Source organism: Streptomyces sp. NPDC000983, from assembly GCF_040299205.1.
In the GTDB taxonomy this organism is placed as follows: domain Bacteria; phylum Actinomycetota; class Actinomycetes; order Streptomycetales; family Streptomycetaceae; genus Streptomyces.
Genome location: NZ_JBEPBM010000036.1, coordinates 1 through 56,524, shown reverse-complemented (window position 1 = coordinate 56,524; position 56,524 = coordinate 1). Strand labels below are relative to the sequence as shown.

At 69.0% G+C, this 56,524-nt stretch carries 53 protein-coding genes and 4 pseudogenes (1 of these 57 cut by a window edge); 26 read left to right on the top strand and 31 right to left on the bottom strand.

What is annotated here, in order from left to right; genetic code table 11:
• Positions 1-1,022 carry the 3' portion of an IS256 family transposase gene (locus ABT296_RS30730; RefSeq protein WP_351931986.1) on the top strand. Its footprint begins 181 nt before the window's first position, so 1,022 of the gene's 1,203 nt are visible here — the last part of the coding sequence; its start codon lies off the left edge, out of view; it ends in the stop codon at positions 1,020-1,022.
• A complete protein-coding gene (locus ABT296_RS30725) occupies positions 1,019-1,429 on the top strand; it encodes a mycothiol transferase (protein WP_351931984.1) in 411 nt (136 codons plus the stop codon). The genes ABT296_RS30730 and ABT296_RS30725 overlap by 4 nt, the downstream gene beginning before the upstream one ends.
• Before the next feature lie 393 nt (positions 1,430-1,822).
• Here ABT296_RS30725 and ABT296_RS30720 read toward each other — a convergent pair whose 3' ends face one another.
• Complete coding sequence (locus ABT296_RS30720) at positions 1,823-2,011, bottom strand: hypothetical protein (protein WP_351932030.1); 189 nt, start codon at positions 2,009-2,011, stop codon at positions 1,823-1,825.
• A gap of 677 nt (positions 2,012-2,688) precedes the next feature.
• Between ABT296_RS30720 and ABT296_RS30715 the strand changes: the two genes are divergently transcribed.
• Positions 2,689-3,606 (top strand): hypothetical protein, encoded by a 918-nt coding sequence (locus ABT296_RS30715; RefSeq protein ID WP_351931982.1) that lies wholly within the window; start codon positions 2,689-2,691, stop codon positions 3,604-3,606.
• A gap of 229 nt (positions 3,607-3,835) precedes the next feature.
• Here the strand turns inward: ABT296_RS30715 and ABT296_RS30710 are convergent, their stop codons facing one another.
• Together ABT296_RS30710 and ABT296_RS30705 are read right to left on the bottom strand one after the other, a co-directional pair.
• On the bottom strand, positions 3,836-5,101 hold the full coding sequence (locus ABT296_RS30710; protein WP_502977366.1) for a helix-turn-helix domain-containing protein: 1,266 nt from the start codon (positions 5,099-5,101) through the stop codon (positions 3,836-3,838).
• Positions 5,102-5,458: 357 nt separating this feature from the next.
• Complete coding sequence (locus ABT296_RS30705; RefSeq protein WP_351931978.1) at positions 5,459-5,836, bottom strand: winged helix-turn-helix transcriptional regulator; 378 nt, start codon at positions 5,834-5,836, stop codon at positions 5,459-5,461.
• 635 nt (positions 5,837-6,471) lie between these two features.
• Between ABT296_RS30705 and ABT296_RS30695 the strand changes: the two genes are divergently transcribed.
• A complete protein-coding gene (locus tag ABT296_RS30695; RefSeq protein ID WP_351931976.1) occupies positions 6,472-8,826 on the top strand; it encodes a GDSL-type esterase/lipase family protein in 2,355 nt (784 codons plus the stop codon).
• A gap of 332 nt (positions 8,827-9,158) precedes the next feature.
• Here ABT296_RS30695 and ABT296_RS30690 read toward each other — a convergent pair whose 3' ends face one another.
• Positions 9,159-10,031: an aldo/keto reductase family oxidoreductase gene (locus ABT296_RS30690; RefSeq protein ID WP_351931974.1), complete on the bottom strand. Its 873-nt coding sequence runs from the start codon at positions 10,029-10,031 to the stop codon at positions 9,159-9,161.
• 143 nt (positions 10,032-10,174) lie between these two features.
• Between ABT296_RS30690 and ABT296_RS30685 the strand changes: the two genes are divergently transcribed.
• On the top strand, positions 10,175-10,612 hold the full coding sequence (locus tag ABT296_RS30685; RefSeq protein WP_351931972.1) for a winged helix-turn-helix transcriptional regulator: 438 nt from the start codon (positions 10,175-10,177) through the stop codon (positions 10,610-10,612).
• 47 nt (positions 10,613-10,659) lie between these two features.
• Here the strand turns inward: ABT296_RS30685 and ABT296_RS30680 are convergent.
• Positions 10,660-11,164, bottom strand: a pseudogene (locus tag ABT296_RS30680) (pyridoxal-phosphate dependent enzyme); the annotation flags it as partial.
• Positions 11,165-11,553: 389 nt separating this feature from the next.
• Here ABT296_RS30680 and ABT296_RS30675 point away from each other — a divergent pair.
• Positions 11,554-11,982 carry a hypothetical protein gene (locus ABT296_RS30675; protein WP_351931970.1) on the top strand — a complete coding sequence of 143 codons (429 nt, stop codon included), beginning with the start codon at positions 11,554-11,556 and terminating at the stop codon, positions 11,980-11,982.
• Between the two features lie 327 nt (positions 11,983-12,309).
• On the opposite strand, the gene ABT296_RS30670 is transcribed toward ABT296_RS30675, so the two are convergent.
• Positions 12,310-12,819 (bottom strand): hypothetical protein, encoded by a 510-nt coding sequence (locus ABT296_RS30670; protein ID WP_351931968.1) that lies wholly within the window; start codon positions 12,817-12,819, stop codon positions 12,310-12,312.
• Positions 12,820-13,480: 661 nt separating this feature from the next.
• Positions 13,481-14,260, bottom strand: a complete 780-nt coding sequence (gene bglS / locus ABT296_RS30665; protein WP_351931966.1) for a beta-glucanase — start codon at positions 14,258-14,260, stop codon at positions 13,481-13,483.
• An 818-nt stretch (positions 14,261-15,078) separates the two neighbouring features.
• On the opposite strand from bglS, the gene ABT296_RS30660 reads away from it, so the two are divergent.
• The 5 genes from ABT296_RS30660 to ABT296_RS30640 all read left to right on the top strand — a co-directional run bounded on the left by ABT296_RS30660 (position 15,079) and on the right by ABT296_RS30640 (position 21,741).
• Positions 15,079-16,344 carry a glycoside hydrolase family 6 protein gene (locus ABT296_RS30660; RefSeq protein WP_351931964.1) on the top strand — a complete coding sequence of 422 codons (1,266 nt, stop codon included), beginning with the start codon at positions 15,079-15,081 and terminating at the stop codon, positions 16,342-16,344.
• Positions 16,345-16,823: 479 nt separating this feature from the next.
• Positions 16,824-18,224 (top strand): GH1 family beta-glucosidase, encoded by a 1,401-nt coding sequence (locus ABT296_RS30655; protein WP_351931962.1) that lies wholly within the window; start codon positions 16,824-16,826, stop codon positions 18,222-18,224.
• 199 nt (positions 18,225-18,423) lie between these two features.
• Positions 18,424-19,722 (top strand): ABC transporter substrate-binding protein, encoded by a 1,299-nt coding sequence (locus tag ABT296_RS30650; RefSeq protein ID WP_351931960.1) that lies wholly within the window; start codon positions 18,424-18,426, stop codon positions 19,720-19,722.
• Between the two features lie 157 nt (positions 19,723-19,879).
• Positions 19,880-20,836 carry a carbohydrate ABC transporter permease gene (locus tag ABT296_RS30645; protein ID WP_351931958.1) on the top strand — a complete coding sequence of 319 codons (957 nt, stop codon included), beginning with the start codon at positions 19,880-19,882 and terminating at the stop codon, positions 20,834-20,836.
• Entirely contained in the window at positions 20,833-21,741 is a 909-nt protein-coding gene (locus ABT296_RS30640) for a carbohydrate ABC transporter permease (protein WP_502977365.1), read from the top strand. Before ABT296_RS30645 ends, ABT296_RS30640 begins: the two co-directional genes overlap by 4 nt.
• Before the next feature lie 228 nt (positions 21,742-21,969).
• Here the strand turns inward: ABT296_RS30640 and ABT296_RS30635 are convergent, their stop codons facing one another.
• Entirely contained in the window at positions 21,970-22,983 is a 1,014-nt protein-coding gene (locus ABT296_RS30635) for a LacI family DNA-binding transcriptional regulator (RefSeq protein ID WP_351931956.1), read from the bottom strand.
• A gap of 560 nt (positions 22,984-23,543) precedes the next feature.
• Between ABT296_RS30635 and ABT296_RS30630 the strand changes: the two genes are divergently transcribed.
• Positions 23,544-24,563, top strand: a complete 1,020-nt coding sequence (locus ABT296_RS30630) for a TerC family protein (protein WP_351931954.1) — start codon at positions 23,544-23,546, stop codon at positions 24,561-24,563.
• 101 nt (positions 24,564-24,664) lie between these two features.
• Positions 24,665-24,901, top strand: coding sequence for a hypothetical protein (locus tag ABT296_RS30625; RefSeq protein ID WP_351931952.1), 237 nt, complete (start codon positions 24,665-24,667; stop codon positions 24,899-24,901).
• A 421-nt stretch (positions 24,902-25,322) separates the two neighbouring features.
• On the opposite strand, the gene ABT296_RS30620 is transcribed toward ABT296_RS30625, so the two are convergent.
• The 4 genes and pseudogenes from ABT296_RS30620 to ABT296_RS30605 all read right to left on the bottom strand — a co-directional run.
• Positions 25,323-25,874, bottom strand: coding sequence for a zinc-binding dehydrogenase (locus tag ABT296_RS30620; protein ID WP_351931950.1), 552 nt, complete (start codon positions 25,872-25,874; stop codon positions 25,323-25,325).
• A gap of 65 nt (positions 25,875-25,939) precedes the next feature.
• Complete coding sequence (locus tag ABT296_RS30615; RefSeq protein WP_351931948.1) at positions 25,940-26,446, bottom strand: RNA-guided endonuclease InsQ/TnpB family protein; 507 nt, start codon at positions 26,444-26,446, stop codon at positions 25,940-25,942.
• A gap of 122 nt (positions 26,447-26,568) precedes the next feature.
• Positions 26,569-27,375 (bottom strand): annotated as a pseudogene (locus ABT296_RS30610) (transposase); the annotation flags it as partial.
• 29 nt (positions 27,376-27,404) lie between these two features.
• Positions 27,405-27,914: pseudogene (locus tag ABT296_RS30605) on the bottom strand (IS607 family transposase); the annotation flags it as partial.
• 51 nt (positions 27,915-27,965) lie between these two features.
• On the opposite strand from ABT296_RS30605, the gene ABT296_RS30600 reads away from it, so the two are divergent.
• Positions 27,966-28,727: an NAD-dependent epimerase/dehydratase family protein gene (locus tag ABT296_RS30600; RefSeq protein WP_351931946.1), complete on the top strand. Its 762-nt coding sequence runs from the start codon at positions 27,966-27,968 to the stop codon at positions 28,725-28,727.
• Between the two features lie 587 nt (positions 28,728-29,314).
• Here ABT296_RS30600 and ABT296_RS30595 read toward each other — a convergent pair.
• Both ABT296_RS30595 and ABT296_RS30590 read right to left on the bottom strand, forming a co-directional pair.
• Entirely contained in the window at positions 29,315-30,658 is a 1,344-nt protein-coding gene (locus ABT296_RS30595; protein WP_351931944.1) for a WD40 repeat domain-containing protein, read from the bottom strand.
• Between the two features lie 246 nt (positions 30,659-30,904).
• Entirely contained in the window at positions 30,905-31,276 is a 372-nt protein-coding gene (locus tag ABT296_RS30590) for a hypothetical protein (protein WP_351931942.1), read from the bottom strand.
• 281 nt (positions 31,277-31,557) lie between these two features.
• Here ABT296_RS30590 and ABT296_RS30585 point away from each other — a divergent pair, with 281 nt between their 5' ends.
• Positions 31,558-31,917, top strand: coding sequence for a hypothetical protein (locus tag ABT296_RS30585; RefSeq protein ID WP_351931940.1), 360 nt, complete (start codon positions 31,558-31,560; stop codon positions 31,915-31,917).
• Between the two features lie 9 nt (positions 31,918-31,926).
• On the opposite strand, the gene ABT296_RS30580 is transcribed toward ABT296_RS30585, so the two are convergent.
• The 3 genes from ABT296_RS30580 to ABT296_RS30570 are packed head-to-tail and all read right to left on the bottom strand — an operon-like array spanning position 31,927 to position 33,472.
• Positions 31,927-32,457, bottom strand: coding sequence for a hypothetical protein (locus tag ABT296_RS30580; protein ID WP_351931939.1), 531 nt, complete (start codon positions 32,455-32,457; stop codon positions 31,927-31,929).
• 5 nt (positions 32,458-32,462) lie between these two features.
• Entirely contained in the window at positions 32,463-33,206 is a 744-nt protein-coding gene (locus tag ABT296_RS30575) for a hypothetical protein (protein WP_351931937.1), read from the bottom strand.
• A 20-nt stretch (positions 33,207-33,226) separates the two neighbouring features.
• On the bottom strand, positions 33,227-33,472 hold the full coding sequence (locus ABT296_RS30570) for a hypothetical protein (RefSeq protein ID WP_351931935.1): 246 nt from the start codon (positions 33,470-33,472) through the stop codon (positions 33,227-33,229).
• 15 nt (positions 33,473-33,487) lie between these two features.
• Here ABT296_RS30570 and ABT296_RS30565 point away from each other — a divergent pair, with 15 nt between their 5' ends.
• Positions 33,488-34,114, top strand: coding sequence for a hypothetical protein (locus tag ABT296_RS30565; protein WP_351932019.1), 627 nt, complete (start codon positions 33,488-33,490; stop codon positions 34,112-34,114).
• On the top strand, positions 34,111-34,791 hold the full coding sequence (locus ABT296_RS30560) for a hypothetical protein (RefSeq protein ID WP_351931933.1): 681 nt from the start codon (positions 34,111-34,113) through the stop codon (positions 34,789-34,791). The genes ABT296_RS30565 and ABT296_RS30560 overlap by 4 nt, the downstream gene beginning before the upstream one ends.
• 445 nt (positions 34,792-35,236) lie before the next feature.
• Here the strand turns inward: ABT296_RS30560 and ABT296_RS30555 are convergent, their stop codons facing one another.
• The 6 genes from ABT296_RS30555 to ABT296_RS30530 form a co-directional block, all read right to left on the bottom strand.
• The gene (locus ABT296_RS30555) at positions 35,237-36,127 is read right to left on the bottom strand and encodes a TauD/TfdA dioxygenase family protein (RefSeq protein ID WP_351931931.1); all 891 of its coding nucleotides are present in this window, start codon (positions 36,125-36,127) and stop codon (positions 35,237-35,239) included.
• 42 nt (positions 36,128-36,169) lie between these two features.
• Positions 36,170-36,997, bottom strand: coding sequence for an ABC transporter ATP-binding protein (locus tag ABT296_RS30550; RefSeq protein ID WP_351931929.1), 828 nt, complete (start codon positions 36,995-36,997; stop codon positions 36,170-36,172).
• Positions 36,984-38,036 (bottom strand): taurine ABC transporter substrate-binding protein, encoded by a 1,053-nt coding sequence (locus tag ABT296_RS30545; protein ID WP_351931927.1) that lies wholly within the window; start codon positions 38,034-38,036, stop codon positions 36,984-36,986. The genes ABT296_RS30550 and ABT296_RS30545 overlap by 14 nt, the downstream gene beginning before the upstream one ends.
• 52 nt (positions 38,037-38,088) lie before the next feature.
• Entirely contained in the window at positions 38,089-38,910 is an 822-nt protein-coding gene (locus ABT296_RS30540) for an ABC transporter permease (RefSeq protein ID WP_502977362.1), read from the bottom strand.
• A gap of 635 nt (positions 38,911-39,545) precedes the next feature.
• A complete protein-coding gene (metX, locus tag ABT296_RS30535; protein ID WP_351932017.1) occupies positions 39,546-40,718 on the bottom strand; it encodes a homoserine O-acetyltransferase MetX in 1,173 nt (390 codons plus the stop codon).
• Positions 40,715-42,076: a bifunctional o-acetylhomoserine/o-acetylserine sulfhydrylase gene (locus ABT296_RS30530; protein ID WP_351931923.1), complete on the bottom strand. Its 1,362-nt coding sequence runs from the start codon at positions 42,074-42,076 to the stop codon at positions 40,715-40,717. Before ABT296_RS30530 ends, metX begins: the two co-directional genes overlap by 4 nt.
• A 604-nt stretch (positions 42,077-42,680) precedes the next feature.
• On the opposite strand from ABT296_RS30530, the pseudogene ABT296_RS30525 reads away from it, so the two are divergent.
• Positions 42,681-42,969 (top strand): annotated as a pseudogene (locus tag ABT296_RS30525) (transposase); the annotation flags it as partial.
• 284 nt (positions 42,970-43,253) lie between these two features.
• Here ABT296_RS30525 and ABT296_RS30520 read toward each other — a convergent pair.
• From ABT296_RS30520 to ABT296_RS30510, 3 genes are all read right to left on the bottom strand, one after another.
• On the bottom strand, positions 43,254-44,003 hold the full coding sequence (locus ABT296_RS30520; RefSeq protein WP_351931919.1) for a hypothetical protein: 750 nt from the start codon (positions 44,001-44,003) through the stop codon (positions 43,254-43,256).
• Positions 44,003-44,698: a hypothetical protein gene (locus ABT296_RS30515; protein WP_351931917.1), complete on the bottom strand. Its 696-nt coding sequence runs from the start codon at positions 44,696-44,698 to the stop codon at positions 44,003-44,005. The genes ABT296_RS30520 and ABT296_RS30515 overlap by 1 nt, the downstream gene beginning before the upstream one ends.
• Positions 44,699-45,262: 564 nt before the next feature.
• A complete protein-coding gene (locus tag ABT296_RS30510) occupies positions 45,263-45,589 on the bottom strand; it encodes a hypothetical protein (RefSeq protein WP_351932028.1) in 327 nt (108 codons plus the stop codon).
• Here ABT296_RS30510 and ABT296_RS30505 point away from each other — a divergent pair.
• Positions 45,493-45,876 (top strand): DUF6233 domain-containing protein, encoded by a 384-nt coding sequence (locus ABT296_RS30505; RefSeq protein ID WP_351931915.1) that lies wholly within the window; start codon positions 45,493-45,495, stop codon positions 45,874-45,876. The genes ABT296_RS30510 and ABT296_RS30505 overlap by 97 nt on opposite strands.
• A 71-nt stretch (positions 45,877-45,947) precedes the next feature.
• On the opposite strand, the gene ABT296_RS30500 is transcribed toward ABT296_RS30505, so the two are convergent.
• The gene (locus ABT296_RS30500; protein ID WP_351931913.1) at positions 45,948-46,253 is read right to left on the bottom strand and encodes a hypothetical protein; all 306 of its coding nucleotides are present in this window, start codon (positions 46,251-46,253) and stop codon (positions 45,948-45,950) included.
• Between ABT296_RS30500 and cutA the strand changes: the two genes are divergently transcribed.
• The 4 genes from cutA (at position 46,147) to ABT296_RS30480 (ending at position 49,859) form a co-directional block, all read left to right on the top strand.
• On the top strand, positions 46,147-46,593 hold the full coding sequence (gene cutA / locus ABT296_RS38765) for a divalent cation tolerance protein CutA (protein WP_502977361.1): 447 nt from the start codon (positions 46,147-46,149) through the stop codon (positions 46,591-46,593). The two genes, ABT296_RS30500 and cutA, sit on opposite strands and share 107 nt — an antisense overlap.
• A 33-nt stretch (positions 46,594-46,626) precedes the next feature.
• Positions 46,627-47,874: an MFS transporter gene (locus ABT296_RS30490; RefSeq protein ID WP_351931911.1), complete on the top strand. Its 1,248-nt coding sequence runs from the start codon at positions 46,627-46,629 to the stop codon at positions 47,872-47,874.
• A gap of 300 nt (positions 47,875-48,174) precedes the next feature.
• Positions 48,175-48,756, top strand: coding sequence for an IS607 family transposase (locus ABT296_RS30485; protein ID WP_351931909.1), 582 nt, complete (start codon positions 48,175-48,177; stop codon positions 48,754-48,756).
• Entirely contained in the window at positions 48,753-49,859 is a 1,107-nt protein-coding gene (locus ABT296_RS30480) for an RNA-guided endonuclease TnpB family protein (protein WP_351931907.1), read from the top strand. Before ABT296_RS30485 ends, ABT296_RS30480 begins: the two co-directional genes overlap by 4 nt.
• Positions 49,860-50,385: 526 nt before the next feature.
• Here ABT296_RS30480 and ABT296_RS30475 read toward each other — a convergent pair.
• Positions 50,386-50,511, bottom strand: coding sequence for a hypothetical protein (locus ABT296_RS30475; RefSeq protein WP_351931906.1), 126 nt, complete (start codon positions 50,509-50,511; stop codon positions 50,386-50,388).
• A 156-nt stretch (positions 50,512-50,667) separates the two neighbouring features.
• Positions 50,668-52,941 carry an MMPL family transporter gene (locus tag ABT296_RS30470; protein ID WP_351931904.1) on the bottom strand — a complete coding sequence of 758 codons (2,274 nt, stop codon included), beginning with the start codon at positions 52,939-52,941 and terminating at the stop codon, positions 50,668-50,670.
• A 181-nt stretch (positions 52,942-53,122) separates the two neighbouring features.
• Between ABT296_RS30470 and ABT296_RS30465 the strand changes: the two genes are divergently transcribed.
• From ABT296_RS30465 to ABT296_RS30455, 3 genes are read left to right on the top strand one after another with little or no spacing between them, the layout of a single operon-like run.
• Complete coding sequence (locus ABT296_RS30465; RefSeq protein WP_351931902.1) at positions 53,123-53,317, top strand: hypothetical protein; 195 nt, start codon at positions 53,123-53,125, stop codon at positions 53,315-53,317.
• A gap of 45 nt (positions 53,318-53,362) precedes the next feature.
• Entirely contained in the window at positions 53,363-54,295 is a 933-nt protein-coding gene (locus ABT296_RS30460; RefSeq protein ID WP_351931900.1) for a sensor histidine kinase, read from the top strand.
• The gene (locus tag ABT296_RS30455) at positions 54,270-54,932 is read left to right on the top strand and encodes a response regulator (protein ID WP_351931899.1); all 663 of its coding nucleotides are present in this window, start codon (positions 54,270-54,272) and stop codon (positions 54,930-54,932) included. The genes ABT296_RS30460 and ABT296_RS30455 overlap by 26 nt, the downstream gene beginning before the upstream one ends.
• A gap of 428 nt (positions 54,933-55,360) precedes the next feature.
• Here the strand turns inward: ABT296_RS30455 and ABT296_RS30450 are convergent, their stop codons facing one another.
• Complete coding sequence (locus ABT296_RS30450; protein ID WP_351931898.1) at positions 55,361-55,537, bottom strand: hypothetical protein; 177 nt, start codon at positions 55,535-55,537, stop codon at positions 55,361-55,363.
• Between the two features lie 192 nt (positions 55,538-55,729).
• The coding region (locus ABT296_RS30445; RefSeq protein ID WP_351931897.1) for an RNA-guided endonuclease InsQ/TnpB family protein at positions 55,730-56,524 on the bottom strand (795 nt) is incomplete at its 5' end.

Sequence of the window (56,524 nt, the reverse complement as noted above, 5' to 3'; positions counted from 1 at the left end):
GGCACCGGGAGAAGGTGCTGACCACGCAGGCCGGGGACCTGGACCTGGCGATCCCCAAAGTCCGCACCGGCTCGTTCTTCCCCTCGCTGCTCGAACACCGGCGCCACATCGACCAGGCCCTCTACGCCGTCATCATGGAGGCATACGTCCAGGGCGTGTCCACCCGCAGCGTGGACGACCTGGTCAAAGCCCTCGGCGGTGACACCGGCATCTCCAAGTCCGAGGTCTCCAGGATCTGCGGCGACCTCGACGTCGAGCTGAGCGTGTTCCGCACCCGACCCCTGGACCACACCCGCTTCCCCTACATCTACCTCGACGCCACCTACTGCAAGGCACGGGTGAACCACCAGATCGTCTCGCAGGCCGTGGTCGTCGCCACCGGCATCACCGAGGACGGCGGACGCGAGGTCCTCGGCCTCATGGTCGGCGACAGCGAGACCGAGGTCTTCTGGAGCGATTTCCTGCGCTCGCTGCGCGAGCGGGGGCTGACCGGGGTCCGCCTGGTCATCGCCGACCACCACTCCGGCCTGGTCAAGGCCGTCCGCAAGGTCATGCTCGGCGCCGCCTACCAGCGCTGTCGCGTTCATTTCCTGCCCAATGTCTTCGCGGTGATCCCCAAGGACGCCGCGGCGGACTTCGGCCAGCCCAACGCCGAGGCCGTCCGCGCCCAGCTCGACACCGTCGCGGACATGCTCGGACGCCAGTTCCCCAAGGTCAAAGCGATGCTCCTGGAGGCCAAGGTCGACCTGACCGCGTTCGCGGACTTCCCCGAGCGACATTGGAAGAAGATCCAGTCGACCAACCCCCTGGAGCGGGTCAACCGGGAGATCAAGCGCCGCGTCGACGTCGTCCAGATCTTCCCCAACCCCGACGCCCTCGAACGCCTCACCAGCGCCGTCCTCATCGAGATGCACGACGAATGGATCGCCTTCCCCCGCCGCTACCTCCCCGAAGGCAGCATGGACAAGATCTATCCCCCGGAAGATCGACCCGACACGGGTACACCACTACAGGGGGCATGACCCTGCGCCGTCCCGTGCTGCCATCAGGATGGACCTGCCTCGGCCTCGTCCAGCATCTGGCCCTCGACGTTGAGCGGTTCTGGTTCCGCGCGGTGGCAGCCGGCGAAGACGAGGTCATCAAGTCCCTGGGCGACGACGGCGACGCGTGGCAAGTGGGAGCAGAGGTTCAGGCCGCCGAGATACTCGACCGATACCGCACGGAGAGCGACCTCGCGGACGCCATCATCACTGCCACCGCCGCAGACGCCCCCCTGGCCTGGTGGCCCCACCAGCTCTTCGGCGAACCGCACCTGCACACCCATCGAGACATCCTGCTGCACGTCATCACCGAGACCGCCTGCCACGCCGGCCATCTCGACGCAGCCCGAGAACTCCTCGACGGCCGACGATGGATGGTCCTCACCTGACACGGCCCGCATCTACGCCACCAGAACGAGCCAGAGACAACAAAGTGAACTGAACAGGCATACCCAGACAGCCCTTTGAGGGGCCCGCCCGGGCACCGCTCGCCCCTCCCGCCCGGAACTCAGGAACAAGGGGTCCGACGAGAGCGATGTCCAAGTCCTGACTCGGGCAGCGAGCAAGCAAAGGAAGGCGGGCCGGCTTGCGCCGTTCTCGGCGGTCGCGAGATCCAGGCGCAGGATCTCCCGGTCCTCGTCGGCGTTGTTACCCATCGCGACCAGAGCGCGGGCGGTGATGGTGCGGCCGCCTTCTCGCGTCTTCTGGGTCAGGGCCTCGTCCGGACGACGGTGGCGGGGCCCGCGCACGCGCCGTAGAAGTCGGCGACCTGGGTCACCACGTCACCATTGAAGCCGTTGACCGATCGCAGCGCGGTGGACGCCTTCGCGGATGTCTTGGCAGGGGCGGGGGCGGTGGCCTGTGCGGCTTCCGGAGGTGCGGGCGACGACGAAGGACTCGCCGCGCACCGCCTTGGCGTCCAGGGCGATGCGGTGCCGGCCGGGTAGCACTGCGGAGACGATGGCCAACATGGGGGCGCATCCTTCCGGTTGTGGCTCCTCGCCCGTGTCCCGTGCGAATGCCCCGCCAGCGCCGCAACACACAGCCCGGACGCCCACCAACCGCGTCCGCCACCCCACACCCGACCCGGTCAACCAACACGCCCTGCGGGTCAGCCGGGCTTTCGTGCGCAGCGCTGAGGGCCGTACACCTGCTGCACCGCCTGCCGAGATCGGCACTTATGCCGTTCTGCGGACGTGACCGGGAAGGTCGATCAGACGCATCGCGCACATCCACGCGCCCCGCCACGGTGACGGTCTGGTCGGCCGAGACGGCGCCTTCGCATCTCAGGCCGGCGTCTCAGGCATCACTTGTTCGCGCAGCTCAGGGTGGGTGAGACGGTTGCGTCGTTGCGATTGGGCGGTGGTGGTTGCGGTGGGTCCTCGGCGTCTTCGAAGCTGTGGGTGTCGCACCGGCCGGGGCGATTCGAAGGCCCCGGTGGCAGCTGGTGACGACTCCCCGCCCTGTGCCTGTGTACCGGGCATCCGTGTGGCCGGATGTCCGACGCGCGGCATTCGGCATCCTGCGGTGCCCGGCGACCCCGTGGCTGCGTGATCCCGCGTTCGGCGGGAGAGCGGTCGCGGCCCGACGCGGGCCGGCGCCGGCCGGGAGCGACCCGTAAGAATCACGAAGAGAAGGAAGACACGACATGAGCGACAACACCCACGCACGCCGTCGTCCGGGCCGCCGGGCAGCCGTCGCCGCCGGGCTCGTCCTGGCTGTCGGGCTCGGTGTGTCGATGCAGGCGACAGCACAGGCCACCGCCGCCCCCGCCAAGACATCCGCGAAGGCGTCCACCGCGCTGCGATCGGTCAACGGCTTCAATGGTGACGTGGTGACCCAGGTCGCCGACTTCTACGGCGCGTACGTCGACGCGAAGAACGACTCTTCGTCCCCGGACGCCGCGCTGGCCGGGGCGTTGCGTGCGCACTACCTGGCGCCCGCTGTCGCCGAGCGGCTGAAGGCCTGGGAGAAGAAGAACAAGGTGGACGGTGTCCTGCGGGCCCAGAACGTCCCGATGGAATGGACGGTGAGCGAGGGCGCCACCGGCCTCGAGGCCGTCGTCACCCTGACCTTCGGCGGCGGGGAGTCACCCACGACGACGACCAGGTTCGTCGTGGAGCAGGAGCCGACCGGCGACATCATCGACATCCGTACGACGAACAGCGCCCTCGCGAAGGCGTCCCCCGCGGTGCGGTCGGTCAGTGGCAGGACCGGTGACTCGGTCACCCGGGTCGCCGACTTCTACGGCGCGTACGTCGACGCGAAGGACGACCCGAAGGGCCCGGATGCCGCGCTGGCCGGGGCGTTGCGTGCGCATTACCTGGCGCCCGCCTTCGCTGAGCGGCTGAAGGCCTGGGAGAAGAAGAACAAGGTGGACGGTGTCCTGCGGGCCCAGAACGTGCCGGTGGACTGGACGGTGAGCGAGAGCCGCAACGGCCGTGACATCGTCGTCGCCCACAACTTCGGCGGCGGGGAGGCGCCGACGGTGAGGACCGATCTCGTCGTGGAGTTGGAGCCGGTGTTCGGCGATGTCACTGACATCCGCACCACGAGCACCCGCTGACTCCGCATCCGCTCCGCCTGGTCCGCTTCCGGCTCGTGCCGGGGGCGGACCGGCAGCGCCCCGCCGGCCGACACCGGCGGACCCCACTGCGCGGTGTACGGGACGGCGGGGCCCGACCCAGGGCATCGAGGGAAAGGAACCCGAGACCCTGTACACCGCCTCGTGTCACTCCCGTGAACCAGGCAGGCACCCGCAGGCGCAACGGGTGCCGCGCTCGCCATTTGCTCCGTCAGCCGCCGGTGTCCGACAGGTCGGCGGCGGGGATCGGGACCCAGCGACCGGGTTGGTGATAAACGCGGTCGTACCGGTAGCCGGGCAGTCCTTTGGTGCTGGTGCTGCGGAAGGGACGGCCGTTGTCGTCGATACGGACCGTGCCGGTGCGACCTTGTGACGACCAGTCGAGGTTGAGGTACCAGTCGCAGGTGCAGGACTCGTTGAGCGCGGAGACCACCAGCACTTCGGGCTCCTGCAAAGACACCAGGTAGGGGAAGTCGATCGCGGGGATCTCGGTGCCCGCCGCGTTGTCGCCGGGCATCGAACGGGCCAGGGGCTGGTGCGCATCGAGGTCCACGGAGAAGAAGCGGGGTGTGATGCCGGCGCCGCAGCCGTCGCTCAGGGAGTAGACGCTGCCCCGGTCGGCGACGGGGGCTGCGCGGTTGACCACGCGCACATGCAGGGCCTCCAGGACGACGGCGGCGGAGCCGCGTCCCTGGACCGTGATCTGCACACCGCTGGTGCCCCCGTGCACGGCCCGCTGGGAGGCGACCCACGCCGCGATGTCCTCCGGGTGCGGCGGCGGTGGAACCTGGTCCAGCGGCTCGGCGACGACGTACTCTTCCCCGCAGCCGGTGAGTCCGCCGGTGTGGGAGTTGGCGGTCCAGGTAAGAGGAGCCGCCGAGGGGGCCGCACCGGCGCTTGCGGCGTTCGGCCTGGACTCGCCTCGGTGTGTGGTCGGCGCGGAGGGGGGCCCGGCAGCGGATGCGGTGAAGCCGAGGAGCGCGGCGACGAGCGAGGCCGCCAGAATTCTCGATCGCACGGGTTGCCGTCGGGGGCGCCCGTAAGGCCGGGGCGACGGGGTGAGCTCGGGGCGTTGGCCGGCCGGTGCGACCTGGCTGGGCGCCGCCACGGCCGAGCCGCGGCCGCTCACGGAGACGGCCGACAAAGCATCGCTTGCGGGGGCGATGGATGCGGCTGCGCCCGTCATGGTGTGGGGGCCCGGCCCCTGCCGGGTGTCGGAGGGGCGTGACCGTTGCCGCGCGGTGTGAGCCATGATCCACCGGCGGTGCAGCTCCGTGCGTTCTTCGGGGGAGGCGCCGCAGAGTACGGCGAACCGCTCGATCCCGGCGAAGTCCTGCGGCACCGCTTCCCCGGAGCAGTAGCGGTGCAGGGTGGAGGCGTGCACGCCCATCCGACGGGCCAGTGCCGCGTAGCTGCGGTCGGTGCGCTCCTTCAAACGCCTCAGCAGCAACGCGAAATCCGCTACATCATCGTGCATCGAAACCATGTGGTCGGTACTCGTATCCGTCTGTCGGCCCGTGCGGGCGTCTCCCGATGGGGCACGGCTCCCCGGCACTCCCCGTATCTGCACGCCAAGGAGCCCGAGACGGTTCCAGGATCGCGAAGCGTGACCAGGCCAACACCCGTATCGCGGTGGGGATCTGATGCAGTCTTGCGGTCACGAGATCGCGACTGGCTCCGCCCACGCCAAGTGCTCCAGCGGCCAGGCCGCCTCCCGAACCAGCCTGCGTCAGTGCTCGTTCCGCCGCGCTGGCACCGTTGCAGGATTACGCATCGCAGGCCGCATGGCGGGAGGTTCGGCGGCCTCTCGGTCCCGCCGCGGTGACGTCCGGGATCAGTAGTCGGCCTCCTCCTCTTCGCGCGTCTCGAATGCTTCGCGTGCGCGTTCGACGGCGGGCATGTTCTGCGAGGCCCACTCCAGGAGTACGTCGATGGGGTGCCGCAGGGTTTTGCCGAGTGGGGTGATCCGGTACCGGACCGCCACGGGGCGGGTGGAGGCGATCTCGCGCTCGATCACACCGTTGCGTTCGAGGCGCCGCAGTGTCGCCGTCAGCGACTTCTGTGTGACCTGGGGGATGGCCCGGCGGAGTTCGTTGAAACGGCAGGGGCGTTCGCAGAGTTCGTTGAGGACGCTCAGCGACCACTTGTCGAGGATCTGGTCGAGGAGTTCGCGGTGGGGCGCATTGATGCGGAGTTCGTCGGGGGTATCCATGGCGAAACCTGGTCTCGTTGAAGTGTCCTTCCTCTACTAAGTATCTTCCGGATACCTAATGCGGAGGAGGGAAACCATGTGCCCGTCCAGTACTTCACGCCGCAAGGCATGCTCCAGCCGGTCCCCCGCCACCACGTCGCCGTGGACACCGGGACTACTCACGGCAACACCGCGGTGGAGCTGGCGGGCGCGGGCGCGTCGTTCGCGAACGGGCAGCGCCTGACCTGTTACGTGACCCGGTTCAACCTAGTGAAGACGGCGAGTTCACGACCGGCATGGAAGCCGTCGCCGAGGAAATCGGTCTCCCGTTCTTCATGCCCCGCCTCCCTCATCGGAGCCGACCACCGCAGCGGGATGGTCACCGAGTCCTTGGCAGGCAGCCGGTGTCCTGACGGATCGCGCCCGTCAGGAGCGGCAGATCGAAGGCGAAAGGCGGCGGCGCCGGGGCGCGCCGTCGCGCACGTACCGCCGCGACCAGCCCGGCCCGGATTTCGCGGATGGAAGGGCAACCAGGCCGGCGAGCGCCTCATCTTCCTGCCGTAGGGCCCCGGCAAACCTCCGCTGTTCCGGGACCCTGGCCCTGCCCGTGTCGATCTGCTCGGCGGCCTGCCGCCCCGCGAACAGAAGGAGCAGTCATGCGAAGCAACGCATGTGCATTATCTCCGGCAAGACGGAAGCCCTCGGGGGGATATGGCCTCTTTACTCTGGTCCTCGCGGTCGCGGTGATGATCGCTGCAGCCGCGCTGCCCGGTGTCGCGCAGGAAGCCGCTGCGGCGGATGCCCCGGGGTGCTCGGCCCACGCCACGTCCTTCGCCACGACGCCGGTGGAGGAGGGCACTGCCGGCCTGCGCATCGGTTGCGCCCGCGACGCAGGAGGCCTCCGCGATCTGGCGCGTGGTGACGACGACCTGGTGGCGGCTCTTGACTTCAATCCCGGGGACCGGCCGGAGCAGCTGCACGAGCTGATGCAACAACTGGTCGACACCACCCGCAGGGACCAGGCCAACGGGCTCTCCCTCGGCGATTCCCTCACGCTGCAGACCGAACGGAACAGCATCGGCTACTACCAGCAGCCGGGCGACAGCATCGACTACGACGGCAGCGTGCAGATCGTCGGTGACAGCCTGGTGTTCGTCGTGCCGGCCAGCGACATCGCCGCTGCAGGCTTTGTGGACGGTTGGTGGAAGAAGCTTGTCGCCGGCCTGGCTGCCGGCGCCTCCGGGCTCGCGGCCAGCGCACTGTGCATGCTCGTCCTGAACGCGAGCGCGGCCATCCTCGGAGCGGTCTGCGGCGCCGTGGGCGGAGCCGTGACAGGGGGTGTCGGTGAGCTGCTCAATGCCGTCCTGGAGCACAAGCCGATCGACGCGGAGGTGTGGGGTTCCGCGCTGGGCAGCGCGATGGCAGGTGCGGCCCTGGGCGGAACCGGCGGTTGGCTCCTGAATTTCGTGACGGTCGGATCCACCTCCCTGATCCTCAATATCCAGAACTTCCTGCGCGAATTGGCGTCGAAGTTCGGGGCCTGGGGGGACCCGCTCGCAGCCGTCGCGAACGTATTGCGCAACGGCAACGTGGCCGAGCGGGTGACCGAAGCCGTCCGCTGGGTCGTTGGCGGGGGCGGCACCAGGAACGTAGACGTGCGGATCATGCCGCTGGGCGACTCCATCACCTACGGCACGGGCAGCACCAGTGGAGCCGGGTACCGGTCCACGCTGTTCAGGGCGCTGAACGAGGAGGGCGAGGTGGAATACGTCGGCTCGCAGTGGTCCGGGCCCGCGATTTCGCCCAACTCCCACGAGGGGCATCCTGGCTGGCTGATCGGGGACATCGCCGGCATCGCGGACTCCGTTCTGACGACGTACCGGCCCAACGTGGTGCTGCTGCACATCGGCACCAACGACATGAGCAACAACGTCGACCCCGACGGCGCGCCGGCCCGGCTCGGCAGTCTGATCGATCAGATCCTTCGGTATGACCCCGAAGTGACGCTGCTCGTCTCGACCATCGTGCCGTCCTCGTTCCCGGAGACCAACGCCCGGATCGCCAGGTACAACGCGGCAATACCCGGTGTCGTGGAGGCCCGGCGGGCGGCGGGCAAGCACGTCCGGCTGGTCCGGATGGACGCGGTCAGCACCGCCAATCTGGCCGACGGCCTGCACCCTGACAACCGCGGCTACGAGAAGATGGCGGCGGCGTTCTACGACGGGCTCCTCCATGCGGCCGATGACGGCTGGCTGGCGGGACCCGGCGGGGGCGACGGACCGGTCGGGGGGCCTGTCAAGGGGTGGTTCCCGCAAGGGACCATCGCCGGCGGTGTCGGCGCGACAGGCAGCCACACCCGGTTCGCGGACATCAACGGCGACGGCCGCGCCGACTACCTCAAACTCAACGACGACAGCTCCGTCCAGGCCTGGCTCAACGGCGGACCCAACCCCGACCCCAAAGAACCCACCGGCAGCGACTGGGCGTGGTACCCACAAGGAACCATCGCCGGCGGCGTCGGCACGACAGGCAGCCACATCCGCTTCGCAGACATCAACGGCGACGGCCGCGCCGACTACCTCAAACTCAACGACGACAGCTCCGTCCAGGCCTGGCTCAACGGCGGACCCAACCCCGACCCCAAAGAACCCACCGGCAGCGACTGGGCGTGGTACCCACAAGGAACCATCGCCGGCGGTGTCGGCGCGACGGGTACTCGGGTTCGCTTCGCGCCACTGTACGGGCGACGCTCCGCCGACTACGTCCTCCTGGGCAGCGGCGACGGCGTGAACTACGACAGCTCCGCCCAGGTCTGGCAGAACGGCGGACCCAACCCCACCCAACCTGTCGGCAGCGACTGGCTGTGGTACCCGGGCGGGAGCATCGCCAGCGGAGTCGGCGTCGACGGTGCACGTATCCACTTCGCCGACCTCAACAACGACGGCCGTGCCGACTACCTCGACGTCGACCCTCAGAACGGCGCCACCCGCGCCTGGATCAACTACGGCTGACGGTACGCACCGCTCGGGGTTGGTGGCGCCTGCGCCGATCCCCGAGCGGTTCAGGTTGGTGTCGCACACCCCTGCGATGGGCGGATACGGCACGTCGGGTACCTGCTCCCCTGCCGGGCGAAGGAGGAGGTGCAGGGTGAGGGGGCTCATCGTCTGCTGAAGGAGCAGCAGTGGCGGCAGGTCGCGAATGCGGCCCGCCGCCGCTTCGTCGCTGAGTCATTGTCCGACCCCTTGGAACAGGGGCGTCCTGGAGTCAGGCGACGGTTTCCTCGACACTCGCCGTCACCGGGGCCGCCGTGCCGGTCTTCCCGGTCCGATCGCTTCTGGGCCGTTCAGCGGCCGATGCCGTCCAGTTCGGTCAAGTCCTCATCGGAAAGGGTGAGCCGCGCGCCGGCGATGTTCTCGCGCAGGTGCGCCGTCGATGACGTGCCGGGGATGAGCAGGATGTTCGGGGACCGCTGCAGCAGCCAGGCCAGGGCGACGGACATCGGTGTCGCCCCCAGTCGGGCGGCGACCCGCGAGAGCGCCGAGGACTGCAGCGGGGTGAAGCCCCCGAGGGGGAAGAAGGGCACGTATGCGACGCCGTCGTCGGAGAGCCGGTCGATGAGCTTGTCGTCGTGGCGGTGGGCGAGGTTGTACATGTTCTGCACGCACACGATCGGCGCGATGCCCTGCGCCTCGGCGACCTGCTCGTCGGTGGCGTTGCTGACCCCGAGGTGGCGGACGAGGCCCTGCTGCTGGAGTTCGACGAGCGCCCCGAAGGCCTCGGCGAGCGAGCCGGGCTGAGGGCCTTCGGCGTTGCCGAGCCGGAGGTTGACCAGGTCCAGTACGTCGAGCCGCAGGGAGGCGAGGTTCTCGTGGACCTGGCGGCGCAGATCTTCGGGCCGTCGGGCGAGAGGCCAGCCGCCCTGCGCGTCCCGTGTCGCGCCCACCTTGGTCACGATGTGCAGCGAGCTGGGATAGGGGTGCAGTGCCTCGCGGATCAACTCGTTGGTGACGCGCGGCCCGTAGGCGTCGCTGGTGTCGATGTGGGTAACACCGAGGGCGACTGCCTCACGCAGAACGGCCAGGGCACCCTCGCGATCGGCCGGCGGGCCCATCACCCACGGGCCGGCCAGTTGCATGGCGCCGTAGCCGAACCGGGTCACGGTCAGGTCACCCAGCATCCAGGTGCCGCCGGGAAGGGAGAGGGAGGAATTACTCATGACGGTGCCTTTCGCCGTGCACTTGAGAGGGGTGACGCATGCCGCGTTCCTGCACCACCCTCGGAGAGATACTTCTCGTGGGGAAGTAGGCACTTGGGAGTGCGTAAGCCACCCAACGGTGAAAGGTCCGATCAGTGAAAGCGATGACAGCGGCCCAGAAGAGGGCCCAGGCCAAGATGGAGTTCAACGCCTTCCTGGCGGAATGCCCGAGTCGGCAACTCCTCGACCGAATCTCGGATAAATGGGTTGTACTGATCCTTTGCGCGCTGGGCGGCGACCACGACCCCCAACCCTCCGGCCCCGCACGCGCGGACACCCCGAAAGCGATGCGCTACTCCGAGATCGCCCGCCTCCTGGCCGGGGCCAGCCAGAAAATGCTGACCCAGACACTACGGTCACTGGAACACGACGGCCTCCTCACCCGCACCGTCACACCAACCGTCCCCGTCACCGTCACGTACGAACTCACCGACCTCGGCCTGTCACTCCACCGCATGACCCGCGGCCTCAGAGACTGGGCGCAGGCACACATGGCCGACGTCCTCGCACACCGCGACAACCGCGACACCCCCACCACCTGAACGCACCCCAGCACCGCCAGGCCGGCCCGGCACGAGCCCGCCCCCACCCCGGCTGACCAGGTCACTACATGTCGGCCGGCGAAGCGGTCACGGTCTTCAAGGATCGCCGCGATGCCGAGCGCGGCCGACGGCTCCACGACGAGGCCGGCGTGGTCGAGGAGCATCCGCATATCGGCGGTGATCGACGTCTCCTGGACCCGGACGGCGTCGTCTGCAACCACGAGGAGGTCCCCAGGACTGCCGGGATGGGACATCGGCCGGCAGCGCCGTCGGCGATGGTGTTGGTCGAGTCAGTGGTGACGACACGTCTTTGGCGCCACAAGTGCGTCAACGCCGTTGCGCCCAGCGGCTGGACGCAGATCACCTCGACTGCGGGCGCCAAGGCCTTCACCACATGACCCACGCCGGTTGCCGGCGCCCCGCCCCCGAGAGCGATCAGGACGGAGTCGAACGACGGCGTGGTGTCACCAGTTCCAGGCTGATGGTCGCCGCTCCTTCACAGGTCTCGATGTCGAGGCTGTCCTCGACCAGTCGGATCCCGTGGTTCCGTGAGCAACTGTCGGGAGTTGCGGGTCGGTTGAAGTAGCGCGTTGTGCCGGGTTCTTCACGTCGTTCGGCGAGACCCTTCTCGATGAGGGCGCCGGATCGCGCATGCCGTGTCGACGGCAGTCGCGCACGATGTCGGCACACGACTCGGTAGACTCCCGTAGCCTCTTCGCCCGCCCGATCAGCTCCTTCGAGTCGGCCTGCGACAGGTCCCACTCCTGGTCAGCCTCGTGACGGTGGCTGGCACTGCCCGGCCGAGCTGCCCAGGAACTACTCCAGTGCGGCGAGAAGTCCCCGGTCAGCGGGTCTCAGCTCATGCACGGTCTCTCGTCTCGCTCGGGCATGTACGTTGCCGCGAACTCCCCGACCCATGCAAGGTGCCCCATACAGGTATCGTGCTGCGCGAGTTGCCTGAGGGCGGGGGCAAACACAGCCGATTCAGTGGGAGCAACGCGGTGCGCAAGCTCAGGACGGCCGTCCCCTTCCTTGCCCTGTTCGTGGTGGTGGGGTGTTCCTCGTCCGAAGGCAAGGACGAGGAGTTGCTGACGGAGCTACAAAAGAGCTACTGCCTGCAGCTGGGGGTGTGGCAGACGGCGCGCGATGCCGGCCGCACAGCCGTGCCTGAGTCACCGGAGGCCGAGGAGGCCGAACTCGCCGCTGACGGCGTCCTCCTGGCGATGCGACCGCTGCGGGATGAAACCGTGAGAGGAGGCCAGACCTTGGAAGAAGAGACGGTTCTGGCGATAAGCAACGGTGACGGCAACGCGGAAGGGCATGTGGTGCAGTACTGCGGGGATGTCGGCTTTGAGACACTCACCCGCTAACCCGACATGTGAGCGCCCTCTGCACGCCCGTTGCCGGGAGGGGTGAAGGCCTGCTGATCAGCTATGCGACAGTCGGGGCTGGTCGAGCCGCCGGCTGTGGCGGTGGACGGCTCGCCAGCGGACGCGAACGCTCGCCATCGTTCCAACAGCAGTGGCCGCGTCTCGACACCGTCGCCGTCCGGTGCGAGGACGGGTTCAGCGTGCCGGTGCCGGCCCCATCGGCGAAGTCCTGCCGTCCGACAGCGAGATGCGGATCGGCGCGGAAGGGTTCGGCTCCCATCAGGAAGGAGATCTGCCCGCGGGTGAAGGGCCCGCCGTAGGCACCGCTCAGGCCAGTTCCTCCGACACGACGTCGGTGGCCCGGCCCCGCATGTTCGTGGCGAAGATCGACACTGCGTCGAAGGCGGCGTGCCGGGCGACCTCGAACGGAATACGGCGACCATCGATGAGCGTGACCAGGTCGGGATCGTCAGCGTCTGCGAAGGACTGCCGCTCATCGTCCCAGTCGATGTTGTAGCCGACCCAGACCACCAGCTCGAAGGTGTCCTCGCCGTCAGCATCGACATAGACCTGTTCGGCTCGGCGGGTACGGAGTCGGTCCGCCTGCCAGCTCTCACAGAACATCGCCTCATAGCCATGCACCGCGCCATCGAAGAGCAGAATCCGCTGTCCCGACTCGGTGACCGCGTACACCTGCGCGGGCAGGTCGTCACCGACGATCAGCCCATCGAGCAGCTCCCCGTAGTAGCGCAGCTGGAATCGAGTCCGGCCGTCCTTGGACCGCAGCCGCGCCGCACAGCCGACCTCCAGCAGCCCGGCCCAGAAGTTCTCGGTCACGTTACCGGGACGGTCCGCCGGCTCCGTCAGACCGAACAGGTGGGGCGGCCCAGGGCGCGTTGTCGACCCGGACACGGACAAGCCATGCGTCATGTGCTCAATCATCAGGTATTCGATCCAGGCAGGCCAACGGCCACCGGACGAAGGTTGCCTGATGCGGCACTCGCCCGCTGCGTTCCAGCCCGTTGTACTGCCCGGCTCTCGACCGCACGTATCGCTGATCCCCCGGCTCCTCGCGTGGTCGGACTCGTAGAACCCGACCGGGGAGGCCCGATCAGGCGGGTGTTCCTGCGTCGCGCCCCTGGTCGGGGCCTCATGACCGGGAACCGGACCGGGCGCTGCAGGTTGCCTCTTGCTCAATGCCCCGTCCTGCCTTCGGTGCGGCGGCGGCCGCGTCGGCCTGCAACCCGCCCAGCCGCTGCGCCAGCGGATCCTCACCGCGCTCGCCCGGCATCGCATGGCCACGACCGGCCAGTTCCACCGGATACTCCGGCCAGGCAGGTCGCGGCAGTTGGTCTCTGGGCTTCCCTGACCGTGCAACATGGCCCGGTCAGGGCGCTGACGCAGGCACCTGCATGCCTCTCCGAGTCGGCCGGACCTTGCGGATACGAGGCCGGCGCAGAAGATGGCGTCCTGCGCCGGCTTCGTTCCTTTCCCTGAATCAGTACTGGGTGTACTTCATCCAGTCGTAGCGGGCTGTGAGCGGGGTGCCGGGGTAGGTGAACGGGCCGAGCCAACCGTTGACGCCGGTGCCCGGCCACAGGTTGGCCATGATGCGCATCGGGTGGGTGGGGAGCGGACCACGCGAGCCGTTCTCCTGGTGGACGAGCCTGCCGTCCACGAACCAGTTGATGGTGCCCTGGTTCCACCACTCGATGGCGTAGTCGTGGTACCCGGCGGAGGCGTCGAACCCGAGGTTGATGATGGTCTCGTGGCCGCCGACACCATTGGTGAAGTAGTTGGTCTGCATCTGAGTCGTGTTCTTGCCGAGGATTTCGACGTCGATCTCGTCCCAGGGCTGGCCGTCGCTCGGGCCGGTGTAGGTGAAGAACCCGGTGACGGTGCCTTCGCGCTTGACCGCCTGGAGCCGGGCCTCGAACCGGCCGTACGAGTACAGATCGTTGGTGCGGTACTCGCCGGAAGCGTAGGGCTTGCCGGAACAGCCGGCGGGGCAGGTCGCGGTGTCGAGGTTCTGGCCCATGACGCCGCCGTTGAACCAGACGTGGTCCGCGCGCCAGCCGACGTTGAACATGCCGCCGTTGGACCAGCCGTCGGCCTTGTGCCAGCGGCCGGTGTCGTAGGAGTTGAAGTTGTCGACGAAGCTGCCGCCGACGGCGTGCGCGGGGGTGGCTATCGGGTTGAAGATCAACGTGAGGGCTGCGAGGGGGGTGAGCAGCCAGCGATACTTGCGGAACCGGTGAGCTGTCGTGCGAGATTCCATTTCGGCCTCCTTAGGGGTACGAGCGGCATCGGGGGCCGCGGGCCAAGCGCGTCGGCCGTCAGCAAGGTCGACCGACGAATCAGCTTTGGTAGCCGTGGTCCGAGGCTGCTCGTGCCGTGAAATCCGTGTGCGGGGACAGGCTCGGCGTCCACCGGCGGCACAGCCGTGCGGGGGATGGACACCTGTTGTGCTGGGCAGAGCCGCTCGACCTCAGTCCTCCCTGCACCACTGGCTGAAGGACCAGGAGACGCGGGTGGCGCGCATGCCGATGGCGTGAAGGTCGCAGCGTGACAACCGGACAACGCCTCGGCATGTGCGTTCGGCGCATGGGTGGCGCGCCGCGAGCGGAAGTTTTGGGACCGCTTCCAGAAAGTAGCAGCGCTCAACTAAGCCGACAAGAGATTGGAGACACTCCATGGAGCACGGAGGAAACCATCCGTTCACTCCGCGATGCCAGGCGCGAGCGCGGTTCACGTCAGCCTGACCCCACTCTGGGATCGATACCGAACGGTTCTGGCTCTTCACAGAGCCGAGGCGACAGACGACGGAGTAGCTATTGACACGCCTGGAGCACGGGTTCCAGCATGTGCTCACGAAGGCAGTGTGTTCAAACCTTGAACTGGAAGCGCTCCCAACCATGGTCGTGCGAGGTGCGCGCCTCCCCCTACGAGCACTGATGACCACGCAGCAGCTTGCGCTGTGCGGAGTGCGCCGCCTCGGGGCCGCACAGCCGACGCTTCACCCCGAGCGCATCCAAACCCGGACCTTGCACCGGCACACCAACGAAGGAGCCTCAATTCATGAGCAGAGTGCGACGGTTGCTCATCCCGGTTGCCTGCGCGGCCCTCACCGCCGGCGCCCTCGGCGGAGGAGGAGAGGCCACTGCCGCGCCGAACGCTTCGGCGCCCGACCACACGTTGCCCAGGAACACTCGCTTCTACGTCGACCCCGAGGCCGGCGCTGCCCAGCAGGCTGCTGCCGACCTCAAGGCCGGCAAGGTCGACGATGCCCTGCGGATGGCCCAACTGGCCACCTGGCCACAGGCGATCTGGCTCGACTACGGCACACCGGCCGAGATTGAAGAGGTCGTTCGCAAGAAGATGCGGGCGGCCCGGGCCACGGGCACCGTCCCGGTCTTTGTCATATACAACGTCACCGGGCGCGACTGCAGCTTCTACTCGTCCGGCGGCGCGGACAGCCCCGAGGAGTACCGCGCCTGGGTCCAGGGCGTGGCCGACGGCATTGGCGCCGGACGCGCCGTGGTCATCGTCGAGCCCGACGGCCTGGCCCTGCTGCCGAAGGACTGCCCCGAGGGTGACGCGGACGGCACTCGCACCGATGAGCGGTACGCCAACATCCGCACCGCAGTGGACATCGTCGTGTCCAAGCCCAAGACATCCGTGTACCTCGACGGAGGCAGCAGCAACTGGCAGCCGGGGGGCGAATTGGCAGGGCGGCTGATCAAGGCCGACCTGGCCAAAACCCAGGGCTTCGCCCTGAACGTTTCCAACTACCAGCCCACCGACCAGCTCAACCGGTACGCCACCTGGGTCTCCAAGTGTGTCTGGTACGCAACCGAGGGGCCGGAGGAGGCTCGCGGCGGGACCGACACCTGCGCCAGCCAGTACTACTCGCCGGCCGCCCCCAACGACGGGCAGCCCGGCAACTCGGTGGACTTCTACGACCCATCCACATGGAAGTGGGTCGACGCCTGGTTCGACGGGGCCGTGGGCCGCCCGCCGGTCAAGGACCTGTCGCACTACGTCCTCGACAACAGTCGCAACGGTCTCGGCGCCTGGATACCTCCGGTGGGCAAATACACCGATGCCGAGCCCTGGTGCAACGCCCCCGGACGCGGTGTCGGCGCCCGGCCCACCGCCAACACCGGCCAGCCGCTGGCCGACGCGTACCTGTACGTGAAGACGATCGGCGAGTCGGACGGCAGCTGCCGTCGAGGTACAGCAGGCCCCATCGACCCGGAATACGGAATCGAGGACCCGGCGGCCGGCGCCTGGTGGCCGGATTTCGCGCACACCCTGGCCAAGAACGCGAAGCCCGCGCTCACGTTCAACACCGGCTGGTAGCAGTTGCGGGCCGCTCGACCGCCCATACGAAGGCTGGTCGAGCGGCCCCGCTGCCGAACGCCGTTCACCATCTCGTTCCTGGGGGTCGTACGCGTCGGCCTGGATGCCCGTGGTGCCGCACTCGCCGGACCGGTCGAGGCGCTCGGTCAAGTGCCGCGTGATCTGCGCCAGGTTCGACTGGTAGCGCTCCCAATACATGCGCAAACGACCTTGTGGCACCAAGAGGCGAACAGGGCAGGCGAGCGATGCCAGCAACACCAGGCCAAGCCGCACCCACCTGCAAAGGCTCAAAATATGCAGTTCAGAGCCATGGCCTGCCCTCACGCAGTCGAGGATGCCGGAGTTGTGGACCCTTGCACGGGCCCTTGACAAAGGAAAAGCCTCACTCCATCTTCTTGGGAGCGCTCCCAAATGAAAGCCTCCCGCACTCGCCAACGTGGCGGCCCATTCCTGTCTCACCGCCGCTGGAGAAGCACATCATGAGCATCGATCCGCAGCCTGCCGACTCCGGCCTGCCCCTGCCCACGCTCAACATTCCCGGCCTGCCGGCCGACTTCGTCTGGGGCGTGGCAACTTCGGCCTACCAGATCGAAGGTGCCGTTGACGCCGACGGGCGCACGCCGTCGATCTGGGACACCTTCAGCCGCACCCCTGGTGCGATCGCCAACGGCGACCACGGCAACACGGCGTGCGACCACTACCACCGGATGCCCGACGACGTCCGGCTGATCGCCGATCTGGGCCTGGACGCCTATCGATTCTCGCTGTCCTGGCCCCGCGTCCAGCCCGGCGGACGAGGGCCGGCCAACGGCAAGGGCCTCGACTTCTACGACCGCCTGGTGGACGAGTTGCTCGCCCGCGGCATCACCCCCTGGGCGACGCTCTACCACTGGGACCTGCCACAGGCACTGGAGGATGCCGGAGGCTGGCCCGAGCGCGACACCGCCCACCGCTTCGCCGACTACGCGGAACTCGCGGCGGGAAGGCTCGGTGACCGGGTGCAGCACTGGATCACTCTCAACGAGCCCTTCTGCTCCGCCATACTCGGCTACCACGTCGGCTGCCACGCACCGGGCCGCCAGGACTTCCGGGCGGCCATCCGCGCCGTGCACCATCTGCACCTCGGACACGGCCTGGCCGTCCGGCGCATCCGCTCGGTGGTGCCCACGCCCGCACAGGTCGGCATCACCTTCAACCCGGCCCAGGTCTATCCGGCCTCCACCGAGCCCGCCGATCTCGACGCCACCCGCCATGCGGACGGAATGGGCGCACGCATCTACCTAGACCCGGTCCTGCGTGGGGAGTATCCGCAGGACGTGGTTGAGGATCTGGCCCGGCTCGGTGCGAGCCTGCCGGTCGAGGCCGGGGACCTGGACACCATCGCCCAGCCCCTGGACTTCCTGGGGATCAACTACTACTTCAGCGATGTCGTGGCGGCAGGTGACGGTCCGGGCCGGCCGGTCACGGTCCCCCGGCCCGACCGGCCGGTGACCGCCATGCCCTGGGAGATCCACCCGCAGGGCATGACCGACCTGCTCACCCGCATCAGCCGCGATTACCCCGGCATCCCGCTCTACATCACGGAGAACGGCGCGGCCTTCGACGACAGCGTGCATGCCGCCGATGCCGACGGCAGCATCCAGGACATCGACCGCACCGCCTACCTGGCCGACCACCTCACCGCGGTGGGCCGGGCCCGCGAAGCCGGCGCGGACGTACGGGGCTTCTTCGCCTGGTCCCTGATGGACAACTTCGAGTGGGCCTACGGCTACGACAAGCGCTTCGGCATCGTGCACGTCGACTACGAGACCCAGCGCCGCACCCCCAAGCAGAGCGCCCTGTGGCTCCGCGACGCCGCAGGTGCGACCCGCAGCCGATAGGAGGTCGGCCGCCACCCTCGCACGTCCTGGAGACCCCTGTTCGACGTAGCGAAATCCAACTCGCCATCTGATGCACGTCTTCCACACTGCGCAGCGATATGTCTTCTAGCCATGACGATGCGACTCCAGGCGGGACCCTCGCCCGGAGTCGAGTGGAAGCGCTTCCAAATTTTCGGGACAAAGCCTGAGGAGGCTTCCCATGTCCATCGCAAAAACCACAAGAAGGACCCTGATACGCCTGGGGACCGTGGCAGTGGCCGGATCTCTGCTCGTCGCCTGCGGATCCGGCTCGACCGATTCGCAGGGCGCCAACGGCGAAGTCACACTCACCGTCGACCTGTTCGGCACGTTCGGCTACAAGGAAGCCGGGCTCTACAAGGAGTACGAGAAGCTCCACCCGAACATCACCATCAAGCAGACCGATACCCAGGAAGAGGGCAGCTACTGGAACGCGCTCCAGACCCGCCTCGCCGGTGGCGGGGGCCTCGCCGACGTCCAGGCCGTGGAGGTCGGACGGATCGCCTCGGTGGCACAGCAGCAGAGCGACAAGTTCGAGGACCTGAGCCAATACGGGGCGGCGAAGCTCAAGGGCAACTTCACCGACGCCAAGTGGGGTGCCGCGACCACCAGGAGTGGCCAGGTCATGGGCCTGGGTACGGATACCGGCCCCGGCGCCATCTGCTACCGCACGGACCTGCTCAAGAAGGCCGGACTGCCCACCGACCGCGTGGAACTCGCCGAGAAGTGGTCCACCTGGGACGGCTACCTGGACCTCGGCGAGCAGTACATGAGGAATGCCCCCGCCAAGAGCGCCTGGATCGACAGCGTCCGCAGCATCTACACCAACGTCGCCGGCCAGTACGAGGAGCGCTACTACGACGCCTCCGGCGAGCTCATCTACGACAGCAGTCCGGCCGTCAAGGAGGCCTGGGACCTGTCCCTCGCGGCCGAGAAGGCGGGCCTGAGCGCGGAGCTGGCCCAGTGGACGGCGCCCTGGAACCAGGCCTTCGCACAGGGTTCCTTCGCCACCCTGCCGTGCCCGGCGTGGATGCTCGGCTACATCAAGGGCCAGGCAGGTGACGCCGGCAAGGGCAAGTGGGACGTGGCCGAGATGCCCGGCCGCGCGGGCAACTGGGGCGGGGCGTACCTGTCCATCCCCAAGGCGGCCCAGCACAAGAAGGAGGCCTACGAGCTCATCGAGTGGCTGACCGCCCCCGAGCAGCAGGCCAAGCTGTTCAACAAGATCGGGAACTTCCCCTCCAGCGTGCCCGCCATCGCGGCGGTCGCGGACACGAAGGACCCCTACTTCTCGAACGCCCCCATCGGCAAGATCTTCGGTGACGCCGCCAAGGAGGCGCCGGTGCAGGTGCTCGGTGTCCACGACATGGACATCCAGGAGCAGTTCGCCGCAGCGCTGTTCGAGGTGGAGAAGAAGGGCACCTCGCCGGACACGGCCTGGGAACACGCCGAGAAGGGCATCGACAACGCCATCGGCTGACCAGGGCCGGGGGCCGGTCTTCCCCCGCCCCAGCCCGGTCCCCGGCTCCTCCCCGTCCGGCGCCTCGCCCGTTCCGCGCGGTCAAGCCGCAACTGGCAGCCGCCCTGCGCCCCCTGCCCCGCTCACCCGTCTCATCACCCATCTGAAGGGCCGCCCCGTGACCCTCACCGCCCCGGCGCCGCCCACTGCCGCGCCGCGCAGACCGCACCATCACCCTGGGCGCCGTACCTGGCGCACCCTGTCGCCGTACACCTACGTCGCCCCGTTCTTCGTGTTGTTCGGAGCCTTCGGGCTGTTTCCCCTGGTCTACACCGCATTCATCTCGCTGTACCGGATCGAGCTGCAGACCCCCGGTGACATGGAATGGCGCGGCTTCGGCAACTACACCGCCATCTTCACGGACCCGTTCTTCTGGGGCGCGCTGCGCAACACCTTCACCCTCGGGGTGCTCTCCACCGTCCCTCAGCTCCTGATCGCTCTGGGCCTTGCCCACCTGCTCAACTACAAGCTGCGCGGTCGCACCTTCTTCCGAACCATGATGCTGATGCCGTACGCCACCTCCGTGGCCGCCGCGACACTGGTCTTCGCCCAGCTCTTCGGACACGACTTCGGCCTGATCAACTACGTCATCGGGCTGATCGGTGTGGGTCCGGTGGACTGGCAGACGGGGACCCTCACTTCCCAGATCGCCATCTCCTGCATCGTCGTCTGGCGCTGGACCGGCTACAACGCGCTGATCTTCCTGGCCGGCATGCAGTCCATTCCCAGCGACCTGTACGAGGCCGCCGAAATGGACGGCGCCTCCCGCTGGCGGCAGTTCCTGCACGTCACACTGCCGGGGTTGCGCCCCACCATCGTCTTCTCGGTGATCATGTCGACCATCGGCGCCACCCAACTCTTCGGCGAACCACTGCTGTTCGAGGGCAGCCCCGGCGGCGGCGTCTCGCACCAGTACCAGACGCTCGGCCTGTACATGTACGAACAGGGCTGGTCCTTCTACCACCTGGGGCGGGCAGCGGCCATCGCCTGGGTGATGTTCCTGCTCATCCTGGTGCTCGTCGGGGTCAACACCCTGATCGCGCGCCGCCGCACCGCCAAGGAGGCCGGCCAGTGACCACCTTCACCGATCCCGAAACCGCGCGCTCCGCACCACCGGTCGGGCAGACCGGCACCCGCCCCCACCGGCGGCGCCGGGCAGGACGCACCATGAACGGCGGACGCCTCACGTACGCGTTCCTGATCCTGGCCGTGCTGGTCTCGGCCTTCCCCTTCTACTACACGATCGTCGCAGCCAGCCGGTCCAACGCCGACATCGCGAAAGTCCCGCCGAACCTCCTGCCCGGGCCGAACCTTCTGCACAACTTCCAACTGGCCCTGGAACAGGCCGACATCGGCAAGGCGCTGGTCAACTCCCTGATCGTGTCCAGCTCCGTCACCGTCGGGACCGTCCTGTGTTCCACCCTCGCCGGTTTCGCCTTCGCCAAGCTTCGTTTCAAGGGCCGTAACGCGCTGCTCGCATTCACCGTGGGCACCATGATGATCCCGCCGCAGCTCGGCGTGATCCCACTGTTCATGGTGATCGCACAGCTGGAGTGGGCCAATCAGCTGCAGGCGGTGATCCTGCCCAGCCTCGTCTCCGCCTTCGGAGTGTTCTTCATGCGGCAGTACATCGCGCAGTCACTGCCCGACGAACTCATCGAGGCCGCCCGCGTCGACGGCGCCTCCACCGCTCGGATCTTCTGGACGATCGTGGTGCCCATCGCGCGTCCCGCGATGGCGGTCCTCGCGCTCCTCACGTTCATGACAGCCTGGAACGACTTCTTCTGGCCGATCATCGCGCTCTCCTCCCAGGAGCCCACCGTGCAGGTGGCACTGCGCCAGCTCGGCGGCGGCTACGTCCAGGACCAGTCCGTCGTCATGGCGGGAACCCTGCTCGGCACCCTCCCCGTCCTGGTCGTCTTCGGCCTGCTCGGCAGGCAGATCGTCGGCGGCATCATGCAGGGAGCCGTCAAGGGATGAGCGGATCCCCGGTGGGCCGAACGGACAGCCATCCGGCCTGGAGCCTCTCCCCCGGCGATCGCCCATGAACGGTGGTGCGCGGCCCGCCTTCCGGCAGGCAACCGGAGTTCCCTCCCCGCCCCGGCCCCCGACGGCCAACGGTTGCCGACCGCGCACCATTCACCCTGTTCACCTGCCTGCGCCTTCTCGCCCCGGCCGCCCGTCTTCCGGAAGGCGCGTTGGGCGCTGTCAGGTACTGGAGCGCTTCACCAGATGGGTGGGCAGGATCAGCGGGCTGGGGTTCCGACCGGCGATGACGCCGACGAGCATCCGGGCCATCTCACGCCCCAGATCCCGTATGGGCTGATGAATGGTGGTCAGTGCGGGATCGGCGATCTGCGCGACGGCGAGGTCGTCGAACCCCACCACGGCCACTTGCTCAGGCACCGCACGGCCGGCTGCCCGCAGCGCGCGCAACGCGCCCACCGCCATGTTGTCGTTGGCCGCGAACACCCCGTCCAGATCCGGATGCTTCTCCAGCAGCCGGGTCATGGCGGCGGCTCCGGAAGCCTCGGTGAAATCGCCTTCCTCGGGCGGGAGGGGCGTCAGACCGGCAAGCAGCATGGCCTCCCGATAGCCGCGATGCCGGGATCCGCCGACCTCGGTGTCCAGTGGGCCGCAGATCGTGACCACCCGGGTCCGCCGACGCGACAGCAGGTGATCGGTCGCGTCCCGGGCGCCGCCGACATTGTCCATGTCGACGTACCAGCGTGGTTCGAAGTCCACTGGGCGCCCACCGAACACCACCGGAAGCTGGGTCTCCTTGACAAGCCGCGTCAAGGGATCGTCCTCGTGCACCGCCACCAGCATCACGCCGTCCACGACACGGGAGCGCACCAGCTGCTTCACCCGCTCCCGGCCACGCGTCGTGGCAGCCACACACAGCATCATGTGCAGGTCAGCGTCCTCCAAGGCACTGGCCACTCCTGCGATGACCTGCGCGAAGAACGGGTCGGTCAAGACCTCCGGATCCTCCTGCGAGATGATCAGCGCGGCCGCACCCGCCTGACGCGTGGCCAGGGCGCGTGCCTTCGGGTTGGGGACGTAGCCGAGTTTCCTGATCGCGCGCTCGACAGACTCACGTTTGGCCCGGCTGACATGGGGGGCGTTGTTGATCACCCTGGAAGCCACCGATCGCGAAACGCCGGCCAGCGCAGCCACCTCGTCCAGCGTCGCGTGCCGACTCGGCAGTTCCTCAGTCATGGATGCGGGCCTTCCCTAGCTGAAGTAATTGGAAGCCCTTCCATTGTGACCTGTGGGCGCGGCGAACCATGACGTGGGTGATCTCGGCCGCAGACATGGCCCAGGGGGCGACCCCCAGCCGCAGGACCTCAAGATGCGGCCGGCTTTGCTGGATGTGCCTGTGGGTGGTCAGGGGGGTGGCGTGGACGAGGAATGCCTCGTGAATGTCGTCGCGGCGCTCCGCCGAAGGCCGTCCGGCGAAAGTCGTGGAGCCGAACCATGGCGCGCTCCATCACCCGACGGCGTCGGCCGCGGGCAACGGACGGGCCCTCCTCACGACCAGGACGACCTCGCCCACACGGAACGCCGGCGGGGCCTGCGCTCCACCGGGCGTCTCCCCCGGCTGACCGCCGCACCCGAACGTCAAACGCGCGACGCCGCTGCCGTGGCACGAGGCCGCCCGTCGCCCTCTGCCGGGAGCGCCAGGCCCGTCCGGGCGGCCGTGCGCGACAGGCACCACGATGTGGGCCAGACTCGAAGGAAGACAGATCGCCGGCCGATCCAGTCGAAGGGGCCTGACCGTGCATGACGTGCCGTTGTGGCTGTGGATTGTGTTCGTCGCCCTTGTGCTGGTGTCGCTGCTGATCGACCTGCTGGCACATCGACAGGCCCATGTGATCGGCTTCCGTGAAGCCGCAGCATGGAGTTGCGTGTGGGTGGGACTCGCTGTCGTCTTCGGACTCGTGGTGTTCCTGGTCGTCGGAACAACCGCCGGTGTCGAGTACACAACAGCCTGGCTGCTGGAGAAGAGTCTGTCGGTCGACAACCTCTTCGTCTTCGCGTTGATCTTCGGCTACTTCAAAGTGCCCCGCGCCTACCAGCACCGCGTGCTGTTCCTCGGCGTCCTGGGTGCCCTGGTCTTCCGCGGCATCTTTCTCGCCGCCGGCGTGGCGGTGGTCAGCCGCTTCACCGCCGTCCTGTTCGTCTTCGCCGCCATCCTCTTCTACAGCGCCTACAAGATCCTCAAGGAGGAGGACGACAGCTTCGACCCGGGCCAGAGCATCGCCGTCAGACTGCTCCGCAAGATCGTTCCGGTGCGGGACGAGTACGCGGGCACCCACTTCTTCGTCAAGGAGGCCGGCCGACGCGTCGCAACGCCGCTGCTGGCCGTCGTCGCAGCCATCGAGGCCGCCGACCTCGTATTCGCCGTCGACAGCGTCCCTGCCGTCCTCGCCGTGAGCAACGACACCTTCATCGTCTACACCAGCAACGCCTTCGCCATCCTCGGTCTGCGCGCCCTGTACTTCCTGCTCGCCGGGCTGCTCGACCGCTTCCACTACCTCAGCAAAGGCCTGGCCCTCATCCTCGCCTTCATCGGGGTCAAGCTCGTCCTCCAGGCGGCCCACGAGACAATCAGCACCGCCGTGCCCGAGATCCCCTCGCTCGTCAGCCTGGCCGTCATCGCAACGATCCTCGCCGCGTCGATCGCACTCAGCCTTCTACGCCCCCCGCCCGAGCACGGGAAGTCTCCCGCAGCCGGACCCGGCAAGTCCGACCGGCTCCCGCCGTCCGACCCGCCCAGCACCTCTGAACCCCTGTGATTCACCAGGCCCACCGGGAAGTCTCGGCAGACTCAGCCCGCCCGGCCGGACAACACCAAGATGGATTCAAAAACGGGCAAAACGGGCGTAAAGTTCTCGCCATGAACACTCAGCAGCAACCCCACGCGTCCACCCCGCCCGGACACACCTGCCACTCCTGCAAGCAGCCGGTGGACGCCGTGGTGGAACGCCACAAGACCATGGGGGTCTACGTCCCTCGCTGGACCGCCGGCCCCTGCCACAATCCGCACTGCGACCAATGCGTACCGGAACGCGTGCCGGTCAGCTCAGTCCGCGGCGCCGTCTGGGAACGAGTCACCGGCTGGACTCCGCACTGACCCGCACACGGCGCCTGACCTCAGAGTTCCCGCTCCTGTGTCATCCCACGGCGACGTATGGGCGCATCGCCCGCCTCCGTCAGCCCGAGACCTGACGGTCGCACCGAATGTTGTCATGCCACGTCGTCCGTAACGTCCTCGATGCGCCGCGCGAGGCTGCGACGCACCCCTCTCAACGGCCGCCTCGCAGTCCGCGTGCGCGAAGACCACTTCCCAGGTGTTCTGCCACGGGAGGCTGTGGACGGGCGGGCCAGGTCTCGGCTCAGGGATCTTGAAGAGATGCGACCCGGACACACCGGAACCCCGCCCGAACTTGATCTTGGCCTGCTGAGTGCCTGACGCCGTCCGGGATCTCGGCGATGACGGTCGGCTATGCCCTCGACATCTCAGTCTCCAAGATCCCCGACCTCGTCACCCGTGATCAGCCCAGCATCTCCTCGTGGCGTCCCACAGCGGCCGCATCGGGTACGACGAGCAGCTTGCCGGTGGTACGCCGAGCCTCCAGATCCCTGTGGGCCTGTGCGGCCTCGGACAATGCATAGCGGCCCGTCACGGTGACCTCAAGCGCCTTGGAACGCACCCACTCGAACACATCGGCGGCCCGTCGAAGCAGTTCGGACCGATCGGCGATGAAGTCCCCGAGACTGGGCCGGATCAGGGTCAGCGAACCGCCGTGGGCGAGCCGAATCGGATCAAACGGCGGCACGGCACCACTTGCCGCGCCGAAGAGCACAAGATGGCCGCGGGTTCGCAGGCTGGCGAGGCTCGCATCGAAGGTGTGCGCGCCAACGCTGTCGAAGACAACCGGCAGTCCCTGACCGCCGTTGAACCACCTCACCTCGGCCGCGAGATCGTCGACCGCGGAGGAAAGAATCACCTCAGCCGCCCCGGCGCGCTTCGCCAGCTCGGCCTTCTCCGTGGTCGACGTCGTGCCGATCACCCTGCCGCCGAGATGGGTGATGAGCTGGGTCAAAAGCAGCCGTTACTGAGAGCCTCAGTGACTCTCAGTATTCCGGGTCTTTCGGCCTGGAAGGTCCGTCACATTGCCGAAGCGTCGGGGGCTTGGGTTTGAGGACGGTCTCTCGTTTCCGTCTGTCGCTGGTGCGGCAGGGTTGCGCCACCGGCCCGCCCCGCCTCCGCCTTGCGGCGGGGGCGGGTGGTGCGGGTCTTGTGGTCGGCTCCACGAGGCTTCGACGCCACCGGGGTGGTGTCCTGGTTTCCGGCCACTCCGGTACCAGTTGCTGCGGTTGCTGCGGTTGCTGCGAGGGCGGCGAGGGTGCGTGCGGCGTTGGGGTCCCGGTCGATGACCAGGCCGCAGGCGTCACACTGGTAGGTCCGGATGTGCAGCGGCAGTTTGGCTTTCACCGCGCCGCAGCCGGAACAGGTCTTGGAGGAGGGGTACCAGCGGCTCGCGGCCAGGATGCGGCAGCCGTTGCGCCGGATCTTGTAGGCGAGCTGGCGGCGGATCTCCCCGAACCCGGCGTCGGCGATCCGGCGGGCAAGCCGCCGGTTGCGGAGCATCCCGGCGACGTTGAGGTCCTCCACGACGACGGTGCCGTACTGGCCGGCCACGGCGGTGGTGAGCTTGTGCAGGGCATCGGCAGGAGGTTCGCCACCCGGTGATGGACCCTATTCCGCTGAGCGTTGGCCTTCTCCCACCGCTTGGACGGCTTCTGCCCCGTCCTACGGTCGGGACCCCGGCGGAGGGAGACGACACGGGAGGCGCGGCGCAGCTGCTTCAGCGCAGCGTCCAAGTGCCTCGGATTGGCCACTTCGCGGATCTCTCCGGTGCTGTCGGCCATCACGGCGAGGGTCTTCACGCCGAGGTCGATCCCGACCGCCACATCGGGCCGGGCGACGCGCACCAGGTCGCGCTTCACCTCGACCTGGAAGGAGACGAACCAGCGTCCGCGTGTCTGCCGGACGGTCGCAGACAGGATGCGAGCCGTTCCGTCCTGCACACGGGCGAGGAGCCCCGCGGTGGGCTCGTGGGTGCGGATCGTGCCGAGGCGGGGCAGGGTGATGTGCCGGCCGTCGGTGTCGACGCGGATCGTGCCGGTGGTGAACCGGCACGACAGGCGCGCCCTGTGTTTCGACTTGAACCGCGGCATGCCCATGCGGGCACCCTTGCGCCTGCCGTTCTTCGACTTCGCGTAGTTGTCGAACGCGGCCGCAGCGTTCGCCAGGCCGGTGGAATACGCCTCCTTGGAGTTCTCCTCCCACCAGGCGGCGAACCTCGGATCGGTCTGCTTGGCGGCATTGAATGCCTTGCGCAGCGCGGGCAGCGACCACGACCGCCACTCCGTCAACTCCGACCCGGCAATGCCATACGACTCCTCGGCCTTGCGCTGCCACCACGACGCCTCGACCCAGCCGACCGCCCAGTTGTACGCGGCGCGCGCTGCCCCGCAATGCGAACGCAAGCCCCCTTCCTGCCCAGCGTTCGCATCCAGTGCGAACCGGTACGCCTGCACCACGAACCCCGACTGCGGCCGGAACTTCTTCACCCGGCGTCCTCACCGGTCACCACAGCCACTGCACGGGCCGCCCGGCTCTTCGCCGCCCGCCGCCCGTACAGCCGCGCGCACATCGAGGTGAGCACCTCGGTGATGTCCCGCACCAGGTCATCGTCGGTGGTCTCGGCGGGGTCGAGGACGACCAGCCGCCGCCCGGACGCCGACAGGACCGCCTCAAGATGCTCGACACCGAATTGGGCCAGTCGGCCACGATGCTCGACCACGATCACCGCCGCCTTCGGGTCGGACAGCACCCGGTGCAGCTTGCGCCGCCGCCCGTCCAGCCCCGAACCGACCTGGGTCACGACCTCGGCGACCGGCAGACCGAGCCCAGTGGCTCCCTGAACCACCCGCGCAACCTGCCGGTCAAGGTCAGCTCTCTGCTCCGCCGACGAGACCCGGCAATACGCCACCACCCTCCCGGACGGCTCCACAGTGGGCTCGTCGACCAGCCACATCCCGGACGGCGTTTGACGGACCGGGACCGGCATACGGCCCACGACATCGACTACGTCCTGCACGTCGCTTCCCCCGTCCACACCGGGAAGGTGAGGGACGACAACGAGGTTGTCGCCCCGGCGCGTGAGGGCACCTTGCGGGTCCTGCGGGCAGCCCGCGACGCCGGCGCCCGGCGCACCGTGGTGACCTCTGCCTTCCACGCCGTCGGGTTCGGGCACGGCCGCATCGATCACGTCTTCACCGAGGACGACTGGTCGCCCCTGAACGGTCCCGGCGTCGACGCCTACGGCCGCAGCAAGATCCTCGCCGAAAGGGCAGCCTGGGAGTTCAACCGCACCGAGCCAGGCCGAACCGAGCTGACCACCATCTGCCCCGTGGCAGTCATGGGCCCCGTGCTGGGCACCGGGGTCTCCGGTGCGAACCACATCGTCCAGCGCATTCTCAACGGCGAGATGCCCGGTTACCCGAACATGTACATCCCGGTGGTCGACGTCCGCGACGTCGCGACCGCCCACATCTCGGCCATGACCGCACCCGAAGCGGCCGGCGAGCGCTTCCTCGTCACCAGCGGCGAGCCCGCCATCTCGATGAAGGACATAGGCGGCATCCTCCGGGTCCGGTTCGGCGAAGCGGCCAGGCACGTCCCCACCCGCACCATCCCCAACACAGTCGTCCGGCTCGCCGCACTGTTCAGGCCCGAGTTCAAACCCGTCGCCGCGGACCTCGGCTACATCAAACGTGTATCGAACGAGAGGACAGCCACGCTCCTGGGACTCAAGCCCCGGACCACCCAAGAAGCCATCATCGCCTCCGCCGAAAGCATGATCACGAAGTCACTCGTCACGATATGACCGCCCCCACCTCGGGGCCACGTCACCACCACCCCTGCCAGGGTGGCGCATTGCTGGCTGGTGTACTGGCGCCGTGGTCCGAGGGAAAGATCACCGGCCGGGTGGGGGCGACGCTGTCGGCAGGCCGCCGCGAGAGCGTCGGCGACCAGATCGGTTCGTAGGTGATAGGCCGTCGCCCAGTCGATCACCTGGCGGGAGGCACTGTCGGTGACGGTAGCCAGATGGAGCCATCCCTCCGTGGGGACATAGGGGTTGCCACCGCACCAGCGGGTGTCGACTCCGGCCGAGTCGGGAGCGAAGTCGCGGACGACGAGGTCGGGCGGGGACGAGGCCCGCGGGTCGGGGATCGTCGTCAGGTGCCGTCGTCTGCGGTGCCGCGATTGACTGACCAGCAACAGCTGGCTGGTCACCAGCATCGTCTGCGCGATCCTCATCCGCCTGATCCTCGCGCAGGGCTCGCAACGACTGTGAGCACCGCCAGGCGGCCGCGGCTTCCGTGCCCGGATCCCGGGCCGTTCCAAGGGCCGGTTCAAGGGAGCAGCATGCCCCCGTGAACCGGTCCTTCGTCGTGTGCTCCGGGCAGGGAATCAGTTGCGGGTGATCTTCACCGTCGCCTCAGCCGAGGAGGCGGCGTGCCAGGGGTCGCCGCCGTACGTCACGACGTAGCGGACCTCGCCGGCCTTGGCCGGGGCATCCGTAGCCGTGAAGGTGCCGTCGGCCGCCACCGGTACGGCGCCCAGGGAGACGCCTTCAGGGTGGGTGGCATCGTGACGTGTGACCGTGACCGTGGTGCCGGGAGCGATTCCGGGGGTCAGCGTGCCGGTGAGGGTCAGGGTCCGGCCCTTCCTGCTGCTCGCCGGCGCGGTGAGGGCGAGCACCGTCTGCACCGTGGTGTCGACCGGGAGGGAGTGGAACCGGAGCCCCATGACCCCGCTCTCCCCCGTCACGGCGAAGAGCCGGCTGCCGTCCGGCGCCCAGGCCAGGCCCCGGACCACCGGGCTCTGCGTGGCGGCGCCCAGTTCGACCGCGGTGAGCGGAGCCGGGGCAGACGGAGCGTACAAGGAAACGTCCGGTATGTCGGCGCTGGTGTTCTGGGCGCCCCCCGCCACCGTACCGTCGGGTCCGGCGGCGACGGCCAGGGGTGAGGCCGGGGCCGTATGCGTCGCCACGTCCGAGAGATCGTCGAGGCGGAAGGCCCGGTACCCCGGCGAGATCAGGGCGGCGGTCAGGATCGTACGGCCGTCCGGTGTCACGTCGATGTCCCGCAGACCGTTCATCTCGGTCCCGGACAGCACCCGCCGCTGAGCCATCACGGGCAAGCCGCTGCTCACGTCGTACACCGTGAGGGTGTTGCGGTTGGGGTCACCGGTGCCGACCACCAGCAGGTTCGGGTCGGCGGGGGAAGTGACGAGCTCCGCCCCGAAGTCCAGCGAACTGTCCAGCCCCAGTTCGACGACCGGCTCGGGGCCGCGCAGGTCGATCGAGCCGAGGTCCCCGCTGACGCCGTAGCCGAACCACAGCTTCCCACCGGCGACCGCCACACCCAACGGAGCTGTGCCGTCCCCGACGTGGTAGCGCCCGGTCTCCGCCAGCGTCGCGGTGTCGTACGCCACGATGGTGTCGATGTCCCGCGCGGCCACGTACAGGGTCTGGTTGTCGGGCGAGAGCGCCAGCCCGCTGGCCCCCGGCAGGCCGCCCAGCCACGTGCTCTTCCCGTTGTAGTCCGTCACCACTACCCGGCCGTCGGCTCCGGCCGGCATGCTGAGGAAGATCTTCTGATGACTCCCGTCGACCTTCATGTCGGCGAGCTGGTACAGCGGCAACGACACACCCGTCGCCGCGTACGCCGGCGTGGCCCCCGGGATCCCCAGCAGTACCGAACCGAGCGCCGCAGCGAACGTGGCACCCAGCGTGCGTCTGGATCTGCGCACGGCAGAACCCCCCTCTGTGTCCTGTGAGTTCGCACCGGCAGCCCCCTCGACCGGCCGGCGGAGACGACGCACAACGCCGCCGTCGATCATTCTGCGCCGTGATGCACGAAACCGCCGGTCTATTTAGCAAGAAAAGCCAAGAAACCAGAGCCTGTTGGGCAGATCACGATGCCACCTGATCGTGCAGCAGACTCCCGACGCCGGGCTCCGTGTCGGTTGCAGGGACGCGCGGCCTCGCCACAGCGATCACACGGGCACGTAAAGGTCCTGCGGCGACTCGCCCAGGATGAGCCCGTTGTCGAAGCGGACCCGCACCGTCACCAGGGGCCCCTGTTCCTGGAATGCCACCCACGCCGGCTCCAGCGCGCCAACCTTCTGCTCCAGCTGACTCCTGCTCTCCGGCGGCATGCCGTCACCGTAGGAGTCGAGCAGCGACTTGAGCCGCTCGTACTCGCGGACGTCGGCGTCCTCACGGACGTGCTCCGTGACTTCCACCACCACTCCCCCGGTGTCGGCGGCGAGGGAAAGAATGCCAATGACCGCCCCGGACACCTCGATCGGATCGGTCAGGCGAAGATCAGCGGCCAGCTTGACGCGCTGGCCTTCCTGCAAGGTCATGGGATTCCCTGTTCTACGGTCCGGTCGTGCTCGTCCCATGATCGCGCCCGCCCCGCTCAGCCGAAAACCGGACGGGCCGCCGGCGGCGATCTCACGGTGCCTGCCTCCAAACAGCGTTCGTCAGCCCTGAAGGCCGCCCGCCTTCCTTCGGGATCGCCCAGCCCGGCCATGATGCCGGCCAGCCGACAGACAGTGCGTAGCAACGCGTCATCCAAGCCATCAACACCTCTGGGCGTGATGGCACGGCCATCAACGTCTCCGGCATTGCGCAGCAGGCCACGGTGGACCGTTCCTTCCTCTACCGCCACAAGGATCTATTCGCCCAAGTACACGCGGCCAGCGCGGAACCACCCGGCGACGGCACCGGTCATCCCGTCAGCCGGGCCTCCTTCCAGGCCGACTTGGCGAACGCTCTGGAGCGCAGCAACCGCCTCGCCGCCCGCGGCCGACAACTGGAAGCCAAGCTCTCCGAACTCCTTGGCGAGCATGTGTGCGGGAGTCCGGCCTCGGGGGCGCCCGATGACATCGACCAGCTCACATGCCGCATGACCAAACACGAACAGGAGGTCGTTACCCTGACCGGTCAACTCGAGGAACGCGACGAAGAACTCATGGCGGCCCGCCCAGCCACCGGCAGCTGATCAACCGACTCAACACGAGCCACTGACCTCGGCCGACGACGGCGCGGCGGGACGGTGATCACTTACCGCCGCCGCCACGTCGACGAGCTGGAACGCCTGCACGCCGTCCATGGGGGTGCCATCGGGATTGAGCCCGAAGGCGGCCGCGAGAACGACGGAGACATCGGCCGCGGGGACAGTGGTCCGCAGCTCCACGAGGACGTCGGGAAGGTCGGCGTCATCGATCGCGCCCCGGTACTCCTGGCGCAGGTGGTGGATTACGTCGACCAGCTCGGGGCGCAGTCGCATCCAGGCGCGGGCCGTCCGGATCTCATCCGCAACCTGGTCCATGAACCAGCGCAGGACCTCGTATGGGATGTCCAGGTGCCGTCCTTGGGGATCGAAGCACACTGTCGGCTCGCGCCTCGGGTCCTCGTCGGGGACGACCGCGGTCACGAGCGCCCGGTGTTCGCGGAAGAGATCCAGTTCCAGATACCAGGCGTCGTCGGGCACGGAGTACATCGCGGTGATCGCGTAATCGCGGCTGGGGTGCGTGACCATCGTTCTCAGGCCTTCGGGTCGATCGGCGGTGTGGTGCGGACGTCGGCGTCTGGCGCCAGCCGCAGGCCAGCCGTGACGAGGAAATCCGCGAGTTCGATCTGACCCCTGTCGGTTCCGTCGTCCCAGCTGGTCCAGAGCCTCGACTCATCGCCGTCCCAGGTGTCGACGTCCTCGCTCGGATGCTGCTCGACGGTTCCCTCACCGTGCCGGTACCGCAGGTACAGGTACTGACCCGTGGTCGTCCAGGCATCCCACTGCGACGGCCAGCTCCCGGAGGTCTGCACGACCCGCGCGAGGGTCACATCCTCATGCAGGTGGACCTCGACATCGCCGAGATGCTGGGCGTGGGCGATGAGAAGGGCGTCCACGAGACCGAGCAGGCGGATGCTGCCGCCGGGAAAGTGGAGCGTGATGCCGGCCGTGAAGCCGACATCGCCGTCGTTGTAGTCGATCTCCCGAACCGATCGGATCGTCTGTCCGACGAACCGGGTCACCGGAACATCCGGCGAATCGTCGATCACGGAGACGCTTCCGTTCTCCTCCATCGAGTACGGCCCGTGCGGCTGGTCGGCTCGCAGAGACAAGCCGGTCGATGGCGTGTGGAACAGCACCGGGCCCAGACCCTCCAGGTGAAGCCACAGGTGCACCAGCGACGCATCGTCGTCAGCGTGACGATGCCAAGCTGTGGTCACTTTAAGCAGTCGCCTTCCGATCAGGTCGGCGGCAAACAGCTTCTCATCGTCGATCACCTGGCGATACTCGCACGGCCTCAGTCGAGCTGCTCCCGCTCGACCAGGACGCCGCGTTCGGTGCGTGCGCCGCTGCAGACAAGGGCGAGGAGGTGGGATGCGGTGATCGCGCGCCAGCGGGCCTGGGCAAACTCGGCGAGTCCGCCCCACCGCCTGAAGGCTGGAGAACGCTGGCGCGCCGCGAGACTGCCCGGGCAGTGGACCCGCTCCCCGCCCGACACCGCAGCAAAAAGCGCGTGGCACCGCAGTAGCGAGTTCGGCATCATCGGCGTGTGATCGTGATGCAGCCCGTGTTGGAGCTATCCGCCGCTGACGGCTTCGCGCTCTGGCCGGTGGCCGAGCGCGAGCCTTGCGGCTACCTCGTGCTGAACGGGGAACTGACTGCGGCCGAGGTCGGCTCAGCCGTGATGCGGATCGCCCAGTGCAACGACTTCGAACCCGAGGAGGAGCACGGGCCGTGCCCGACCGACCCAGTCGGGGCGTTCCTTCACGGGCTGCTCACCATGCCTGACCTTTTCGCCGCCGGCGGCTTCCGCGTGACCGACGGCGTCACGGGGGCCGTCTTCGTCGAGCCTGGCTGCTGCAACGGCCTGGAGACCTGGCGGGACTGGCTGGAGGTGCTCGACGGCAGCGGCCGTGCCTCCTTCGGCCACGATCCATCCTCGGCGGCCGAACGCGTCAACAACGCGGTCCGGCTCACACTCGATGTCGACGGGACGGACGACGGCCCGGCGATCGTGCTGCCGGTCGACCAGGTCCGCGCGCTCGTCGCCGGCGCGCAGCGGGATGTGCGGGAATTCCTCGACCTCGCCCGGACCTGGGCCGAACAACACCTGCCGGCCCACGCCGCCCCCGTCACTGCCGCCCTGACACGAGCACTCGACCTGGATTCGGCCCACGCATCATGACCAGCTTCCTGACCCAACGAGCGCATGTGCACGATGCCCAACTCCCCCTCCACAGGCGGCACAGCGCGCTGCGGAACTGCCTCACCGTTTTTGCCCCCTATGGCCTGCGCGCGACCTACCACCACCTCACACTCAGCGCCGCGATTCCCCGGCGGCTCGAAGCAGACCCGGACGCGCTGACACGGGCCGTGGAGGAACTGCACGAGGCACGGGTGCTGTGGCTCGCGCGGGCCGAGCAGTACACCGCGCAACGCCGCGCGCAGAAGGAGGTTGGGCGGCGGGCCGTACCCAACCCCCGCCCGTGGTGGATGCAGAGTTGGTGGGACAGCCCCCATCACGCCTGGTATGAGGACCCCTCCCTCCACCCCTCCTTGCGCCTGCCCGACTACGTCTGCCGCCAGAACGCGATCCTGGACGGCGCCAAGCCGCCCGGCTGCCCCGCCTGCGGGAATCAGGGACCGCACATGCTCCGCTCGACCGGACACGGCTGGGTCGAACTGTGCCAAGGATGCGCGAGGGTGCTGACGCCTTGTCCATGCGGACAGCGGCACCAGTACGTGCCCAAGACCCCGTACACCTGGAACGCAATCTGGCAACGAGCTCACATGAGCGACGACGGCACGCCGAACCCGCACTGGCCCCGGGCTGATCAGCTACCAGGCCACCCATGCCGTTGAGTTCAGCGGGCAGAGCCGACGGGCTGCTTCGGCAGTAGCTCCCTGGAGCCAACGGCGGTCGTACTCACGGTCAGCGGCGTCAGAAGAAGCATCGTCGCCACGCTGACACAGGACGCCTGGACATGATCGCCCAGGCGCTTGCGGACCAGTCGACCAGCCGTGCGCGCATGCCGTAAGTCTGACCAACTATGAAGGAAACCAACCTGCTTACACGAGCCCAGCACATCGCGCCCACACTGACGTAGGCCCGAGCCCGTGTGCACAGGTACGCGATTGGCGGCCGATCCTCCTCCCCATGGGCACCTGACGGTCGCAGCTCGGTCACCTCGCGACAGCCGTGATCGCTACGGCCACCTGACATGAGCGGGCAACACCCATCCCGTCCGGGCTGACGCCCAACCAGTGCCATCGCCGCGCGCATTCACACCGGGTCCCGCATCCGCGGTCAGCGGTGCGTGGTGGCGGCGGGGCCGACCGGCGTGTCCCCTCTCAGGGTGATGCGGTGCATCACGCGGTGCCGGTCGCCGTAGTCGCGGTTCGCGTAGTGGGCGGTGCTTCGGTTGTCCCACAGGGCGACGTCGCCCGGTTGCCAGCGATGCCGTACGACGTGCTCGGGCTTGGTGAGGTGGGCGTACAGGATGTCGAGAATGCCTCGGCTCTCGTGCTCCGAGACGCCCACGATGTGCGAGGTGAAGCCGGGGTTCACGAACAGGCCCTTGCGGCCGCTCTCGGGGTGTACACGCACCACCGGGTGCTCCACCGGGGTCAGTTGGGTGAACACCTCGCCCTCCCACAGGTTGCCCCGGCCCTGTCTGCGCTGCGCGAGGTAGTAGCCGAACTCGCGGGAGCCGTCGTGGACCGCCGTGAGCGTGTCGACGTAGTCGCGCAGCCCCGGTGACAGCGACTCGTAGGCGAGCTGGCTGTCAGCCCAGTTGGTGTCGCCGCCGTTGGGTGGCAGCACCACGGCCCGCAGGACGGAGATGGCGGGTGGTCGCTCGACGAACGTCACATCGGTGTGCCACACGTCGGCGAACCCGTTGTCCTGGCTGTCCAGCGAGTAGACCTCGGGCGCCACGTCACCGGAGTCGTGCACCGGATGCCCGACGGTGACCTCGCCCAGGCGTCTGCCGAACTCGATCTGCGCGGCGTCGTCGAGACCGTGCTGACCGCGCACGAACAGCACCTTGTACGCCACGAGTGCCTCGCGCAGTGCGAGGACCTGGTCGTCGTCGACCCGGGCGAGGTCGATGCCGTGGATCTCGGCACCGAAATGGGGGCCGAGTTCGACCACGGGAAGCACCGGCGCGATGGGCGTCCGGTCACTGAGGATGCTCATGAGTGTGTCCCTTCTGGGGGTCGTGAGGCTGGGAGCCGTGGCTCAGGCCGCGGCGGCGGACTTGACGGCGTGGGACACCTGCGCGCGCAGTTCGGCGAACTCGCGGGAACTGCGCAGCTCTTCGGCATCGATGTCGCCGCGCGGCAGGGTGATCGGCAGATCCAGGGCCACGGTCCCGGGGCTCTTGGTCAGCACCACGATGCGGGAGCCGAGGAACACCGCCTCGTCCGCCGAGTGCGTGACGAAAACCGTGGTCCGGCCGGTCCTTTCGGCCACCAGGCGGATGTCCTCCTGGAGCCGTTCCCGGGTCAGCGCGTCGAGCGCCGCGAACGGTTCGTCGAGCAGGATCAGCGGGCTCTCGGCGGCGAGTGCCCGGGCGATGGCGACGCGCTGCTGCTGACCGCCGGAGATCTCCCAGGTACGCCGCTTCTCGGTGCCCTCCAGGCCGACGCGGGCCAGCAACTCCGCGCGACGCTCGGGCCATTGGGCGCGATCGACGCGGGCGTACCGCAGGGCGAGGTCGATGTTGCCCCGTACGGTCCGCCACGGGAACAGCCGCGGGGTCTGAAACACCACACCTGCCGTGTCACCCGGTCGCGGCTGGGCGCCGGACACCCTTACCGAGCCCTGTGTGGGCCGCTCGAAGCCGGCGATCAGCCGCAGCAGTGTGCTCTTGCCGCAGCCGGAGGCACCCACCAGGACGACGAACTCCCCGGCCGGCACGGTCAGGTCCACCGGTCCGACAGCGGTGAACGCCTCGCCACCCCGGCCGTACCGGTGGGTGACCTGGTCGAGGTGGACGGCGCCGGTAAGTGCCGCGTCCACCGCGGCCACGGTCTTCTTGGCCGCAGTGATCTCACTTGAGGACATCGGCCAGCCCTTCGAGGTAGAACGCCTTGCGGACGTCGTCCTCGGAGGGCGCGGCGTCGATCTGCTTCTGGTCGGCGAGGAAGCGGCCGGTGTTCGTGACGTACGTGAGCAGCTCGCCCGGCTTGTCGTCGGTGCCCAGCCAGTCGGCGGAGACCACCTGTTCCGGGGTGAGGAACACGCCTTGCGAGAGCTGCGCCTCGGCATCTGCCGCGCTGATGCCGAGCTCGGCCGCGACGGCCTTGACCGCCCCGTCCGGATCGGACTTGAGCAGGCGCAGCGCCTCGGCCTGCACCTTGCGCCAGGCCTCGATCGCCTCGGGGGCCCGGGCGATGAGGGCGTCCGATACGACGGCGAGATCGAGGGTCGGCTTGCCCGCCGCGCCGATCTCCTTGCTGCTGGTCAGCTGGGTGCCGCTCTTGCGCAGCTCGTCCAGGGTGGGCAGCCAGACGTAGGCGGCATCGATGTCGCCGCGCTGCCATGCGGCGAGGATCGGCTGCGGCTGAAGGTCGATGAGCTCGACGTCGGACGGCGTAAGACCGGCCGCCTCCAAGGCCGCCAGCAGGCTGTAGTGCGAGGTGGAGGCGAAGGGGGTGGCTATCTTCTTGCCCTTGAGCCCGGCGACGTCGGTGATGCCGGTGTCCTTGCGCGCCACGAGGCTCTCGTTCTCGCCGGCGACATCGAGGATCCAGGCGACCTTGTAGGGGATGGGCGAGCTGCCGGACACCCCGCGGGCGAACGGGCTGGAGCCGAGCGCTGCGATGTCGAGGGACTTGCCGAGGAAGGCCTGGTTGACGCTGGCACCGGAGTCGAACTTGATCCAGGTGATCTCGTATCCCGGCAGTGCCTTCTGCAGCAGCTTTCTGTTCTTCACCAGCAAGTCCCCGCTGGGGAAGGCGAAGTAGCCGATGCGCAGCCGCTTGGAGGTGTCGGACGACGACGCCGCGCTGTCCGAGGAGCATCCCGTGACGGCGGCGGACACGGAGGCCAGTGCGCCGGCGAGGAGGAGGCGGCGGGAGGGACCTTGAGGGACACGGGACATGGCGTATCCGTTTCTGTGTGAAGGGGGCATCGGTGCGGAGGGAGGCAGAGGTCTATGCGCGGCCGCGCCAGGGCACGACCGTGCGCTCCAGGCGCAGCAGCAGGCCGTCGATGATCAGGCCGGAGACGCCGATGGCGATGATGCCGACGACGACCACAGGGGTGTTGTTGTAGTTGGCGGCGTCCTTGACCATGCCGCCGATGCCCGGCAGGCCGTTCACCAACTCGGCTGCGACCAGGGAGGAGTAGGCCACTCCCACGGCGAGCCGAACGCCGGTGAGTGTCTCCGGCAGGGCGGACGGGACGACGACGTCCCTGACGACGTCCCACCGTGACGCGCCGAGTGCGCGAGCAGCCTCGATCAGGCTCTTCGGCACGGCCGCCACGGCGGCGGTGGTCGACACCGCCACCGGCGGGAACGCGGCCACGGCCAGCAGCGTGACCTTGGGCTCCTCGTTGATGCCCAGCCAGATGATGAGCAGCGAGAAGTACGCCAGCGGCGGCAGCGTCCGCAGGAACGTGATCCAGGGTTCGAACAGGGACCGCACCCAGCCGACGGTGCCCATGAGCAGCCCGAAGACCACTCCGGCGGCAATGCCGATGCCCGCACCGAGCGCGATGCGACGCAGGCTGATGCCGAGGTGCTCGACGAGCGTGGTGCCGTTGTAGCCGCGTACGCCGTCCTGCGTGGTCGAGACGGCGACGAACGCGTCCCACACCTTCGCCGGCGAGGGGACGAGCATCTCGCTCCACGTACCGCTCGCCGCCAGCAGCTGCCAGAGCACCAGGAAGAGCAGGAGCGATCCCACCGGCAGCGCGAGGTGACGCAGGCGTTTGCGGGTGCCGCCGACCGACGCGCGAGGCCGACGGGACACAGTTGCTGATGCCGCGTCAAGGGATTGAGGAACTGCGGGTGTTGTGGACACGGGGAGGGGTCCTCCAGGGACGCCGGGGACGCGAGCAGCCGATGTCGACCGACAACGGCGGCAGGTGCCCCGAGCGAGGGTGATGGCGAACGAAGAAGGGGAGGAGCGCGGCGTGCGCGGGGACGCGGGAACGCCTGATGCGGGTGGGATCACCGCACGGCAGGGTGCGTCAGAGTGGAGAAGTCAGATCAGCAACAACACGAGCCCGGGCGTCGGCACAGGTCGATGACCAGGCGTCGCACCAAGAGCTCGGAATTCATGAGGCCCATTTCTACAGCACCCGCAGCTCAGGGCCAATACCCGTCCACTTCCTGAAACGCGTCGCCGCGATGCGAACGGACACCCCTGACGTAGCGCACGAGCGCCATGATCGCCCCGTGCCGATCGAGGTCGCCGACGTCGATGACCTCCACCAACGCGCGCGCGTGGAGCAGGACAAGGCGGCCCCGGCCGGCCGATGGTCGTCTGCACCAGGGCCCTGTGACGACCCGGGGCCGAGGAGACGCAGAGGCACGGGCCCACCGTGGCAGACGCTACGCCCCGCCACATGACACGCCCCGCCGCACAAGCGGGCAGTGAGGCGGTCACTCCGGCGGCGGCAACACGGGACCCGTTCCAAGGAGTTCACGTACGAGCGCTTGGACCTGCTCGGTCTCGATGAGGAAGCCGTCGTGGCCGTAAGGCGATTCGATCACCCGCAACTCGTCTGCCGAAGCGATTCCGGCCGCCAACTCCGCCTGCTGCGAGGGCGGGTAGAGACGGTCGGAATCCACCGCCGCCACGAGTGTCCGGGCACGCACTCGATTCAGCGCCGCACGCAGGCCGCCACGGCCACGGCCGACGTCATGGCTGTTCATGGCCTCTGACAGCACGACGTAGCTGCCCGCGTCGAAGCGCCGCACGAGCTTGTCCGAGTGATGGTCGAGGTAGGAGCCGACCTGGTACCGCCCGCCGCGCCAGGGATCCTCGGCGCCCTGCGGCAAGCGGCCGAACCGTGCCTGGAGTTCAGGTTCACTGCGATACGTCACATGGGCGATCCTCCGGGCCTGTCCGAGGCCGGCACGGGGCCCTGAGCCGGTGTGGTGGTAGTGCCCGCCGTGCCAGTGCGGATCGGAGCGGATGGCATGCAGCTGAACGTCGGCCCAGGCGATCTGCTCGGCGCTGGCCGCGGCGGTCGTGGCGAGCAGCAGCAGCGCGTCCACCCGCTCCGGGTACGACACCGCCCACTCCAGCGCCCGCATCCCGCCCATCGACCCGCCCACTACGAGTGCCCAGCGCTCGATGCCCAGAGCGTCCGCCAGGCCGGCCTCGGCCGCGACCTGGTCGCGCTGCGTCAGAAAGGGGAAGTCTCCGCCCCAGGGCCGCCCGGACCTCCTGAACGAGGACGGGCCGGTACTGCCCTGACAGCCGCCGAGCACATTCGGTGCGACGACGAAGAAGCGCTCCGTGTCCAGCGCGCGTCCGGGACCGATGAGCCCGTCCCACCATCCGGGCGTGGGGTGACCGGGCTCGGCGACGCCCGCCGCATGGCTGTCACCGGTGAGGGCGTGCAGCACCAGCACCGCGTTGCGCCGGTCCGACCTGAGACGCCCCCATGTCTCGAACGCCAGCTGTACGTCGCCGAGTTCATCGCCGGCCTCCAACGGCAGCGGTTGCTCATGGACGTACCACTGGCGTCGCCCGGGCGGATCCCCCTCCCGCCAGGCCCCGGAGGCCGGCGGGAGGGGGACTTCAGAAGGCGTCAGTGCGGTGTTCAGGACGCGCCCTTCGCCGCCCGGAACCCGGCCTCGAGGTCCGCCTTGAGATCGGCGAGGCTCTCGATACCGACCGAGAGACGCACCAGCCCGGGGGAGGCGCCGGTCGCCGCCAGCTGTTCCGCGTCCAGCTGGCTGTGAGTGGTGGACGCCGGGTGGATGATGAGACTGCGTACGTCACCGATGTTGGCGAGATGGCTGAACAGCTCGACGGCGTCCACGAACCGCTTGCCCGCCTCGACACCGTCCCGGAGCTCGAAGGCCAACACCGCACCGGCCCCGCGCGGCAAGTACTTCTGTCCCGTCTCGTACCAGCGGCTGGACTCCAGCCCCGGGTAATGGACGGCGGCGACCTCGTCGCGCCCCTCCAGCCACTCGGCCAGCGCCTGGGCGTTCGCGGAGTGCCGTTCGATGCGCAGGCTGAGCGTCTCCACGCCTTGGAGCAGCAGGAACGCCGAGTGCGGCGAGAGCGCCGGTCCCAGGTCGCGGAGCAGCTGGACCCGGAGCTTGATCGCGAAGGCGCCCGGGCCGAGTGCCGGCCAGTACTGGAGGCCGTGGTAGCTCGGGTCGGGCTCGGTGAAGTCGGGGAACCGGTCGGGATGGGCCCCGAAGTCGAAGGTGCCGCCGTCGACGACGACACCGGCGATGGTGGTGCCGTGCCCGCCGAGGAACTTGGTCGCCGAGTGCACGACGATGTCCGCGCCGTGCTCGATGGGTCGCAGGAGGTAGGGGGTCGGGACGGTGTTGTCCACGATGAGCGGCACACCGGCGTCATGGGCGACATCCGCGACCGCCCGCACATCCAGCACGTTGCCGCGGGGATTGCCCAGCGTCTCCGCGAACAGTGCCTTGGTGTTCGGCCGGACAGCCGCCCGCCAGGCTTCGAAGTCGTCCGGGTCGTCCACGAAGGACACCTCGATACCGAGCTTCGGCAGCGTGTGCCGGAACAGGTTGTACGTGCCGCCGTACAACGACGCGCTGGAGACGATGTGGTCCCCGGAGCTCGCCAGCGTCAGGATCGCCAGCGTCTCCGCGGCCTGCCCGGAGGACAGCGCCACCGCCGCCACACCGCCCTCCAGGGCGGCGATCCGCTGTTCGAAGACGTCCTGGGTGGGGTTGTGGATCCGGGTGTAGATGTTCCCGGGCTCGGCCAGCGAGAACAGGTCGGCCGCGTGCTGCGTGTCCCGGAACACGAACGACGTCGTCTGGTAGATCGGCGTCGCCCGGGCACCGGTCGTCGGATCCGGCGCGGCACCGGCGTGGATCTGCTTGGTCTCGAAGGACCACGCCGAGGTGTCGCGCCCGGCGGGCTCGTCCTCGGCGGTGTGGCCTGCGGTGACGGAGTCGATGGGCTGGCTCATGGTTCTCCCTGGGTGCGGGTACGGCGATGCCTGGGTGCGGAACGGGGAGCGGGAAGGAACCGCAGGCTGACAACCCGCGCCCGAACAAGGGCAGCGGTCAGCGCGATGCGGTGGGAAAGGGTCGGCCGGAGGAGGAGTCAGCTCACGGCGGAACAGGCCGTGGTGGTGACACGCACGTAATCGACGTGGCGGCGGGTCACGAGCACGGTCATGGAGTCAGGAAACCACACGGAGGCAGGGACGCACCAGCACCACAGCGACGTCCGACCTCCTGGGCTCGGTGTACTCGCATTCTCGGCTCTGCTGCGATTCGACCATGCAAACCGGTGGCCAAGGGCACACGGTGTGCTCGACCCGTTCCGGGTGAGCCGCCGCATCGACCAGTTCCACAAGGCCTGTTGCTGATAGCCGTTCCCCGACTCGCGATCCGACTCCTCACCTCCGTCCCACCCTGCCCCAGCCCGGCGAACCCCTCGCAGCACGGATGAACGCCTGGCCCACCACTCTGCGTTCGTCACCGTCCCCACCCAGCTCCGCACCCTGATGCTGCTCGGCCGCCATCAGGGGACCGCGGGCTCGTTGGAGCGGTATGACACCTGAGGGGATGGCATCGGTCCGGCAGTGCCTGGAGGCGTTTGCGGCGGAGTTGTTCGACGGGTTCTTCCATGCTGATCAGCCGCGGTGGGGTCAGGCGTGTGCGCAGGCTGCTACTGGACGGGCGGCGCAAGTCGGTGGAGCCGATGGCGGCCCGCCTGGATGAGGACGGCCACCGGCAGGACCCGGCGCAGTTCATCACCTCCAGCCCGTGGGGTCCGGCACATGTGCGGGCCCGGCTGGCCTGGCGGATGCAGGACGCGATCGGGACGGAGGCGTTGATCGTCGACGACACCGGTCGCACACGCTCCCACTCGGCGGTGGGTTACCGACCTCCATGTGAAGTACATGCCGATGATGAGAAGGTGCGAATCGCCGCGTGAAATAGACGGCCAGGCGCGTGTCCGAAAAACGCAACGCCCCTCACTGTCCGGAAAACGCAAGGCCCCTCAAGACCCTGGGCTTCACCGCCCCCAGGGTCCGCGATCCGCACACGGCCGACCTGTGGACCTGGCTGATCATCACCCTCGCAGCCCTTGCCGAACACGTCCACCAGAAGCAGCAGCGAGGTTAACGATCAAGATCAGACGTCGGCGGTGGTCTGCTCCAGGGTGATGGACCAGCGCCGGGCGTCATCACCTGGAGGCGCCCGATGGGCCTCCGTGACGAGGAAGCCGGCGCAGGTGGTGCCGGTCCGTTCCTGGAGCCAGTGCTCCAGGTGGGCCGGGTGGAAGTCGCCGTACGTGGTGCGGGGCAGGTAGGGCTTGAGGTCCGGGTCCCGGCTGAGCTGACCTGCGGTAACGGCTTCGGTGCCGTAGGAGCGGTGCCATTGTTCGAAGAAGACGCCCCAGCGGACCTCCGGCCACACATCCTGCTCGGGCCTGGGGGTGCCTGGCTCGTCGAGGGGGTGTGGTGCTTTGGGGCAACTGAGGCTGTTGTAGTCGTCAGTCCAGCGCCACGGCTCGTCGGGGCCGTGTACGGGGCGCTTCTCCAGGTAGACGCCGCAGTAGCGGCAGCGCAGAGCGCGCAGGCGGTCGGTATTGCAGCGCGGGCAGGGCTTACCCTCCGGGGTGAGCCGACTGTTCGGGGCCCGGCAGGCCTCACACCACGGGGTGCGCGCGGGCTCGTGGTCCCCGGGGTGGATGGGAAGCGGCGCGGCCGCGGCTGCGGCCCGTGCGGTGAAGGCAGCGGTGGCGAGTGCCGCGTATGCCGTGGCAGCAGCGTGCTGGCCCTGCTGGGCGAGGTGACGGGCCTGGGCAAACAGGGCGTCCGCGTCCTCGTCGGCGGCCTTGGCCGGCTCACCGGTGGTGCTCTGCAAGGGCAGCAGTGACATCAGCGTCCTTTGTGCGGTCGGCTGGCACGGTCGGCGCGCGCCCGCGCCAGCGCGGCCTGACGTACGGGGTCTTGTTCTTCGGCGATCCGCTGTTCGCGGGCAGCGAGAATCACGCTGTCGGTCGCAGCCGTTTCGGTCCGCGGCTCCGGCTCGGTCAGACGCGGCGCATGCGGGTCCGCCAGTCGCGCTCGGGCCTCCTCAAGCGCGCGATCCATCGAAGCCGCACTGGCGGGGCGGGCCTGTGCGGCGCGCTGCTGGGCTCCGGCAGCCGTGCGGTGAGGGCTGGCCATGACGGCTGCCCGCATCGATGCCAGTGCGGCACTGCGGGTCTGCTGGCTGGAGGGGCCGTCGGCGGTGCCGGCCACGAAACGGTGCTCGGGCTGCTGACAGTGGGCACATACCTGCTCCGAGCTCAGCAGCACGCCGTCCTCGCAGTCCGGTACCGGGCAGGAGGCCGGGGCCACGAGCTGCAGCGCGATCTCGTCGGTGCCCCACCGCGCCTGGGTGCCGTCTTCGCCACGTTCCCGCAGGGCGTGCGCCCACCGCCGATACCAGCGTCGCTCGACGCGGTCGGTCATCTGTTGCGGCGTGCGGCGCTGCAACTCGGCCACCACGGTCTGGTACACGGCGGCGGGCACACGGCCGTGCATGGCGTCCATCAGCGGCCGGGGCATCCGCCCGAGGACGAAGGCCACCGGATCCCGTCCGGGCCGGGTGAGCGGCCGCACACAGGAGGAGCACTCAGCCCGGTCGGCGTTCAGATCGGCGGACGACAGATGTGCCCCGCAGCGCCGGCACTCGCCCCGGCAGCGCGCGCACAGCCCGTGCGGAAGGCCGTCCAGGTGTGAGGCGGGGTGCCGGCCGCAGTCCCGGCAGCACTTCGCACACAGGCCGCACAAGCGTTCGTTGCCGACGTGGGTCTCCCACGGCCGAGTCTGGCAGCGGCAGCACAGGTGGCTCTTGCAGTGCGCGTCATGCTCGGCCGCACTCGCACGGCCCATCCCCGGATACTGCACCATCCTGATCACCTCCCGGCCGTCGTGCGGAGCTGTCCATTATGCCGCCGTCATCCTGGCATGTGTGGGGAACGGGCATGCACGGACCGGCGGTTGAATATGCGTGGCAGCACCGCAACCCCAGGTTGCGTCCAGGGAAGTGGTGTACCGGTTCCCTGGACGCAACCCAAATCCCGCGCGACCGGTGAGGCCTACAGCCGTTCAACCCGTTAGCGACGGAGGAACGAAGCCCAGACATGTCAGTCAGGGCCGACGCAGCAACGCAGCAGATGGATCTCGTCCGTCCACCACATCAACCCATGTGACTACAGACCGAGTCGGATCAACACCCAGCAGGAACACCGTCTCCTGTTCACGCTCCAGCTGGATGACCCATGGCGATGGCGTCCCCTGTGGAGCGGTCAACACGTAGTTGCGCCAGATCCCGTGAAAGGGAAGGCTCGGGATCAAGTCCGCGATCGGGTCTCCCGGAAGTGAGTCGCGCAGCAGGGCAACTATCTCGCCAACCAGATCAGGACAGACCTGAGCCAGGCGCAGAGGATTCTGCTCGGGACTCTTCCGGGGCTCCATGCCCCGAAGCATGTCAGGTCACCCCAGCACACCGGCTCGACCGAAGTCGCGGTGCTCACTCGGCATCGGCTCCAGCCATCCAGCCACCCGCCGAAGTCCACGCCGGCGACTGCCACTTCACAGGAAGGCGAAGGCGAGCCGTCAGCCGCGACGAAGCCCGCCGACTGCTCGCGGCAGGACTGCGGGCATGCGCCCACGACCAACCCGACACCCAGCTGGGCATCCTCGGCCAAGGCCTGCCACAGCGCTCCCGTTGCCCCCAAGGGGAAACCGGTTGGGCACCGTGACAGGACGGGCCTGTGCGCCTGACGGGCAGCGGGAAGGTGCGCGGCCGCAACCCGTCAGCGCGCGAGATCGTTCAGAGTTCCTCGTCCGGATAACCCCACTCGACAACCCCCTTCGCCGCCGGAGCAGCCTCGGCCACCGCACTCGCGAACGAAGTCTCGAACTGCGGCTGCCAGCGGCCGAAGCCAGTGATGATGAGCGGGAACTGCGATTCACCCGTCACGTAATGGACGCCGCTGTCGCAGACCGCGCCGTAACTGACCTGGTCTTCGATGCCCTCGTCGCGGAGCAGCTCACCGATCGATCCGGCGACCGCCTCGGCCTGTGCCACGTCCGTGAGCTGCGAGACGGTGAAGTGCAGATTGATGTTGACCGACATACCCGCAGGCTACCGCCCCGAGGGCACGCCGAGTTCAAGCAGGCCGACGACAGCGGCAGGCCGGAGCGACCTCGGGTCACGTGCACGCTCCGCCCCCGCCGTACGAGCGCACTCATGTGGCGCCGAAGGCGGTTGTGGATCGTGGACGGCAATCGACGATTGGGAGCAGGCGAAGGCCCTCGCCCGTGGTGCGGTCGAGGGCCGGCCGGCCGCTTGCACCCATATCAACCAGCCGTTCACCGCGGTGTACCGCTGGAACGACGCCATCGAGACCGCCCAGGAATGCCGCACCTGCGGACCGAGCGCGAGGCAGCCACCCGCCCCGTATATAACCCGTTGACGGGCGCACCGCCCAGTCCCGACGATCAGGCGCATGCCTGCCGCCCTGGCGCCCATGCGCTACCGCCCGTTCCGTCACCTGACCATCGGTACGACGGCCAACCTGCTCGGCAACGGGGTGGCGCCGATCGCCCTGGCCTTCGCCGTGCTGGACGCCACCGGCTCGGTCGGCTCGCTCGGGCTGGTGGTCGGCGCCCGCTCCCTCACCGGCATCGTCTTCCTCCTGTACGGCGGGGTGCTGGCGGACCGGCTTCCGCGCGGCCCGCTGCTGGTGGGCAGCAGCGTCGTCAGTGCCGTGAGCCAGGCGGTGGTCGCCGCCCTGGTCCTCACCCACAACGTCGGCATCCCCCTGCTCATGCTGCTTGCCGCGGTCAACGGGGCGTCCAGTTCCTGCTATCAGCCCGCAGCCCAGGCCCTGTTGCCCCAGACCGTGCCGGCCGAGTCCCGGCGCAGTGCCCTCGCGCTCTCCCGGATCGCGGGCAGCAGCGCAACGATCCTGGGGGCCTCGCTGGGCGGCGTACTGGTCGCGGCCATCGGCCCCGGCTGGGGCCTGGCAGTCGACGCGCTCACCTTCGCGCTCGCCGCCACGTTTTTCGCGCTGGTCCGTGTCCAGGCCGCGCCGCCCGCACCCAGCCCCGGAGTGGTGCATGAACTGCGCGTCGGCTGGAAGGAGTTCACCTCCCGCACCTGGGTGTGGGTGATCGTGGTGGCCTTCTGCTTCCTCAACGCCGGACTCACCGCCTCGTTCACCGTCCTGGGGCCGGCCGTCGCCGACACCACCGCGATCGGCCGTACCGGCTGGGGCCTGGCCGTCGCCGCCTCCTCATTCGGCGCGGTCGCCGGAGGCATACTGTCCCTGCGCTGGCAGCCCCGGCGCGCGATTCTCGTCGGCTGCGCGCTGATGGGCCTGACGGCGACGACCCCGCTGCTCCTCGCGCTCGCCCCGCACACCTGGGCGCTGGTCGTGGCCAACTTCGTGGCAGGCGTGGGCGCCGAGCAGGCCGGTGTCGCCTGGTACTCGACCCTCAACGAACAGATCCCCGAGGAACGCCTTGCCCGCGTCTACGCCTACGACGACCTCGGCTCCTACCTGGCGCTCCCGCTCGCCCAGTTCGCCACCGGGCCCGCCGTACTCCTGCTCGGCCTCGATGCCACCCTCTACACAGCAGCCGCGCTCATTCTCCTCGCCACCCTCACCATGGTCGCCACCCCGTCCATCCGCGCCCTGACACCGAAGACAGCAGAACCGCTGCGCACTTCCCAGGACACTGTGCCCGGCTGAGCCTGACACGGACGCGCAAACAGCCCCAGGTAGACGGTGTTTCAGGCCGAACCAGCACAGCCAGGAGGCGAGGCGCACGCGCCGTCCGCACCTTCCTGTCCGGGACGAGACTCTCGGCCGGTCTCGTGGCGCGCTGACCACCAAGGCCCGTCCGACAGCAAGTGCCGTCCGCCGGCACTCGACATCACGCCAGGGCAGCGGGCGCCCTGCACGCAGTTCGAGCCGGGGGGTGAAAGCTGCGACAGATTTCCTAGTCATTCATGGTCACCTCTAGTCACGTATCTCGGATGGTTTCGGGGTGTGAAGCTTTCGGAGTGGGCGAGTCAGCAGGGCGTGAGCTACCAGACCGCCTGGCGGTGGGTGAAGAGCGGCAAGATGCCCGTTCCCGTCCGCCAGGCGCCGTCAGGCACATGGCTGGTCGATGAGGCCGCTGCCGAGCCGGCCGGCCGGGTGGTGGCGTACTGCCGTGTGTCGTCCGCCGACCAGAAAGCGGACCTGGAGCGGCAGACGGCCCGGGTGACGGCCGGTGCGAACGGGGTGGGCCTGCTGGTCGCGGAGGTCGTGGCCGAGGTCGGGTCGGGGCTGAACGGGCGGCGGCGCAAGCTGCACCGGCTGCTGTCCGACCCGTCCGCCGCGGTGATCGTGGTCGAGCACCGTGACCGGCTGGCCCGGTTCGGTGTCGGGCACCTGGAGGCCGCGCTGTCCGCGTCCGGTCGGCGCCTGGTCGTCCTCGACCCCACCGAGACCACCGACGACCTGGTGCGCGACATCACCGAGGTCCTGACGTCGATGTGTGCCCGCCTGTACGGGCGGCGCGCGGCGAAGAACCGGGCCGCCCGCGCGGTGGCCGTGGCGACCGCCGAGGACGAGGACGCCAGGTGAAGAAGTTCCAGGCGCAGCCCGGGTTCGTGGTGCAGGCGTTCCGGTTCGCGCTGGACCCGAACGCCGCCCAGGAGGCTGCGCTGCACTCGCACTGCGGTGCCGCGCGGGCCGCGTACAACTGGGCCGTCGGCTGGGTGACCGCCTCGTGGTGGCAGCGCAAGGCCGAGGAGTCCTACGGCGTCCCTGCCGCTGGTCTGACGGAGTGGCGGCCGTGGTCGCTGCCCGCACTCCGCAAGGCGTTCAACCAGGCCAAGCACACCGATCCGCGGTTCGCCTCCTGGTGGGAGGAGAACTCCAAGGAGGCGTACTCCACCGGCCTGGCAGGCGCGGCAGCCGCGTTCGACAACTACGCGAAGTCCAAGCAGGGCAAGCGCAAAGGCGCCCGCATGGGTGCGCCGCGGTTCAAGTCGAAGCGGAAGGCACGTCTGGCCTGCCGGTTCACCACCGGCACGATCCGCGTCGAGCGTGATGGCCGGCACGTCACCCTGCCCCGCCTGGGCACGATCCGCACCCACGAGCCCACCGTGAAGCTCCTCGCCCGCGTCCAGGCCGGTTCGGCGCGGATCCTGTCCGCGACCGTCCGCCACGAGCGCGGGCGCTGGTTCGTGGCCTTCCAGGCCGAGGTGAAACGCGACCTGGTCCGCGTGGCACGCCCCGGGGCGGCTGTCGGCATCGACCTCGGGATCAAGACCCTCGCCGTGATGGCCGACAGCATCGGCGAGATCCGCACCGTCGACAACCCGAGGCATCTGGACGCGGCGCTGAGGCAGCTGCGCCGCACGTCCCGTGTCGTCTCCCGCCGCCAGGGCCCGGACCGCAGGACCGGCCGCAAGCCGTCGAAGCGGTGGGAGAAGGCCAACACCCACCGCAACCGCGTCCACCACCGGGTGGCGAACCTCCGCGCGCGGCAGCCTGCACGACTGGTGCCGGAGTGGCCGGAGACCAGGACACCGCCCCGGCGGTGTCGAAGCCTCGTGGAGCCGACCGTAAGACCCGCACCACCCGCCCCCGCCACAAGGCGGAGGCGGGGCGGGCCGGTGGCGCGACCCTGCCGCACCAGCGGCAGGAAGAAGCGAGAGACCGTCCTCAAGCCGAGCCCCTGACGCTCTGGTGATGTGACGGACCTCCCGGGCCGAAATGCCCGGGATGCTGAGATCTGACTACGGTCTCGGCAACGGCGGACAAGACCCGGTTCCCACCCGCCCACCCGCGTCCGGCGCGGTACGAGCAGCAAACCGCTGCCGCCTTCTGCTCCCTTGTCGGCCCCGCTGGAGCAATGCGAGTGGACGCCGCTGCCATCCGTGAGGCGCCGGGAGCACTACACGTACGGCTTGTCGACTGTGCGCGTCGGTTCCTTTTCCTGTGACCCAGATCCGTACGGTCCCGTTGGTCCGATGGCCGCCTGGGTGATCCACCCGCTGGATGGTGTGCTGCTGCGGCCCCACACGGACTCGTCCCGGCTGTACGGGTGTTGCCGGCGGGATGGGCTCAACGGACCGAACTTGCTGTGCGCCCGCTGCAACAGCGAGGTGGGCATCGAGATCTCCGACTGCTGGACCGAGTACGACATCCGGCTGTTGAGTACAGCGGTCTCGAAGAGCCCTCACGATCGGCCGTCGAGTCTCGAGATCAGCCCGACGGCAGGACACGTATCCGTCGAAGGCGAAAGCCTGCGCGGCCGAACATCTGGCGCTTGAGCATCTTGATCCGCTTGACGCGGCTTTCGACCGCACCGGAGGTCCAGAGCAGGGTCACCCAACCCTGAACCCCACCACGGGCCTGCACCCACGCGTCTCGGTGATCTGGTTCAAGCAACTCGCCGGACCATCCGGTGATCACGGCTCGGTACGCCCCCGGGAGGCACGCTGGGATGCCAGAAGCCAAGGGGCGGGCGGGAGTTGGGTTCGGCGGTCAGCCGGTCGTGGGTACGGGAGCCGTATCCGTGGGTCGGGTGTCGGTGTCGTGGGTGGGGGCCGGGCTGCGGGGAAGGATCCGGTCCAGCCAGTTCGGCAGCCACCAGTTGGCCGGGCCGAGGAGTGTCATGGTCGCCGGGACCAGCACCATGCGTACGACCGTGGCGTCGATGAAGATGGCGGTGGCGAGGCCGAGGCCGAACATTTTGGTGGAGGGGTCGTCGGCGACGGCGAAGGACAGGAAGACCGCCACCATGATGAGGGCGGCCGAGGTGATGATCCGGGCGGTGCCCGCGATGCCCTCGACGATCGCCGTGCCGTTGTCACCGGTGCGCAGGTACTCCTCCCGTACGCGGGAGAGGAGGAACACCTCGTAGTCCATCGACAGGCCGAACAGGATCGCGAGGAGGAACATCGGGATGAACGACACGATCGGAACCGTCGCCTCCAGCCCGATGAGTTCGCCTGCCCAGCCCCACTGGAAGACGGCGACCATGATGCCGTAGGCCGCGCCGATGCTCAGCAGGTTCAGCAGTACCGCCTTGAGGGGGACGAGGATCGAGCGGAAGATCCCCATCAGCAGCAGGAACGACATCGCCAGGACGGTGGCGACGAGCAGCGGCAGGCGTTGGCTGGTGCGTTGGCCCACGTCGGACAGGCTCGCGGCGGCGCCGCCGACGTGGGCTCTGGCCGGGCCGTGGCCGATCGCCGCGGGCAGCACGCTGGTCCGCAGGCGGGTGATGGTGTCGGCGGTGGCCTTGTCCTGGGGGCTGGTGGTGGGGAAGACCACGAGCGTGGCGATGCCGGTGGCGCGGTCGGTGTGTGTCGGTGCGAGGGATGCGATGCCCGGGTCCGCCGCGAGCGTTGCGGCGAGCCGGTCCAGCATGCCCGGGTCACCGTTGGGGTCTGCGGCGATGACGAGGGGGCCGTTGATGCCCGGGCCGAACCCTTCGGCGATGAGGTCGTAGGCGCGGCGCTCGGTGCGGGTGTGGGGCAGTGAGCCGTCGTCGGGCAGGCCGACACGCAGGCCGAGGACGGGCAGTGCCGCGGCGAGCAGCAGGCCCGCGGCGCCTGCCGCGTACGGTGCCGGGTGCCGGCTGACGTGTGCGATCCAGCGCTGCCAGCCGGCGGAGTGGGCCGCACCCTCCGCCGGGTCCCGCCGCTGTGCGCGGCTGCGCGGCTTCCCGGTCTGCCGGGCCCGGCCGAGCCGAGCGATCCGGCCGGGGCGGGCCAGGCGTGGGCCGGCGGCGCCGAGGAAGGCCGGCAGGAGCGTCACCGACGCGGCCACCATGATGAGGACGACGATCGAGACGGCGATTGCGCCCATCGTCATGAACGGCACGTTCGCGACCGCCAGGCCGAGGATCGACACGACGACGATGCCGCCGGCGAAGACGACGGGCCTGCCCGCCCTGGCCACCGCCCGTCCCGCCGCCTGCCACGGATCGAGCCCGTGCGCGAGGTACTCCCGGTGCCTGGCGAGGACGAACAGCGCGTAGTCGATGCCCACTCCGAGGCCGACCATGCTGCCCAGGACAGGGGCGAAGGTGGGCACCTCGGTGACCCCCGCCAGCAGCGTCATCGTGGCGACCCCGACGGTCAGCCCGAAGACCGCCATGGCGATCGGCAGGGCTGCGGCGACGAGTGAACCGAACGCCAGGAACAGCAGTACGGCCGCGGCGAGGAGGCCGATCAGCTCGCTCGCGCCGCCGTCGGCCTCGGAGAAGGCGTAGAAGAGGTTCCCGCCCATCTCGATGCGCAGGGGCAGCTCGGCGCGGAGCCGGTCGCCGAGTTCGACGAGGGCGTCGAGGTCTTTCGCCGACAGCCGGCTCTGGTCGGGGTACTGCACCCGCACGACCGCGATCCGCCCGTCGGCCGAGACGAGCCCGCTGCGCACGGCGGTGTCGCCGCCCGCGTCGAGTGCCGCGGCCGCATCGCCGGCGCCGAGTACGTGCGGCAGCCGCTCCACCTCACTCTGCAGCCGGGTGAGAGCGGTACGCGCGCCGGCGTCGCCGAAGAACGTCGCACCGCCGTCGAGGGGGGTGACGACCAGGTGGGCGGTCATCCCCTCCTGGCCGGTGCCGGCCCGCTCGATCAGTTCCGCGGCCCGCTGGGAGTCCAGCCCGGGAGCGGTCATCGAGTCCGCCGTCCGCCCGCCGAAGGCGACCGCGGCGAGGACGGCGAGCGTGGCGGCGACCAGCCATGCCGCGATCACCCGCCAGGGATGGCGGGCGGCGCCTGTGCCCAGGCGCAACAGGGCTTTCGAGAGCATCGGGTCCTCCAACCACCTCGACGGCGGCCGTCCTTGCAACAGCCCGCCGAAGCCGAGGTTCGCCGCTACGGCGGTGGCGCGGCATCGGCCCCGAGGCTGCGGATCGGTCGGCCCCAAGTCGGGGGGACGCCCCGTCCTTTCGGCCGATGCGCGCCACCCCGGGGTGCCTACGCTGTAGAGCGTGCTGCGAGAGGACCTGCGAAGCCTGTGGAGCGAACCCCGCCCGCCCGGCGCGCCCGCCCGGGTGCGGCGGGACTGGGCGCTGCTCGCCGTAGGCCTTACCGGTGTGGTGCTGGAGGCCGTCTGGCGCGAGAACGTCGTGTGGCGGCCGGTGGCGGTGGTGTTCGCCGTATGGCTGTGCCTGCTGTCTCTGTAGCGCCGCACCCACCCCCTGGCGACGGTCGCACTGGCGTTCGGCTCGGTGATCCTGCTCCAGTTGGCCTCGCTGGCCGCCGCACCGCGTGAGGCGGTCGGCCTGAACACCGGCTCCATCGTGCTCGTGCTCGTGTACGCGCTGACCAGGTGGGGGTCAGGACGCGAGATCGTCCTGGGCACCGCGGTGATCCTCACGGCCTTCGCGCTGGCCGCCGCCGCGGACCGGACCCCGGCCGCCGAACAGGTCGGGGGCTTCGTCTTCCTGTGGCTGCCCGGCGTGATCGGGGCCGCCGTGCGGTTGTGGAAGACCGCCCGCGAACGGCAGCTGGAACAGGTACGTTCCCGCGAACGCGAACAGCTCGCCAGGGAACTCCACGACACGGTCGCCCACCATGTGTCGGCCATCGTGATCACCGCCCAGGCCGGCCGGGTCCTCGCCGCCACCGACCCCTCCGCCGCCGTACAGGCACTGGACGCGGTCGAGGAGGAAGGCGCCCGCACACTGGAGGACATGCGCGCCATGGTCGCCGCACTGCGCAACCGCGAGACCGGCGCCGAACTCGCGCCGCCCGCCGGCGTCGCGGACCTTAAGCGCCTGGCGCGCAGCCCGGGCGGCCGCCTCGCCGTCGACCTCAGGCTCGACGGCGAACTGGACACGCTGCCCCCGGCCGTGGACGCCGCCGTCTACCGCATCGTGCAGGAGTCGGTCACCAACGCCATGCGCCACGCCGTCAACGCGACCGACGTCGTCGTCAGAGTCACCGCTCAACAGCACACGGTCCGGGTAAGCGTGCACGACAACGGCCACCCCACCGGCCGGGGCCGTGACGGATACGGACTGACCGGACTGCGCGAACGCGCCACCCTGCTCGGCGGGACACTGCAAGCCGGACCCGGACCCGGCCAGGGCTGGCATGTGGAAGCCGAACTGCCCAGAGGAAGGAGCGCGAGCGGTGCCCATCCGCGTCCTCGTCGCTGACGACCAGGCCATCATCCGCACCGGACTGCGGATCATGCTCAACGCCCAGCCCGACATCGAGGTCGTCGGTGAAGCGACCGACGGACGGCAAGCGGTACAGCTGGCCCGCGAACTACGCCCCGATGTCTGCCTGTTCGACATCCGCATGCCCGTGACCGACGGCCTCGCGGCCACCCGGCTCCTGGCCGGCCCCGGCGTCACCGACCCGCTCGCCGTGGTCGTCATCACCACGTTCGACCTCGACGAGTACGTCTACGGCGCACTGCGCGCCGGCGCCCGCGGATTCCTCCTCAAGGACACCGGACCAGACCTCCTCGCCCAGGCCATACGGTCCGCAGCCGACGGTGAAGCGCTCATCGCGCCCAGCGTCACCGTCCGTCTCCTCCAAGTATTCGCCGACCTCCCCGCCGGCCGGCCCCCGGCCCAGCCCCTCTCCCCCGTCACCGCCCGCGAGGAACAAGTCCTCCTCGCCGTCGCCCACGGACACACCAACACCGAGATCGCCGACACACTCCACATCAGCCTCAGCACCGTCAAAACCCACCTCGCCAGCCTCATGGCCAAACTCGGCGCCCGCAACCGCGTCGAAATCGCTATATGGGCCTACCAAACACACCGCATCGCCCCCCACACATAAGCTCGGCGTTCGCTGATCGCGGTCGCGGTTCGTCCCCGGGGACAGCGGGGCGGTACCGCCTCACGCTTCGAGGTGTCGAACAACGTCGACCTCATAAGCCAACTCGACGTTCTCGGCGTGCGGATGTCGAGACACCCCGCCATCTGCACGATGTCGTCAGCGATCCCTGTACGACGCTCGGGGCCTTCCAGAAGGGGACGGCTGGTGCGGCTATCAACGCGGCTATGACTTCCGACTCCATGTGAGCAGAGTTCGGCAGGGCGCGACGCCACCAGCATCGAGATCGTGACGACGACACCCGGACAGCCGCCCGAGTCCGCGCGACCCGGTCGAGGGCGGGACGCCGCGATGGCGCCCCGCCCGGCGGCCCGCTGCCCACCGGGACGCGCGCGGGCCTCGCGGGCACCGGCCTGACCGGCCGGGCGCGGTCAGCGTCTGCGGCCGCCACGCGACCAGCCGCTGCCGATTCCACCGAGGTGCAGAGCGAGCACCGTCAGCCCAAGAAGCATCACATTCGTCGAGCTGAACGCATCGTTGGTGGATATGTCAGCAGCGTTGATCAGAAAGGCGATGAAGAACAGCACTGCGGAGACGATGGCCAACATAGGCTGCATCCCTTCGGGTCGGGGCTTCTCGCCCGTGTCCCGTGCGAATGCCCCGTCGGCGCAGCGACACACAGCCCGGACACTCATCAATGGAAGCGGCCATGGGCGCCCAGGTCCATGTACGGGGTCGCCAGCGGACCGCTGGGCGGCAACTGCACAGCCATCCTGGCCAGTTTTGACATCCTCCTCGTCCTAAAGGACGGGGAATCCCGCCTGGCTGCCGGTGGTGACCGGCGGGGCCTTCGGGTGGGTTCCCCGTTCAACGGGCCGTGCCCGGTGTGGGGTTTCCACTCCGGGACTGACCGGCCCTCCAGGGGCGTTCAGCCTCTCCGCCTGCCCGGCGGCGAGGATCACACGCGACGCATTGAGGTCACGATCATGCTCAGTCCCGCAGCCCCCGCACCGCCAGACGCGTACGTGCAGCGGCTTCCGCCCGTCCACCATCCAGCACACCGAGCACGTCTGCGAGGACGGCAGCCAGCGGGAGACCACGCCGACGTGCCGGCCGTAGCGGGCCGCCTTCTCCTCAAGCACCCGGCGGAACATGCCCCACGCGGCATCGTGCACGGACTTGGCCAGGCGGGTGCGGGCGAGACCGGAGACCGCCAGGTCCTCGAGGTAGACCGCTTGGTTGTCGCGGATCAGCCTCCAAGCCTGCTGGTGGCACCAGTCCCTGCGCGCATCGGCCACCCGCGCATGCGCACGGGCGACCTTCAGCCGGGCCTTCGCCCGGTTCTTCGACCCCTTCGTCTTCCGGCTCAAAACCTGCTGCGCCTTCCGCAGCCGGCGCTCGGCCTGCCGCAGGAAGCGGGGATTGTCGATCACCTGCCCATCCGACAGCACGGCGTAGTGCGTCAGCCCCAGGTCGATACCCACCTCCTCCTCCACCGCGGGCAGCGGTTCGGGTTCGACGTCCACCACGAAACTCGCGAAGTAGCGGCCCGCAGCATCCCTGACCACCGTCACCGACGACGGGATGGAGGGCAG

Excerpts from the sequence above, each read along its gene's own strand:
- ABT296_RS30725 (WP_351931984.1), top strand. The coding sequence starts at position 1,019 with ATGACCCTGCGCCGTCCCGTGCTGCCATCAGGATGGACCTGCCTCGGC.
- ABT296_RS30720 (WP_351932030.1), bottom strand. The coding sequence starts at position 2,011 with ATGTTGGCCATCGTCTCCGCAGTGCTACCCGGCCGGCACCGCATCGCC.
- ABT296_RS30715 (WP_351931982.1), top strand. The coding sequence starts at position 2,689 with ATGAGCGACAACACCCACGCACGCCGTCGTCCGGGCCGCCGGGCAGCC.
- ABT296_RS30710 (WP_502977366.1), bottom strand. The coding sequence starts at position 5,101 with ATGCACGATGATGTAGCGGATTTCGCGTTGCTGCTGAGGCGTTTGAAG.
- ABT296_RS30705 (WP_351931978.1), bottom strand. The coding sequence starts at position 5,836 with ATGGATACCCCCGACGAACTCCGCATCAATGCGCCCCACCGCGAACTC.
- ABT296_RS30695 (WP_351931976.1), top strand. The coding sequence starts at position 6,472 with ATGCGAAGCAACGCATGTGCATTATCTCCGGCAAGACGGAAGCCCTCG.
- ABT296_RS30690 (WP_351931974.1), bottom strand. The coding sequence starts at position 10,031 with ATGAGTAATTCCTCCCTCTCCCTTCCCGGCGGCACCTGGATGCTGGGT.
- ABT296_RS30685 (WP_351931972.1), top strand. The coding sequence starts at position 10,175 with ATGACAGCGGCCCAGAAGAGGGCCCAGGCCAAGATGGAGTTCAACGCC.
- bglS (WP_351931966.1), bottom strand. The coding sequence starts at position 14,260 with ATGGAATCTCGCACGACAGCTCACCGGTTCCGCAAGTATCGCTGGCTG.
- ABT296_RS30655 (WP_351931962.1), top strand. The coding sequence starts at position 16,824 with ATGAGCATCGATCCGCAGCCTGCCGACTCCGGCCTGCCCCTGCCCACG.
- ABT296_RS30650 (WP_351931960.1), top strand. The coding sequence starts at position 18,424 with ATGTCCATCGCAAAAACCACAAGAAGGACCCTGATACGCCTGGGGACC.
- ABT296_RS30635 (WP_351931956.1), bottom strand. The coding sequence starts at position 22,983 with ATGACTGAGGAACTGCCGAGTCGGCACGCGACGCTGGACGAGGTGGCT.
- ABT296_RS30625 (WP_351931952.1), top strand. The coding sequence starts at position 24,665 with ATGAACACTCAGCAGCAACCCCACGCGTCCACCCCGCCCGGACACACC.
- ABT296_RS30590 (WP_351931942.1), bottom strand. The coding sequence starts at position 31,276 with ATGACCTTGCAGGAAGGCCAGCGCGTCAAGCTGGCCGCTGATCTTCGC.
- ABT296_RS30580 (WP_351931939.1), bottom strand. The coding sequence starts at position 32,457 with ATGGTCACGCACCCCAGCCGCGATTACGCGATCACCGCGATGTACTCC.
- ABT296_RS30570 (WP_351931935.1), bottom strand. The coding sequence starts at position 33,472 with ATGATGCCGAACTCGCTACTGCGGTGCCACGCGCTTTTTGCTGCGGTG.
- ABT296_RS30565 (WP_351932019.1), top strand. The coding sequence starts at position 33,488 with ATGCAGCCCGTGTTGGAGCTATCCGCCGCTGACGGCTTCGCGCTCTGG.
- ABT296_RS30560 (WP_351931933.1), top strand. The coding sequence starts at position 34,111 with ATGACCAGCTTCCTGACCCAACGAGCGCATGTGCACGATGCCCAACTC.
- ABT296_RS30555 (WP_351931931.1), bottom strand. The coding sequence starts at position 36,127 with ATGAGCATCCTCAGTGACCGGACGCCCATCGCGCCGGTGCTTCCCGTG.
- ABT296_RS30550 (WP_351931929.1), bottom strand. The coding sequence starts at position 36,997 with ATGTCCTCAAGTGAGATCACTGCGGCCAAGAAGACCGTGGCCGCGGTG.
- ABT296_RS30545 (WP_351931927.1), bottom strand. The coding sequence starts at position 38,036 with ATGTCCCGTGTCCCTCAAGGTCCCTCCCGCCGCCTCCTCCTCGCCGGC.
- ABT296_RS30530 (WP_351931923.1), bottom strand. The coding sequence starts at position 42,076 with ATGAGCCAGCCCATCGACTCCGTCACCGCAGGCCACACCGCCGAGGAC.
- ABT296_RS30520 (WP_351931919.1), bottom strand. The coding sequence starts at position 44,003 with ATGTCACTGCTGCCCTTGCAGAGCACCACCGGTGAGCCGGCCAAGGCC.
- ABT296_RS30510 (WP_351932028.1), bottom strand. The coding sequence starts at position 45,589 with ATGGAGCCCCGGAAGAGTCCCGAGCAGAATCCTCTGCGCCTGGCTCAG.
- cutA (WP_502977361.1), top strand. The coding sequence starts at position 46,147 with ATGCCCTCGTCGCGGAGCAGCTCACCGATCGATCCGGCGACCGCCTCG.
- ABT296_RS30500 (WP_351931913.1), bottom strand. The coding sequence starts at position 46,253 with ATGTCGGTCAACATCAATCTGCACTTCACCGTCTCGCAGCTCACGGAC.
- ABT296_RS30490 (WP_351931911.1), top strand. The coding sequence starts at position 46,627 with ATGCCTGCCGCCCTGGCGCCCATGCGCTACCGCCCGTTCCGTCACCTG.
- ABT296_RS30470 (WP_351931904.1), bottom strand. The coding sequence starts at position 52,941 with ATGCTCTCGAAAGCCCTGTTGCGCCTGGGCACAGGCGCCGCCCGCCAT.
- ABT296_RS30450 (WP_351931898.1), bottom strand. The coding sequence starts at position 55,537 with ATGTTGGCCATCGTCTCCGCAGTGCTGTTCTTCATCGCCTTTCTGATC.